Raw genomic sequence first — 44,199 nt, 5'->3', positions numbered from 1 at the left:
CCGGTTTGCCCGTGGCACGCACCACCGAACCCCCCGCAGACACCCACCATCCAACAACCACCCCCGACACACAAACAGCCCCACCAACGAAGTCCAAACGGGCACTGGGTAAGCAACGGGCCGATGCGATTGATCCGCCTCCGGCCAAACGACCCAAATCAGACCACCCGGCTGGTGACCCGCCGGCATCGTCCTCGAGCAGACAGTCCGACATGACGGCGGAAACCTTCCTGAAAATGTTGAAGAAGCGCATAGCCGAGCCGAAACTGTCGGCGGCAGCCATCGCGAGGGAATTCATCCCGCAACAGGGGGCAAACGGCGCTGAGTGGGTGCGGGACAAAGGCTGGGGCAGGACTCGGTTGAATCTGCCGGGACGGTTGGCTCAGGCGGCGGACTATGCGGAACACCGCCAGGAGATCCAGCGACTGCTGAACGAGAGCAGAATTTATCTCTCGGAATTACCCGAACCGAAAACTCAGCAGAAATACACCGCCGAGCAGCTGGTGACGGTGCTGCGGGCATTCGTCCGGCTACGCGCCGAGGGATACCGTGGCCAATTCAACCACCTATTGGAAGCTAGGACGGGAGTTCCGAGCAGGCAAATCCTCACCTGGATTCGTGCGGACGGTAGCCCAACTGGGCGGACAAATTATGGCAGCCTGGCCGGATATGCGGAGCAGCGCGAAAACTTGAGGAGCGCCTTCCGCGACCTGGGCCACGATGCGACCAATAATTTGCCCGAGACAGCGGGGCCCACACGATCCCCGATGACGGCCGAAATCGTGGCCTTCGCATTGGAACGGTTAGCGCGGGATCCACATATGACTCTGACGGATATCGCAGCCGAGCATGGCCGCGTCGGTCCGACGGCGTTGAGCCAGTACGTGACTGCAGGTTCCGGCGAGCTGCGCAACGTGAGCGCGCTGATGGCAATGCCCGACTATGACGAGTGGCGCGAGTCGATTGTGGCGTCGTTGCGCGCATTGGACCTGGATGAACAGGCCGACAATCTACCCGTCATGATGCGGGCAACTGATTTTCTCGATGCCTTTAGCAGGAGCCGCTCGCAGGTCGCCAATGCCATCGGCCTGATGCGCAACGACCACTCCTTGTCGGCGAGGGCGGCAGCGCGGCGGGCGGGCGCCCCGGTGGTGGCGTTCGAGGTAGCCGTCGAAGCGAGCCGGAACGGACCCAGGGTCCGTAACCAAGACGGCGTCGAGGCCCGCCTGCACCATCTGCGGCCGAGCCAGCGGCCCGGCCTCACCGCGGCGCTTGACAGGCTCAACAGTCAAGTGACCGGCGACGGTACGCGCCACGGGCGTTTGACGGCGGTGTCTGTCGGGGGTAGCAGGTGGGATCCGGAGCGGGTATTCCTCGTCGAAAATGAGGCGGTACCCGGGGCCACCCGGTCGCAGTTGGGCGATCTGTACGAAGATAACCGCGCACTGGTACGCGGTCCGCGGTCCTATGCCAACGAGCGTGGAGTCCAGGTGTTGCGCTGGATGAGCACGGCGCTGCGGGAACACTTCGCAGAATCGGGAGAAGTCCAGGCGTACTTTGACCGCGAGCAACAAACGATTTACGTGTCGTCGAACACCAACGCGGGCAACAGGCAAATTCGCGAGGCTCTCAATGAACCCGATCTATCAAATCTGTGGAACGAGAACACCGTCGTGGACGACCGGCGCACTGCCGACGAGGACGCGGCGGCGCGCGCTACTCGTCACCAACGTAAACTGCGAGATGCGCTGGCGAGCTTGAACAATCACGACGACGAAGTAAGTCGTGAAATTCTGCAGGCGATCCGGAACCGGCGCTTCGTGGTTCCTACCCAGTCCTACAACGAAGGTCACGGGCGCACTCTAGATTTCCACGCCGAGCGCCGAATCTTCGAGCTGCTGCGCGCCAACAATCGCACAATGGACCTGACATTGCTAGCGGGAACGATGCGTGCCTGTGGCGACTGTGCCGAAGCTCTAGGTTTCGATGACGCACAGCCGCGCGGGCCGTTCTGGCGGAGCCGTGCGGCGGGCGCATTCCTCAATACCGAGGCAACCATCGCCAGAAACAGCCGCGACGGTATTCCCAGCCACGTCACCGGAACACGTCGGGGTCGCGTAACCAACAAATACAACACCGAGAGCGACTCGGACCACCAGGACAGCGCTCCTAAGAAGCACCGCAAACGAAAATGATGCGCGCGACCGTCAACGAGTTTCGTACGGCCAGGCTTGGCGTGAGAACCTCTCCGACACGGCACCGGCCAGTCCGAAATACGCCCGCCGCGTGGCGGGTTTGAGCAATCCGAAGTCGAATTCAGCCCCCTCGGCCAGGTGCGGTTCGAACGGAATGATATGTGCCGACCGGCACCGCGCCTCGAAGTGCTCAACCACTTTGTCCAACTTAAGCGCCGCCGCGCCGCGCTTGGGTTTGGTCAACACCACGTGGGCTTCCCGCACCAGTGCACCGTGACCGTGCTGTGCGAGCCAGTCCAAGGTTGCCGACGCGCTGCGCGCCGCATCGATAGCCGGAAAGCTCACCAGCACAATGGCGTTCGCCAAATCCAGCACACCAGCCATCGCCGAGTGCATGATGCCGGTACCGCAGTCGGTGAGGATGATGTTGTAGTAATGCCGCAGAGTGTCGACGGTACGCCGGTAATCGGTTTCGCCGAAGACCTCGGCCACCGCGGGATCCTGCTCGCTGGCGAGCACCTCGAGCCGACTGGGTGCCATCCGGGTGTGGTTGCGAACATCCGCATATCGCTTGATGTTTCGATCCCGAAGCAGATCCCGCACCGTGGACGAGGTCGACGTGTCAGGAACTCTTTCGGCCAGTGTTCCGCGGTCTGGATTGGCGTCGACGGCGATGACGCGATCGGTACGCACCGTGGCCAGCGCCGAACCCAAACCCAATGTCGTAGTCGTTTTTCCGACACCGCCTTTGATGGAGAGCACCGCGATCCGGAAATCGCCGACGATCGGTTGACGGATCTGCTCAAACAGCGCGTCGCGTTCGCGTTGGCTGCGCGAAAGTCCGGGATTGAACCGTCGGCCGGTGACGTTGTAAACGGCTCGGCGCCAGCCCGATGTCGGCACATTTCGATCGCGATTGATGATCTGAGCCTCGTCCAGAGACGGCGCGGGCAGGAATGACTGCGCTTCAACACGACTGGCTGGGGGCGCCGCACGCCGCGGTGCCAGCTCTTGTGGTTCTCGCGCCTGCTCGGGCGTGGGCATCCATGGAGGCGGTGCCTGCCACCCAGGCGGAGGCAACGGGGGTAGTCCGGGCGGCCATCCGGGTGTGGGCGGCAGGGGCGGCCACAGCTCCGCTTCTGGCCCCGGGCTTTGGCTTTCGGGGATCGGCTCGAACTCGATGTCCATCGACGAGGCCGCCGATTGCCACGGCGGCGGCGCCATCCGCCGCGGCGGTCGTGGCCTTGGCGCTTCGTCGTCGCTTCCGGCGGGGTCTTCGTCGCTGCCCATGTGGTCGGCCTCGTGCTCGGTGACCACCAGAGCCTCCGGCTCCACTTCCGCTTTCAGCGGTAGGGATTCGTCGTCCCAGTCAGCGGCGGCGCTTTCGGGTTCTGGCTCCGGCTTTTGCAGCTGCGTTCGCTGGGCCGCGACCCGGGCCAGCAGCTGTGCGGCTCGTGCTTCGATCTCGTCAAACTCGTCCGGCATTGCTTCGATTCCGTTGCTCACTTGTGGTCCCTACCTCGGCTATTGGCCACCACCAGGGCGACCGCTGCAAGTGCTGTGCATGTGGCGACCACCGCCAGCGAGATATCACGCGCTCGACTGTCGCCCTTGGTCAAATTTGGGATGCCGCTAATATGATGGCCTGCAAGGGGATTCGGCATATTCGCAGTGGGGGGCAGGTCGGCCGTCAATGCGGCAACCGGGTCGACGACGCCGTAGCCCGTTGCGGCATTAGGGCCGGCCTGCGGCGTCTGAGCGGTCCGCTTGATCCGTGTCATGACTTCGCCGGCCGCCATTGTGGGAAAGCGGGCGCGAACCAGTGCCACCAGGCCCGACACCAGCGGAGCGGCGAAGCTCGTCCCGTTGACCGGCACCAGGCCGCGCTGGGGATCCTGCCAGGCGTTCATCAGCCCAGGCCCGTTGGGGCTCAACGAGATCAGCTGTTCGCCGGGCGCTGCCAGGCTGACCCACGGCCCGCGTAGGGAGAAGCCACTGGGCTGTCCGTTTGGTGCCACCGCACCGACGGTGAGAACATACTCTCGAAACCACGCCGGGCTGGCGATAGTGCGCACCGAATTCCATGCGTCCGACAGGGGAAGGTTGGGGTCGCGCACCTCGTTCTGCGCGTTGCACAGACCTTGTGTGTTGACATTGCCGGCGGCCGCGACCACCACGACGTTGTGCTCGAATGCGTACCGGACGGCCTGCCCGACCGCGGCATCGTCCAAACCGCCGCCCACCGGAGCGCATGCCGTCTCCGAAAGATTGATGACCGTCGCACCTAGATCTACCGCGTGGACGATGGCCAGCGCCAGGGTCCGGGTGTTCCCGTAGCCGGGTGACACCGCATTCGGGTCGCCTGGTGCCGGACCCGTTCCCTTTATCGAAAACAAGTCACTGTTCTGGCGGATCGACAAGATGGCGGCATCGGGTGCCACGCCGGCAAAGGCGTCGTCGGGACTGGGCGCCGCAGCGATCAGACCGGCAACCAAAGTTCCATGTGCGTCACAGTCCACCAAGCCGTCCGACGATGAGACGTAGTCGCCGCCCGGTTCCAGCGCATGCAGTCGGGGATTTGGGGCCACACCGGTATCGATCACCGCGACCTTCTGTCCCGCACCGCGCGAGAATCGCCACGCACCAGTGTAATTCAGCATCGCGTCGGCACTCGGGCGCAGGTCGAGTCGGGTGCCCGGTGACACGGTACCGACGCCGCAGGCGGTCTTCTGCTCGGTCGGATCCGGTGGGGCGACGGGGCCGGGGGGTGGGTCTCCCGGCGGTACCTGCGGCGGGTCGACGGCCGCTGCGCCTGCCGGCGCAAGGATAGGCGCCACGCCAATAAGCACAACGGTGACCAGTCGCGCCCAGCGACTCATCTGATGCCCAACCGTTCGTAGCCACCGACCACCCAGATCGCCAGCGGAATCAACGCCGCAGTGATCAGGTAGGTCAGGTATGCGGATACCGTCTTCGGCCACGCGCGAAGTTTGCGTGCCGGAGTGTTGAGGCCGATCAGGACGACCACCATGGTCGTCGTCAACAGGACAAGCCACGCGATCAGCGGCATTGGCGGGCTGGCAGCGTGGGCCTGCGAGCAACTCAGGACGGCGACCGCCGCGGCCGGTATCACCAGACCGCTTTTCTCCTCGGCGGTAACGGGACGCCGACTGTAAAGGCCCAGAGCCGCTGCGCAACTCAACGCGAAAATGAGGGCCGGCCAGCGCAGCGCAGCGGTGGACCCGAGTACGGCCAGGGTCCCCAGACCGGCGCTGACGGCCAGTCCGGTGTAGATGGCGGAGCGGGTCAGGGTCGCTGCTCGCAGATCAGCCCAAATATGTTCCGCGCCCGGAGGTATCGTGACGTCGTCGGACGCTGAATGGTGCCGCGACGCGTGGACACGAGAACGGCGCACGTCCAGCTTGTGGACGGCGAGACAGCCCAGCGTGGCGACCGATGCCAGCCCGGCGCCCGCCAGATCGGCACGCAGGCCCGCGGTCCAGGTCGTCACCGAGATTCCGGTGAGGCCGAAAGCCGTCCCCACCGCTAGGTACCCCCAGTGCCCGGTGCCGATGATGCGAAGCAGCATCACGGACAGCGCCACCATCACCGCACATCCCGCCGCCCACCCGTAGCCGCCCAGCCCATGCAAGCCGACCCAGGCGACCGCCGCCGCGATCGGAAGAACCGCCCACCCCAGCGCTGTTGCCGCATCGGGCTGTTGATACGAACGGTGCGCCAACGTCGCCGCACCCGTGAGCACACTCGCCACTGCCAGGGACAGCCCCACCATGGCAGCACGGTTCGCCGCGAACACGTCGGCCAGCAGAAAGTAGACCCACACCGCCGAGGCCAGATGCACACCGAGGAACGTCATCCAGCGGGCCGCTGCGGCATCCCACGCGGGATGTCCGGATTTGTTCAGGCGCGCGGCCGCATCCACCACGTCGTCATGCAGCGTCGGAGGGGTCAGGGCGCGTCGCGCGGTGAGCCGCAACAGCGTTCCCTCGGTGATATCGGCATCCCGCAGTGTGCCGGCCGGTGACAGTGGGGTGCTGTCGTCGAAACGGCTGAGCACCCAGACGTTGTGCTTGGCCTCATTGGCAAAAGGATCATCGGAGGCGCCGGATTGTGCATCCGCGTCGTCGAGCGTGAGCTTTACCAGCTTTGGAGTCAACGCGGCGATCGGCACATCGATAGGAAGCACCACGTCCGCCTGGATCTTGTTACACAGCACCGACACTCGCACCTGCTCCGACGCCGCCGAAATGAGCTTGCCCGGCGCTGTCTGCGGTATCGCGGTCATAGCTCTGGCATCCGGGACAGCTGGATTACGTCGCTCTTCAACGTGCGGGAGATGAGCATGCCTCGACCGGGCGGCATCTGCTGGGCTTTGTATCCGAACAGCGCACCCTCCTCCTTGGTGCCACTCATCACCAGTGCGTTGCACGACAGATCTTTGAGCCGCCCGATGATCGGATCCATGATGGCACGTCCCGCACCGCCGATGCGACGAGCGACGACGACGCGAAGGCCGATATCGCGGGCCTGGGGGAAGTATTCGACAAGCGGGCCCAGCGGGTGGTTAAGCGAGCCGCTGGGAATCAGGTCGTAGTCGTCGATCAGCACATGAATGTCCGGGCCCTGCCACCACGAGCGGTCTTTGAGCTGTTGCTGGGTGATGTCGCTCGGCGGCAACCGATCTTTCAACGAGGCGGCCAACGCCGTCATCAGCTCCGCGCAGGACTGCGCGGCGGTCGCGTATCCGCCGAGGTAATCGTTGTCGACGACGCCGAGCAGCGTGCGCCGAAAGTCGACGAGGACGATCTTGCAGTCCTGCGGTGACGTGTTCTCCATCAATCCCTCGGCAATGTTGCGCAGCAGGCCGGTCTTGCCGCATTCGCTGTCCCCGAGCACGACGAAGTGCGGTTGGGCGTTGAAATCTATGACCACCGGCGTCAACTCGGTCTCGTTGATGCCGATGGTGACCTTCGACTTGCCCAGCATGCCAGCACGTTTCGCGGCATCGACGACCTCGGTGCGGTCGACGCTGTGCGGGAGCATGCGCACCGGCGGGGCCTGCCGGGCGCCATACGCTTCCCGCACCGCCGCACAGGAGTTGGCCACCCCGGTGGGCAGGTCCTCGACGTTGGAACTGGAGTCCAGGCGAGGCAGCCCGATCAGGATATGCAGCCGGGCGGGGCTCATGCCACGCCCGGGGCGGCCTATCGGGACCAGTTCGGCCCATTTGCGGCCGATATCGCTGTCGACCGGGTCGCCCATTCGCAACTCGATGCGGGTACCCAGCATGTCTTTGACGGCCGGCCGGATCTCCATCCACCGGCTGGCGGTCACCGCGAGGTGGACACCGTAGGAAAGGCCACCGATAGCGATGGCTTGCAGGGCGGCCTCGAGCATCTCGAAGTCGCTTCGGATCGTGGCCCAGCCGTCGACTACCAGTACTACATCCCCAAACTTGTCTTGGCTCAGCGGGTCTCGAGCGGCGACATCCGGGGGAAGACCGGCCAGCTGGGCTTTGCGCTGACGGAAATCGCGCATCGATTCGATGCCCAGGTCCCTGAATCGAATCTCGCGTTCCCGCAGCAAGCCACTGATTTCGGCGACAGTGCGGCGGATCCGGTCGGCGTCCATGCGCCCCGCGACGCTGCCGACGTGTGGCAGGCTCGCTAGGCTGCCCAACGTGCCGCCGCCGAAATCGAGGCAATAGAACTGTAACTGCTCGGGGGTGTGGGTGGCCGCGGCGGCCATGATCATCGTGCGGATCACCGTCGACTTGCCCGACTGCGGACCGCCCACCACCGCGACATTGCCCTGGGCGCCGGACAGATCGATCACCAACGCGTCGCGCCGCTGGTCGTAGGGACGATCCACCACGCCGATCGGCAGCCAGAGGCCGCCGGTGAGGTTCCCCGGGTGGTTCCATACCGGTTGTGGCAACAAGAGATTGACGGCTGGGCTGGCGTCCAGGGGCGGCAGCCATACTTCGTGAGCGGGCCGGCCATGGCCGCGCAACCTGTCGACCACCACGTCGAGCAGGGTGGTCTTGGTCGGACCCGACGCCGCGTCCTGGCTGGGTTCACTGTCGGGCTCGTCGACACGTTCGACGGGAACGGGGTCCTTCTCGACGGGGGTCGCGGTGAACAACTTGGTGGCTTGCGTGCCCAGACGTGAGCCCCGCCCGCCCCGTGCCGACGGGCGGGGACTGACGTATTCGCCCGAGACGTAGGACGCGTTGAACCGGATCGGCTCGTCGGCGTCGCACTTCAGAAATGCCGAACCCGGAACACTGGGCAGGTGATAGGCGTCGGGGACGCCGAGTACACTACGCGACTCGCCCGCCGAGAACGTCTTCAGGCCGATGCGGTACGACAGGTGTGAGTCGAGGCCCCGCAGCTTGCCCTCTTCCAAACGCTGCGACGCAAGCAACAGGTGGATGTGCAAAGAGCGTCCGAGCCGGCCGATCATGACAAAGAGTTCGGCGAAGTCCGGTTTCTGCGAAAGCAATTCGGAGAACTCGTCGACGACGATGAACAGCGCCGGCAGCGGGTCCAGTTCGGCACCGTTCGCCCTGGCCCGTTGGTATTCGGTGACGTTGGGAAAGTTGCCCGCCGAGCGCAGCAGCTCTTGGCGTCGGTTCATCTCGCCAGCCAATGCATCGCGCATCCGGTCGACCATGGTCAACTCGTCTTCGAGGTTGGTGATGATCGCCGCGATGTGCGGAACGCCGTCGAGACCGAGAAACGTTGCCCCACCCTTGAAGTCGACGAGGACCAGGTTCAGGGCCTCGGGTGAGTGCGAGGTGATCATCGCCAGCACCAACGTGCGCAGGAATTCTGACTTGCCCGAGCCGGTCGCGCCGATGCACAGACCGTGCGGACCCATTCCGCCCTCGGCGGATTCCTTGATGTCCAGCTCCAGCGGGTTGCCGGACGGCGTGAAACCGACGGGTACGCGCAGACGGCTGCGGGGCGTGGTTTGGCGCCACACTTCCTCCGGAACGATCGCTGCCGCGTCCGGAATCCCCAGTAGCGCCATCAGGCCGGGATCGCTTGCCCGGGAATCTGATTCGAGGCTCACGATGTGAGCAGCACCACCCAGCTGGTAGCGGCTGAACGCTCGGGCGGTGGCCTCGGCCTCGGCGAGACTCAGGCGGTCCGGCGTGGCGAAGCGCTCGGTGCCGGCCGCCGTGCGGGCGCCGACATCGTCGTTTTCCACGACCAGTTGCAGGCCGCGTCGCGACATCGGCCCGTCGCGACGGCCGTTGAGGTCCAGGATCGTGACGCTGTCCAGCCCGGCGTCGGTCAGCAATCGTTCATCACCGGTGACATGACCATCGTCGATGACGATGACCAGCTGTTTGAGACCCTGAGTCGGCTGGCCGTTGCGGGTGAACCGGCCCCGCTCCGCGAGGTCGGCCGCCAGCGAATTCTCCAGCAACTCCAGTGACGGATAGAGCATCCGCAGCGGGCCGCACCCGTCCCGCGCAGACGCGTGTTGCACCTGCGGGAGCCACTTCATCCAGCTCCAGCTCGCGCTGTCCGGATCGGCGGTCACGACGGCGATCTGTAGATGGTCGGGGCCGTGAAAAGCGCAAAGTTCCAAGACCATCGAGCGCACCAGCTGCTGGCTGAGCTGACGGTCGCCTTCGAAACTGACTGCCGGAAAGGCGCGAAGGGAAATCCCGGTCGGTAACGCGTGTACCACCGAGTGTGCGGTGACGAAGCGTCGCAGGGCGTTCGTGGACACCGGTTCCAGGTCTTCGGGCGGCCCGGTCTCCGGGGCCACCAGGCGGGTGGCCAGCCGGTGCGTGCCGACACCGACCCGGACGTGACAGAAGTCGTGGTCGGTCGGTCGGCGTTCCCACATGCGACGGGTGCCGGCCACGTCGATCAGGGTGCGGGGGTCGGGATGGCTCCACTCCAGCGCGGCGCGCTGGGCTTCGCCGGTCTCTTCGGCGTCGTCGCGCAGGCCGGCGAGGTAGCTGAAAAAGTCCTTGCGTTCCTCGTCGAGTTCGGCCGCGGCCTTACCCGCCTTGCCGCCACCGCCCAGGAACATGCCCGCCACCGAGGTGACCATCATCATCGGGAAGATCAGAAACATCGGATTACGGGTGACATCGCGACCGCCCACCGTGATCATCAGCGCGATCATGCCGACACTCGCGACGACCATCATCAACGGCATCAGCTTGGTTAACAAGCTGCCGGGAATGACGCGTGGCACCTCGGGTGGCGACTGCAGGGCGACTTCACCACCGGGCATGCGCGGTGGCGCAACGCGCAAGCGCCGGACGAATCCTTGCCTAGCCACGCGACCTCTCCTGGATCCACGGCCGCCCTCCGGCCCCACCGGGATTCAAAGGTATTGTCAGACCGCATGGTTGGCGAGGGGAGGCTTTGCCAGTGACGTTACCGTCTCAGGCGTCGACGTTGGTCTCCGAACCGGACGACGAGCAGGACCTAAGCCGGATCACCGTGGTAGTCGGGGGACTGCTGATCGACGTTGGCATACCGGGCACCGTCAGTGCGGCGGAGGTCATCACCGACGTCATCGATTTAGCCAACGAACGACTCGCCGAGCACGGCGACGGAGCAGAGGAATTCGAAAATCGGGAGGGCAAGTGGATTTTCGCGCGTCTGACCGGCGAGCTGCTCGACCCAAACCGATCATTAGCTGCGGCCGACGTGTACGACGGCGAGCTGCTGCTGATTCGCGAGGCCGGCGCCCGAGAACCATTGCCCCTCGTCGACCGGCTGAGTGGCCTGCCGGATTCTGGCGACAACGTCAGATGTCGCTTAACTGAGCAACTTTCGGCGGCGGGATGGTCCGGGTGGTCGGTCGCTGGCGTCGCGCTGGCGGTGGCGACCGCGGTAATGCTTCGGGGACGATTCCTCACACCGTTGGTGGCCGGCGTGCCGATCGCCCCAGCGATAGCTTTAGTGGCCGGATTCGGATGTGTTCTGGCTACCGGCGCGATGCAGTTGCGGTCCGTCGACACCCGCAAGTGCGCTTGGCTCACCGTCGTTGCACTGCCGTTGACCTTCTGCGGCTCGCTGCATGTGGCTACGCAGGCGCGCGAAATCGACGCCCTGCCCGCGGCACTGGCGCTGACGGCATTGGTAGCGTTGTTGCAGCTATTGGGTTCCGGACGAGCCCGACCCCTTTTAACTGCCGTCACCGGGTTTGCGGTCTTCGGTGTTCCGGCGGCCGTCGCGGCTCTGGTAGCAGGTGCACATTCCCGCTCGGTTGGTGCGATCCTGGCGACGGTGGCGGTCATCGCCGTGTACCTGTCGCCCAGGTCGACGATCGTGTTGTCCAGATTGCCCGTGCCGCGTGTTCCGACTGCCGGTGAACCCCTCGATGACATCGAAACGCAGGGCGGCACCGCCGTGGAAGGCGTCAGTGCCGTCGGAAAGCAGGTCATTCCCACCGAACAGGGCATGACCGACCGAGTCCGGCGGGCCCGGGATCAGCTCACCGGACTGGTCGCGGCGGCCGGGATGCTGGCTATCGTGGGGTGCTACTTGGTCCTCGGCGAGGACCACGAATTCTATTGGCAGGGCTCACTTTTCGTAGCAGCCGTGGCAACGGTGCTGTGTTTGCGTGGCCGCAGCCATCACGATCTGGCCCAGTCGGCGGTGTTGATCGGTGGTGGCCTGCTGATTGGATTGATCACCATCGTCAAGACAGCGACGTTTGTTGACGGCGGGCGTGTCAACGCCGCCATTGCATTGGCGGTGCTCACGCTGTTGCTGCTGGCCTGCGGCCTGATCGCGCCGGGACGGGAGTTTTCCCCGGTGCTACGCCGTCAGGTCGAGGTGATCGAGTACATTGCGATCGCGCTGGTGTTTCCCCTGCTGTGCTGGATCGTTGGCCTCTACACGTTCTTTCGCCAGCTTCGGATCTGAGGCGCTACTGGTTGGGCAGGGTGATCGCATGCCCGGCCGAATCGGCTGCGATCCCGTCGTGGGCGACCAACGCGGCCCGTTGGGACAATTCGGGTCCGGCCGGAAGCAGCTTCAGGATCGCCCAGGGCGCGGGTTGCGCTGTGGTGTCGGAACTTCCCGGCATCTGCACGCCGGTGACACCTAACGCCGCCGCCGCCGATTTGTCGACGACGTGGAACCGCACGCCCAGGTCGTCGATGTAGAAGAACTGTCCCAAAGCGCGGCTGTCCACCTGACTTCCGGTCGCTTGGACGTATTCGCCCGTACCGGGCCGGAGATAAACGTTGTCCAGGCCGGGGCCGCCCCCGTCGGCGGTGGCCAGACGCACGGGCCTCGCATCGTTGGGCAGCGGCAGCCGATTTCCGACGAGTAGATGAGTGGATGCCGCGGTGGCAGAGTTGATGCGTTGCCAGGACATACACAGCACCGGGTGAGTTTCGATGCGCAGAAATCGCGATTGGGCGGTTGGGTACTGGTCCACCGGCAAGATGTGCACGACGGGGACAGCGTTCACCAGGGCCGGTGAAATGCTGGTCGGTTCGGCCGCCATCGGCGCTTGCGGATTGCCGTAGCGGATGATGTCCGCAGTCATGGGGGAGATGGGTTGTAGCCCCTCGCGCAATACCACATATAACTGTTCCCCGTGTGAATCGACGGTTTTGAGAATCGAACCCAGTCGGTAATTCTGCGGCAAATAGTTGGCCGGCTCCCCGACTCCCTCGATCGCGACCGGCACGATGGGTTCGACCAACGGGAACGAATTGAGTAAGCCCGGTGAAACCTCCCGGATCTGACCGTCGGGCAGCCGCAGCGCGTTGCGCAGGGTGGCATCGGTCGGGTCGATGGCGGCCCGCACGCCGTTGTATACGAGATACGTTGTCGCGCCGGCCTTGACCAGGATCATCTGGTCGTGCGAGGCCAGCTGGATCTCGTCGTTGAGCACGGGGTCGTTGGCCAGCACGGTGGTCTCGACCGTGGGTGCGCGCGACGGTTCGGTCTCCGACGGTGGTTGGGTGGCGTCGCACACCGTCCACGACGACGTCGTCATGTCGTCGCCACGGTTGATGCCGCCGGGTCCCCCGACGATGCCGACCACCGGACCCAACGGAACCGTGTTGAGGAACTTGTCGTCCACTTCCTTTGGGGTGTCGCTTTTCCCGACGATCAATCGGGCAGAAGCAAGATTGAGGACCGGATGCAGCTGGTCGCCGATCCGCACGAACATGGTGCCGGTCGACTTGGCCACCATGATCGTCGAGTCGCCGAAGTTAGGGGTCGGCCGAAAGAATGCCAAAACACCTGCGCCCCCGGCGATCAGCACCGCGATGACCACACCGACCATCAGCGCGCGCATCTGCCCACGCATGGGGTCGTGGATCATCCGGGAGTCGGCCCGGATCAACGCGTGTTCCATTCGCCGTAGCAGAAGTCGATACCCGTTGACCTGCGCACGGGTGGTGACTGGTGCGGGCATGGCGGCCCCGATCAGCGTTCAATGGGATGCTCGAGTTCGAAGTCAGCCTACCCGATCGCTGCCGACGCTGAATGGCAGGATGACCGGTGAAATCACTTGCCGCGCAGACAGGGAACGACGCAGTGAAACAACGTGGCGATAGCGGCCCCGGGGCAAAGCAACGGCGCGTGCCTGCAGCACTGCGGTCGACGGGGGGCATCGTGGCCCAACGCGTCCTGCCGCTAGCAACCCTGTTGACGGCGCAGCTAATGATCGCGGCCGGACTGGCCGCCGCCCTGCTGCTGCGAAAGCCGGGTTGGTACGGCGCGCTTATCGGTCTGGGTGTGACGGTGATCCTCGGCGTCAGATTCCGGGGACTGGCGCCGGCGCGCCGGGCCGTGGAGTGGTTGGGCTTCCACTATGAACGACTCCGTCGCAAGCGACGAGCACAGCACTATGAGCCATTCGACACCGAACTGGCCGATGGTTCCCGAATCGGCCATCACTGGGACGGCAAACGCCTGACGTCGCTGCTGCGCCTCGTGCCAGACCCGGCAGCGATGACGATCATGGAACCCGCGACGATGATTTCGGCGCAGACGGTTTCGCTGCGCACGCTGGCCGACTGCCTCCGGCAGTACGACATCACCGTGGATTCGATCGATGTGATCAGTCAGGGCGCTCGGCTGCACGACCGCGGGCAGGTCGCAGCGGTGTACGACGCGGTGTTAGGTCCCTTACCCGCGGTGGCCCAGCGAACGGTGTGGGTTGCGGTGCGCATGGATCCGGCACGATGTCCGGAAGCCGTACGTCACCGGGGCGGCGGCTGGGACGGAACGGTGCGCACGGCGGCAACGGCCACTCGCCGCATCGCCAACCGGCTGTCCGACGCAGGGATCGGCAGCCACATCATGACGGCCGCTGAGATCGCGGAGACCACGCTGGAACTTGCGCACGGCGTGGAAACGGCCGAATTGGACGAATCCTGGTCTGCCTGCGGCAAAGACCGCCTGCAGATGCGCAGCTTCGCGGTCAAGCCGGCGATGTTCACCAGCGCTGGCCTGGGGGCGCTGTGGAGGGTGCCGAGCGATTCGACAACGGTGTGCGTCTCGCTGCGTCGCGACACCCGCGACGATGCGCTCACGCTCCGGGGGCTGGTGCGCTTCGACACCTCCGGGCGAGCCCGACCCCGGCCCCGCGAACTCGGCCCGCTGCCAGGGCGCCAGTATGCCGCGCTAATGTGCGGCCTTCCGGTTCCGCCGCCGCGACGGGCGATTTCGGAGTGGATTGTCGCGCAAAATGCCGACGCGGTCGACGATCTCGAGTTGCCCGCCGCGGGCTGCGGACAGGTGATCGGGGCGGACGAGTACGGCCGGGCGGTGGCGCTGCCGTTATTCGGTCCCCGCGTGAACCGGGTGGAGCTGTGTGGCACCCTGCGTCTGGCGCAGCAGGTCGTGCTGCGCTCGGTGGCATTGGGCGCCTGGGTGAACGTCCACACCCTGCGACCGGCGGCCTGGCAGACGATGGTCGAACAGATCGCTGATCCGAATCTGTTGTGCGTCAATGAGCAGCGCGCCGACACCGGCCGCGCCGGCTCACGTCAGCTCCATCGCGTCGAGATGCTCGACGGCACCGGCGAACAGATCAATCAGGATCGGGTGACAACAATCATCGTCAGGCCCTCGCACGCCCAGCCCAGGGCCGGGGCCGATGTGACGCTGCAACTACTGGACCGTGACCAAGATCTCGTCCGGGTGAGTACCCCGTCGGCGGCGGCGACGGTGACGATGGTGGCCACCGACGACGAAATGCGTTACATCAAATCGTCGTTAGACGTTGTCGATTGAGCATCGGCTGAGCGCACGAACAGGGAGCAGCAATGACCGACAATTCGCGATCGGCGGAGGACTCGCTGACCGCGCCGTCCGACGCGCTCAATCGGTCGCTGTGGGCGGTCGTTGCTGTGCTCGGCCCGGCAACCTTTGTGGTCGGCTTGTTTTCGCCCGGACCGCTGGACTATTCGGTGCGGTTCAGCGTGTTGGCGGCCGCGGTGGCCGCCGTCGGTCTACTACCCCGCCAGACGCTGCGCGCGTGGGTCGTTGTCGCACTGGCCGTCACGGGTTACGTCGATGCCTTGGCCGGCGCCATCAAGCCAACCCACACCGGCTGGCCGATGATCGTGATCACGGTGCTCAATTCGTTGCAGTCCGTCGTTGCCGTGGGCGCGTTGCTGCGCGAAACCAAGATCGCCAAAGCGGCGAGACCCACGAGTGTTTCCGAACCTTCGGCCTATGCCCGCCTGGTCGCTGCGTACCAGGCGTATGCGACACAGTATCAACTGTTTTCGGCCCAATACGGCTCCGCCGGACAGGCCGAGGGTGACGCGACCGCCGGTGCGCATGCCGGCTCCGAACAAGAGTCATTCGCGGCGATGCAGGCGAGATACGCGCGCCACGGCATTGCGGGGTCCGTGCGGCAGTCGCGTGGTGTGGTTGCGCCGCCGATGCCGGCACCGGCGGTTGATTCCGGGGTGCCCGGGGTGAATAGAGCTGCAACCGAAAACGAGGCAAACCGCCGGTACCGCCGGGACGGAACGGTCGGCGGGGTCGAGCAGGCCAGCCCCTAGGTCGCCCGCCTACCCGCTACCGCGCAGACCTGCGGCAGAAGTCGTCGGCCACCGACGCGGCTAGCTCCATGTATTGGTGACGAGCCTTGCGGCTCAGGAGATCCAGCGAGATCTCGCCTCCCTCGGCGAGGTGGGCGTCGTAGGGGATGACGAATAGTGACCTGACGCGGGTCTGGAAGTGCTGGACCAATTGTTCGACGTCGATGGGCATGGCCCCCGGTCGTGCGGAACTCAACACGACCCGGGCGTCAGGCACCAAGTGGGCGTAGCCGTGGTGTTGCAGCCAGTCGAGTGTGGCCAGTGCACTGCGGGCGGAGTCGATCGCCGGCGAGGCAACCACCACCAGCGCATCGGCCACGTCGAGAACACCGCGCGTGGCCGAGTGTGTCAAGCCGGTGCCGCAATCCGCGAGGATGATGTTGTAAAAGCGATCCAGGATCTGGTGCACCGCCCGGTAGTCGTCTTCTGAAAATGCTTTGGAAATCCCGGGATCCTGTTCGGACGCCAATATCTCCAAGCGGCTGGGACTTTGCGAGGTGTGCCGTCGCATCTCGGGGTAGCGCAGAATTTCGCCATCGGCCAATAGATCGCGCACCGTCGACTGGCTTTGGTTCGGACCCCGCTGAGCCAATGTTCCGAAGTCCGGATTCGCGTCAACGGCGATCACCCGATCACCGCGCAGGGACGCAAAGGTGGCGCCCAGTCCGAATGTGGTTGTCGTCTTACCGACGCCGCCCTTCAGGGACAGCACGGCAATGCTGTAGGAGCCCCGTACCGGTTGATTGACCCGGTCGGCCAATGCGCGCCAATTGGATTCGGCGGCGGATTCGCCGAGGTTCAGTCGTCCGCCGGTGATGCGGTGCAATTCCTTACGCCATCCGCGTCGGGGGACCGCTTTCGACGGCCTCGTCAGCCCCAATTCGTCGGCGGCCGGCACGTGTACGGATTGTTGCCACGCCGCTTCGTTCGCGCCGGTAGCGGTGAAATCCGTCTCCGTCATTGCGTGTCGCCCCGTCATCGCCGAGTAAGTATGCGTCAGCTCGCCTCGATTGATCACGCAATCCCCCGATCGTTACTGCAAGTTCAGCGTCTGCAGGATGCCGTTCAACGCCGCTTTCATGTCGCTTCCCTCGATGCGCATCAGCGCGTCCTCGTCCAGTCCGTCCAGGGTTGAGTCAAAGCCAGCCGTCAGACGGTAGGCACGCTCTTCCTCGGCCGCCTCGATCGCATTACGCACGAATCGGCCGTTACCGGCCAAATCTATGCTCTTTCGGATCTTTCCGTCGTGGTCGGTGGATTCCTCGGCACATAGCCGGGTGCACACCGTCACTAGCTCGTCATAGGCGGCGGGCGACAATTCGGAGTCGCGGCCCCTGGCGATGAGCCGCCCGATGTCGCCGAGTTCCGACGGGCTGTACGAGGGGAATCGAATGCGCTTGGTAAACCGTGACGCGAGACCGTCGTTGGATGCGAGGAATCGGTCGATCTCGGCGTCGTAGCCGGCGATGATCACTACCAGGCGGTCGCGGTCGTCCTCCATCCGGGCGAGCAACGTGTCGACCGCTTCCCGGCCGAATGCGTCACCACCGGACAGCCCGGTTTGAATCAGTGTGTAGGCCTCGTCGATGAACAGCACCCCACCCATCGCGGTATCGATCAGTGCGCTCGTCTTGATGGCGGTGCTGCCCAGATGCTGTCCGACGAAGTCCTGGCGTTTGGCCTCCACGACGGACAACGACTCCAAAAGTCCCAAACCGCAATAGGTTTTGGCAACCACACGAGCCACCGTGGTCTTACCCGTTCCGGGGGGACCGGTGAACGCCAGGTGCAGGCTGCGCGAGCCCGTGCTCAATCCCTTGTCCTCGCGCATCTTGGCCAGCTGCACCGCCGAGCGAAGTTTGGCGACCTGTAGCTTGACTTCTTCCAGCCCTACTTGGCGGTCGAGTTCCTGCTGTGCCGCCCGCAGGTGCTCGTTGCCGCGTTCGGTCAGCTCTTCGGCCTCGCGGGCGGTGTTGGTCGCCGCACTGTTCGGATCCCACTTGTCCGAACGGGACTCGATGACCTCCTTGGTTGTGATCACAAGTCGATACTTCGGGTCTTGCAGGGCCGCATAGTTGGCCTCGAAGCCCGGCTCCTCGCTGTAAATTCGCTCGAAGATCTTGCGGGCGTCGGCTTCGTTGCCCATTTCGCGCAGGGTCAGGCCCTTGGTGAACTCCGCGGCGCGGCGGGCCGCCGGGATCGGCCCCTCCAGGGCCTCATCGAGCCGGCGCAGCCCTTCACCGAACAGCCCCATCTGGGCGCAGGCCGACCCGACCATCAGGTTCGCACCCGCCGCGATGTACTCGTCGGTAAATGATGCCGAGTTCGCCAGTGCGGTCAGCACATCGGGCCAGCGCTGCGTCGTGAAATGCAGGATTCCGCGCATGTACGCATAGATTTCGGCTGCCGCGCGGTCGGCCAGCACTGCGTCGGAGGAGCCGAGCTCGTCGAGTGCCCGTTCCGCTTCGTCGTAATCTTGGCCCTGGATCAGACTCGCCACGTAGGCCAACGTGACCTCGGTTTGCGAGCTGAGGGTGTAGTCCACGTAGAGACCCGTCTCGAACCGGCCGCAGAGTGCGCGCGGGGGCAGTCCCAACCGCCGTTGCTCACGGCCCAGCAGCCTGCTGGTGTGATAGAGGTTGTGGATGACCTCGGCGGTGGTTTCGCCGGTGGCCGCTCGGCCGAGCCAGGCGTCACACATCTGTGGGTCATATTCGGTTGCTCGCTTGAACGCCATGGTCGCGTATTGCAGATCGGGTTCGACTTCGAGACCGTCGATCGGGATGCCGAGAGACAGAACTCCCGCATCGAAGACACGCTGCGCGTTCCTGTTGTCACCACTCATCGATGCCCCCAACTCCCTTTCGTCCGGCCACTGCTCGGGAAACGGTGACTCGGGATAGCGTCGACCTTTGCCCGTGAGCTGGCAACAGCGGGGATGCCTGTGATTGTACTAAGCTGCGGGGCATAGGTTTTCGACGCTATGGCGAGGACACCCACGATGGACAGATCGCTGAGTTGCCGCAGTGGTGGGATCGCGGTTGCCACCACCGAACGCGGACTGCCGATCGCGCTCAAGCTGGATCAGCGCGAGTTATCGAAACCGCCGGCGCAGTTGGCACGCGACATCCTCCTGTTGTGTCAGGTTTCCGCCCGCCATATGCAGGTCGCACGCCGGCGCGACCTCGTTGCTCGTGGTGTCGATCCGAACGTCATCCGGGGCCTCGATCTCAGTACGTCGCAGGCGTTGGCCGAGGTCGAAGCCGAACTTCGCGGAGCCGACCCCGAGGGCATGCCCGACACCTGGATGACCCGGATTTGACCGGCGGGCTTGCTGATTCGCTGCTCGCGCGGATCGGCCGACAACGAGATTTGATCCAAGCTTTGGATCAGCACTGCAAGTCGATCAAGGTCCGTGTCACGAGTCGGTGCAAGACGGTGAGTGTGGAAGTCGACGGCCAGGGTGCGATGACGGGGTTGTGGCTGGGAGATAACGCCTACCACAAGGGATCTGAAGCCTTGGCAAGGTTGATCGTCGACACTGCCGCCGCGGCGGCGACGACGGCGGCCGACCGGCAGAACTATCTGATCAAGGAGTTCACCGAACGAATGACCGCGTTGCAGCGCGCGCCGCTCACGCGCAGCGACGGGACAACCTTTCAGCCGGGTTAGGACGCCGTCAAATTGACCACGACGGCTCGCTCCAACACCGCGGGATGTGCCAGCGCGGACGGATGCCGCAACAGGTACTGCACGTCGGTACAGAGCTCGGCGAGGTTGCGGTCGGTCAGTGCGGCGCGAGCTATCTGGTCGAGGGTCCATCGCTGCAGGCGCGTGGCTTCGGCGATCTTCGCGCCGGTCAGAAAATCTAGCCGTGCATGGTCGCCGCCGGCCGACGACTGCCACGCCGCGTCGACAACCACCTGTTGTAGTCGGAAGAACGCCTGCGCGGCGCGGTCGAAGTCGGCGGCGACCTTGGCGGCAGCCGCGATGCAGACCCCGTCCACCTCGTTGCCCGGGCTGAAGATCGACAACCACCCGTCGGCTTGCAGAGCCGCCGCTTCCTCGGTGGCCCCGAAGATGGCCGTCGCGTAGTGAATGGGCAGGGCGAGGCGCTCCAGCCGGGGGCGATCGAAGCCGGCGTCCTCGACCCAGCGTGCGATCCGGCTGGACCGTCCCGTTGCGTCGACCACGAAGTCGGCTGGCAAGACGTCGACCCCGCCGCGGTCGACGAACTCGACCGCGGTCACCGCACCGTCGCGATAACGCAATCCGGTCGCCTGGGCGCGTTTGACAGAAATGTTGGCCCGGGCCAGAACGTGGGTACGCACGACCGATTCGAGCAGCGGCCGCGTCGCGCTGAGCATCGCGTACTGCCGGTGAGGCGGCGCCATCGCATAACCGTCGAACGCCTTGACCTCGGACGTAATCCGGTTGGCCCCGGCGGCTACCGCCTGCTCGGTGAAACCCGGCAGCCACCGGTCCAACCATTGGCGGCCGGCGGCGAGCAATACGTGGAGTTGGCGCCCCTGGGGCACGCCGGGCCGCGAAGCCTGGTCGATCAGTTCGTCGCGCTCCACGATCACCACGTGGCGACAGAAGTCTGCAAGGACTCGGGCGGCCAGCAGGCCCGCGACACTGCCGCCGAGCACGCAGCCGGTGTCGAACCGGATTCGCGGGTGGGCGGGCGGATCGGCATTGACGAGGTGGTCGAACACGACACTCGCGGCGCGTGGCATCAGGTCAGGCCCACCGGTCGGTTCGGCAGATCGTTGATATCCAGTCTGTGGCAAGCATCTTGGCTCTCTTCGTGCCGTCGTTGGCTTTGCCTACCTGACGGTATCGACGCGGGGGTGCCGCGACCAGCGCGACGGCATGAGCGTTATCGATACGGCCCATCGAAGATGCTGATCCGGACGGGAATGCAAGACAATCAGCTGAGAGCTTTTGACTATCAGGCTGTTTCGGGCGGCCGCTCAGTCCAGGCGATAGCGGATGAGCCGGGAGCTGTTGGCAACCACGGCAACCGATGACGCGTTGTGCAGGATCGCGGCCAGCACGGGGGACAGCGCCCCGCCCGCACCGATGACGAGCCCGGCGGCGTTGACGGCGATCGACATGCCGTAGTTCTCCCGGATTACGCCGACCGCTCGGGCGCCGAGGTCGCGGACATCGAGCAGGCGATGCAGATCGTCGTTGGCCAACGCGACATCGGCGGTTTCGACGGCGACGTCGGTGCCGGCTAGTCCCATCGCGATCCCGATGTCGGCGGCCGCCAACGCCGGAGCATCGTTGATGCCGTCGCCGACCATGCCGACGATGTAGCCCTGGCTCTGCAGGTCGCGCACCACCTCGAGCTTGTCCTCGGGCATCACTTCGGCGCGCCACTCGTCGATCCCGAGCTCGTCGGCGACCACCTGCGCGATGTCCGGATGGTCTCCGGTGAGCATGACAATGCGGCGAATCCCGTTGGCGCGCAATTCCGTCAGTACCCTGGCGGCCTCGGGCCGAACTTCGTCACGCAGGCTGATCAGGCCCACCAGCGTCCCGTCCACCGCCAGCAACAGTGGGGTCTCGGCGCGCCGCCGTAACTTGTCGACCCAGTCCTTTGCCCTTATGGACACCTTGACGTTCTCGGATTGCAACAGCGAAGGGCTGCCCAACAGCAGGGTGCGGCCATCGGCCCAGGTCCGCATGCCCAGACCCACCAGTACCTCGCACTCCTCGTGCGGGGGGATGCTGATGCGGCGCTCCTCGGTGGAGCGGATCACCGCCTCGGCCAGCGGGTGCCGGGAATGGATCTCCGAGCTGGCGGCGTAGGCCAATACCTGCTCGGGCTCCCAGTCCTTATGCATGGCAATGATATTCGTCACCACCGGGCGTCCCACGGTCAGCGTCCCGGTCTTGTCGAACACGATCGCGTCGACCCGGCCCGCCTGCTCGAGATGGGAACCGCCCTTGATCAGGATGCCGCGTCGCGCGCCGTTGCCGATCGCGGCACTGATAGCGGTCGGGGTGGCCAATCCCACAGCACAGGGGCAGGCGATCAACAGCATTGTCATCGCGCGCCGCACGTCGCCGGTGATCGCCAGCGTGATCGCCGAGACGATGAACGATGTGGGAACGAAACGGCGGGAGAAGTTTTCGCCCACCGTCTGGATGGGCGCGCGGTCGTGCTGGGCTTCCTCGACGCGAGTGATGATCCGCCCGATCGTGGTTTGATTGCCGACGGCCTCGGCCCGGACCACCAGCCGGCCGCGCACCACCACCGAACCGGCGTGCACATGGGCGCCCACGCCGACGCTGACGGGCAGGTTCTCACCGGTGATGGCGGATTGGTTGACCACGGCCTCACCGTCGACCACCTCGCCATCCACCGGGATGGCGACGTGATCGTGCACCACGACCTCGTCGCCGATCTGCACGCTGTCGATCGGCACCTGGACCTCGGTGCCCGTCTCGGGACCGTCGGTCAGGCGGATCCACGCCGTGTCCTGGCTGCCCCGTAGCAGCTCCGAGATCGCCCGCCGGGTCCGCCGCAGCGTCAGATCCTGCAGGTATTCCCCGATGTTGAGCAACCACAACACGGTCAGCGCGACGACATTCTCGCGCAGGATCAGACTGGCGACCGTCGCCGCGGAGACCAACGCGTCCGTGCCGGCCTTGCCGGAGCGCAGGGAGCGCAGCGCCCCACGCAAGAACGGGTAGCCGGTGAAGATCGTGACCCCGGTGGCCACTACCCGGCCGCTGGGGCCGAGCAGCGGCGGTCGGGCGAACACGTAACGGCGCACGCCGAGCAGGCCCAGCGCCAGACCGCCGATCACCATGCGCAGCACATCGGAGTTGCGGACCTCCGCCGAATGCGGGTCTCGGACCGGGATCAGTTCGGCGGCAACATGTTCGGCACTGCTGATCGCGGAAAGCACCGCCGACCGGTCACACCGGCGCGGGGAGTACCAGACCACCACCGATCCGGTGCGCGGGTAGGCGTGCACCGCGCGCACACCGGTCTGCTTGGCGACGGCCTCTTCGACGGCGACCGCGCGGCGAGGGTCGGACCGGACCCAGTCGACGGCCACTCGGATCCGGCCGGCCGCGTCGGAAAGTATTGTCAGCGAGGATTCTTCGGCGATTGCGACGTCTTCAACGATCGCGAGGCTCATGAACGGCGATCAGTGCTCGTGGTCGTGGTCGTGTGCGTCGCCGACGGTAGGCGTCGGTGCCTCTTCGCCGATGCGCTCCCGGGCCTCGGCCATGACGTCGGCAAGCTTCAAACGCGCCGACTCCGCGGCGGTTTCCGCCTTGCGGGTACCGCGCAGTCCCAGCTCCGCGGTCGCCACCGCGGTTTGGTGCAACGGCGCCTTGGCCACGGCCTTGCGCACCACCTCGTAGGCCGTCACGCCGACCAGACCGGTGAACACCGTTCCCGCCGCCTTCGCCAAGAGTCCGTATGCCGCCATCGCCCGGTCCTTTCTCCACTGGGACGCGCGCGAAGTCTGTGTTCTGTGGTCTGGTGTTGTCGCGCCGTCCACACCATACTTCCACGAAATTAACATCGATGTATTGCGATATCAAGATGAATTAGAGGACGCGGGTGACCTTCTCGGTCTCCACCCGGCGCGTCAGAGTGGCCGGGTCGGGGTTGGCCACCTGCACCAGCGAGGCCCCGACGGCCAGAATGGCCAGCAGTCCGTCGACCAACTCGGCGGCGGTGGTCCACTGGGCGCTGGAGAGCACCCGGTCGTTGGCGGTCAAACTCCTTGCCGCCGCCGAGCTTTCGCAGTCGGCCAGCACCTGCTCCACCGAGCGGCCGGCCAGCGCCGGGCCAGGGTGGCGCTCGGCGATGATTTGATCACCGTGCACCCGCACCGCGGTGGCGTAGTCGGTGACGCCGATCGGCAGGTCGGGCGCGGGACGCCCGAACGGATCCAACGACAGCACCGCGACCTCGCCGCCCGGTTCGATCGCGGCGTCGGCCTCGTCCAGCCGCTCGGCGGTGCACAACACCAGGTCGGCCGGCCCGGCGAGCACCGCCTCGGCACCGATCCACCACACTCCGAACAGGACCGCGGCGGTCTGCCAGTGCGCCGGCAGCAGGATCGCCACTCGGCTGTCCGGTCCCGCGCCCAGCTCGTCGCGCAACAGGTTGCCGGTCTTGGCCGCCCAATTGGCCAGCGTCACCGCGGACAGTTCGATGCGCTCGCTGGTTGCGTCGTCGTAGTAGGTGATGCGCGGACCCACCGGGTCCGCCCGCAGCATCGGGTCGAAGATCGCCCCGGACAGCGTGCTCAGTTGATGCACTCCGGCTTGTCGCTGCCGGCGGTCAGGATCGGCGACGGCGGCGGGACATTCGGGTCGGTAGCCGACTGATCGGTCACCCGCGCTGGTGCGGTGGTCGAGCCGGACAGGCCCGAGCCCGGCCCGGTGTAGTCGTTGGCGAGCACCACCCGCACCGATCCCGGTGCCAGCGACGCGTCCGGAACGACCGGCAATCCGCCGAGTTCCTTGGACACCTGCCGCGCGCCCATGTCGTCGGGCTTGTTGGCCCGCACCTGGCTGGCCTGCACGTGACCGCCGTCGTTGTTGCCGACGGGGCCGGTGCTAAAACCTTTGGAGCTCAACACATCCGAGACCGCCGCGGCTAATCCGTTGATGTCGGTGTCGTTGACGACGCTGGCGGTGGTCTTGGCGGGGGTGTAGGCGATCTCTTCGGTCTTGCCCTGATCCTGCTCGTGCAACAGGCTGGCCACCCAGTCCTGAACCTGGTGCGGGTCCACCCGGACCACGCTTTGCATGCCGTCGTCACTCCAGCCGGCGCCGTCGAGCACCGGGATGGTGGCGAACGCGACGTTCCCGCCGGCCAGTTTCTGCAGCTGCTGGATGAAATCCATGACGTCCCAGCCCTGGGATAGCACCACCGAGCGTTGCACCGCGGCCTGCAGCCGCTTCATCGTGGTGGGGCTGGACAGCGTACGGCCGGAGATGACCCGGTGAGCCAGCGAGGCCATCACGACCTGCTGGCGCACCACCCGGTCCAGGTCGCCGCGCGGCAATTCGTGGCGCTGGCGCACGAAACTCAGCGCCTCGGCACCGTCGAGGCGCTGCGGGCCGGCCGGGAAGTCGGCACCCGAAAGAGGTTCGTAGACCGCGTCTTTGAGGCACACATCCACGCCACCGAGCGCGTCGGTGATCAACGCGAAACCGAGCAGCCCGATCTCGGCGTAGTGGTCGACCGTGACGCCGGTGAGGTCGGCGACGGTCTTGATCAACGCTTCCCGGCCGGCTTCGGTCCCCTGGACGGCGGCATCGTCGGCCGAATCGCCGGCTTTGACCAGGTTGGCCCGCTTGGCCTCGCGAGTCTGGCCGTAGACCCCGTTGATTTTCGTCCTGCCCAGACCCGGAGCCGTCACGTAGGAGTCACGCGGAATCGAGATGGCGGTCGCCGACTTCCCGTTGTTCGGTATCCGGACCAGGATGATCGTGTCGGTATTGGTGGCCTCTTCGTCGCCCGCCCGCAGCGTCTCGAGTTCCTCGGGCGTCAACGGGTTGCCGTGCGCGTCGGTGCGGCTGTCCAGGCCGACCAGCAGGATGTCGATCGCGCCGTCATCGCCGCCGTGGCCCAGCGAGGGTGCCGACATGTGGAAGATGCCGTCTTCGAACGCCCGCACGTTGTTCCAGGCCACGCCGGTGCCGATCACGACGGCGACGGCTAGCACAGTGGCAACAACACGAACCACACGTTGCACAGGCATCACACTAGGTTACTTGCAGCACAGCTGCTTCCCGAGTATCCAGCCCCGGCGTGCCCGGGCGTGGCCCCGGCTTTCCTGCGCATGCCAAACTCGAACCATGTCGGGCAGGATCGTTATCACCGGAGCCGGTGGGCAGCTGGGCGGTTGCCTGGCCGCTCAAGCCGCCGACCAGGGCCGCAACGTCCTGCCCCGGACGTCGGCGCAGTGGGACATCACCGACCCCGCCGCCGCCGAGGCGATCGTGAAACCGGGCGACGTCGTCATCAACTGCGCCGCGTACACCAACGTCGACGGCGCCGAAGGCGACGCGGCCAGGGCCTATGAGGTCAACGAGGCCGCCCCGGGACACATCGCGCGGGCCTGCGCGCGGGCCGGCGCCCGGCTCGTCCACGTCTCGACCGACTTCGTGTTCGCCGGTGACTACGCCGACCCCCGCCCCTTCGAGCCCAGCGACGAGACCTCGCCGCGCGGGGTGTACGCGTGCAGCAAGCGCGCCGGCGAGGTGGCCGCACTGGCGGCACTGCCGGAGACGGTCGTGGTCCGCACCGCCTGGGTTTACACCGGCGGCGACGGCAACGACTTCGTCGCGGTAATGCGCAGGCTCGCGGCCGGGGACGGCCCGATCGAGGTCGTCGACGACCAGGTCGGCTCGCCGACCTACGTCGCCGACCTGGCGGCGGCATTGCTGCAGATCGTCGACGACGAAGTGCCCGGACCGATCCTGCACGCCGCCAACGAGGGGGTCGTCTCGCGATTCGGATTGGCCCGGGCGGTTTTCGAGGAGTGCGGCGCCGACCCCGAGCGGGTGCACCCGGTGAGCACCGAGGAATTCCCGCGTCCGGCGCCGCGCCCCGCCTATTCCGCGCTGTCCAGCAGGGAATCGGCGGCGGCGGGCATGACCCCGCTAAGGCCGTGGCGCCCTGCACTTATCGCCGCACTCGCCGCGTCGGACAGCGCCGTCGCGGCCGGTCGACGGATAACCTCTACGCGTGACTGACGTCCTGCCGGTCGTGACGGTGACCTACTCGCCGGGCCATCACCTCGAGCGATTTCTCGCCTCGCTGTCGCACGCCACCGAGCGCCCGGTCAGCGTGCTGCTGGCCGACAACGGGTCCACCGACGGCACCCCGCAGGCGGCCGTCGAACGCTACCCGAACGTGCGGCTGTTCAACACGGGCGCCAACCTGGGCTACGGCACGGCGGTCAACCGCGCGATCGAGCACCTGTCCGGCCGGGGAGAGATCGACGACTGGGTGCTGGTGGCCAACCCGGACGTGCAGTGGGGGCCGGACAGCATCGACGCCCTGCTGGATGCGGCGAACCGCTGGCCGCAGGCCGGCGCGTTGGGGCCGCTGATCCGGGATCCCGACGGATCGGTCTATCCGTCGGCGCGCCATCTGCCCAGCCTGATCCGCGGGGGCATGCACGCCGTGGTCGGGCCGTTCTGGAAGCGCAACCCCTGGACGGCGGCTTACCGCCAGGAGCGGCTCGAGCCCAGCGAGCGGCCGGTGGGCTGGCTGTCGGGATCGTGCCTGCTGCTGCGCCGCTCGGCGTTCGGCCAGATCGGCGGATTCGACGAGCGCTACTTCATGTACATGGAGGACGTCGACCTCGGCGACCGGCTCGGCAAGGCCGGTTGGCTCAACATCTACGTGCCGTCGGCCGAGGTGCTGCACCACAAGGGGCACTCCACCGGACACGACCCGGGGAGTCACCTGGCCGCACACCACCGCAGTACCTATATCTTTTTGGCCGACCGGCACACGGGTTGGTGGCTGGCCCCGCTGCGCTGGACGTTGCGGGCATCGCTGGCCCTGCGCTCCCGGCTGATGGTGCGCAGTTCGCGCCGGCAGCGGGCCGGAAAACTGGCGGAAGGGCGGCGCTGAATGACACTCTCCTCGGTCGATGCGGTAATCCTGGTGGGCGGCAAGGGCACCCGGCTGCGGCCGCTGACCCTGTCGGCGCCCAAGCCGATGCTGCCGACGGCCGGGGTGCCGTTTCTCACCCACATGCTGTCGCGCATCGCCGCGGCGGGTGTGCAACACGTCATCCTGAGCACTTCGTACAAGGCCGGGGTGTTCGAGGCGGAGTTCGGCGACGGATCTGCGCTCGGCCTCGAGATCGATTACGTGACCGAAGAGGAGCCGCTGGGCACCGGCGGGGGTATCGCCAACATCGCCGACCAGCTGCGGCACGACACCGCGATGGTGTTCAACGGCGACGTGCTCTCCGGCGCCGACCTTGCGGCGCTGGTGGAGTCACACCGGACCAACGAGGCCGACGTCACGCTGCACTTGGTGCGCGTCGGTGACCCGCGCGCGTTCGGTTGCGTGCCCACCGACGAGCAGGACCGCGTGCTGGCGTTTTTGGAGAAGACCGAGGACCCGCCGACCGACCAGATAAATGCCGGGACTTACGTCTTCGGGCGCAAGATCATCGAGCGGATCCCGCGGGGCCGGCCGGTGTCGGTCGAGCGTGAGGTGTTCCCGTCGCTGCTGTCCGACCCCGACGTCAAGATCTGCGGCTACGTCGACGCCAGCTATTGGCGCGACATGGGCACCCCCGACGACTTCGTCCGCGGCTCCTCGGACCTGGTGCGCGGCATCGTCACCTCGCCTGCCCTGGGCGGCCACCATGGCGAGAGATTGGTGCACGACGGCGCGGCGGTGTCGCCCGGCGCGGTGCTGATCGGCGGCACGGTCGTCGGGCGCGGTGCCGAGATCGGGCCCGGGGTGCGGTTGGACGGCGCGGTGATCTTCGACGGCGTCAAGATCGAGGCCGGCAGCGTGATCGAGCGCTCGATCGTCGGCTTCGGTGCCCGCATCGGACCCCGGGCGCTGATCCGCGACGGGGTGATCGGCGACGGTGCCGACATCGGTGCCCGCTGCGAGCTGCTGCGCGGCGCCCGGGTCTGGCCTGGCGTCGCCATTCCCGACGGCGGGATCCGCTACTCCAGCGACGTCTAGGCGTCAATGGGATGCGTGGCCCGCGAAACCAGTTGCGCCAGCGCATAATCGGTGCCGGGTGGTAGCGCGTCGACCGGCCACCAACGCAGGTCCTCGGATTCCGCGCTGATCGCGATCTGTGCACCCGGCGGCGCGTGGGCGACGAATTGCAGGTCCAGATGCCGGGTCGGCAGGCCCAGCGAGCACGTGACGGGGTGGACGTGGATCGCCGCGAGCTGCGGGACGATCCGCAAATCGGCGATACCGGACTCCTCGACGGCCTCGCGCAGCGCCGCGGCCACGACGTCGGCATCGTCGTCGTCGCAATGGCCGCCGAGTTGCACCCAGCGGCGCAGCCGGCGATGCAGTGTCAGCAGCGCGCTGGTGCCGGTGTGGTCGAGCACGATCGCCGAGGCGGTGACATGCCCCGGCTCGCACTCGCGCCGGCAGGCGTCGGGGCGCGCCAGCACGAAGGCCAGTACGGCGTGCCGCAGCGAATCCTGCGCCGGGTCGGGCGCGCACCAGTCGCCGAGGATGGACAGGGCCGAATCGCGGACGCTCATCGGGCACCGCGGCGAGCCCGGCGATCGCGCAACGTGTGCCACGCCGCCCGGCACCGCGCCACGGTGTCCGGCGACCAGCCGAGACCGTCGATGAGGACGCGGCGGTCGACAACGTCGAGCGCCTTCTCAATTTCGTTGGCCTTCAACAGCAGGTCGACGTCCGACGCGAGGTCGGCGCCTGCCCGCGTGGGCGGGGGAATGGGCAGCTGCTCGGCTTCCCGCGGCTCGAGTTCCAAGATGCCCCCACCATAACTGCGGCCCATGATCTCGGCGAACGCGAACGTCGCGCTGTTGTGGAACACTGCGGCGAGGGCGGCCGGGTCCACGCCGGCGTCGATCCGCACCCGATGCACGGTGTCGGTGCTTGTGGCCGCGGCCGCGTTGACAGTCAGCCGCGGGGCCAGATGAATCTGGCGCAACAGGAACAGGTCCGGGACCCACATCGACGGGGTGCGCCACCACGGCGTGCGGATCGAGCATTTGTACCCCCGGTGCACGCCCGCCATTTCGCCGTCGCCGATGTGGGCGGCCAGCGCGCCATCGACCGGGTGCTCCGGGGCGTCCAATAGCCAGGTCCGGTGTCCGGCAGCGAGATCGCTTGCCCGGCAATCGATGTCGTAGACCAAGCCGGACAGTTGGTTGCTGCGCGACACCAGCGGGACGCAGTGCGGCCGCAAGCCCAGCGCGTCGGCTTGCGCATCGGTGAAGGTGAAGAAGCTGTTGCGGCCGGTCACGATTCCGACGTCCACGTCGGCGATCGTCCCGAGCGGGGTCAGCGTGTCGGAGGTCTTCAGCGTGCGCAGCAGTTCGATCGCGGCGGGGTCCAGAAAGTACTTGGTCCACTTCTCCTGTTCGTGCAGCAGCGCGGGGGCCGATGCCACGTTCAGGTCCGCAGCGGCGAGAGCGTCGGCGTCGCCGAGATGGACCGTACGAATCCGCGCCGGGCCCGGGCCGGTCACTCCGCAGAACAACACGACTTCCTGCAGCACGCCGTCGAACACCAGGTGCCGAAATGTGATCAGCGTGATTTCGCAATACCGGGCGAGCAGGTATTCGCGCAACTGTGCGGCGTAGCCGACTTGCAGTAATTCGGCGGGCAAGACCAGACCCACCCGTCCACCCTCGCGCGCCGACACCGTGCTCGCGACCACGAACGGCACCCAGGCATTGGTCAACCGGCTGGGCCGCAGACCCTCGCGGCGCAGCAAGGCTAATGCCGAATCGCGTTGCGGGGCAGGCCAATTACCGAACCGTATGTAGGGTGGGTTGCCCGCGACCCCGTCCCAGCCGGCCGTGTCGCCGGCCAGCCAGTCGAACAGGTTCGCGGTGTCCACCGCCGCGAATACCCGCGCCTTCGCGGCCTCCTCGGCCAGCAGTTCGACGCCCCGCACGCGGTCACTCAACACGGCCAGCTCACGCAGGATGCGTCCGTCGCCGCAGGACGGCTCGAGGATGCGGGGCCCGGCTTGGCAGACCCAGCGGGCCAAAAATTGCGCCACCGGCACCGGCGTGTAGTAGCCGCCGCGAACCTTGTCGGTCGAGGCGGCCGCCTTGCCCGCGAACGTCTTCACCGCGCCAGTATCACGTGCGGATCAGCAGATCCCCGGGATTCACGGGATCGCGTAGCCCGTCGGCCCGCGCTTCTTCGGAGGCGTAACCGATCGCGACGGCGCCCAACGGCTCCCAATCGGGCGGCAGTCCGAGTTCGTCGCGCACCAGGTCGGCGGCGAAGATCGTCGAACCGATCCAGCAACTGCCCACGCCCCGCACGGCCAGGGCGACCAGCAACGCCTGCACCGCAGCGCCGACCGCGACCGTGAACATGGTGTGCTCGGCAGCGGTGCGCGCGGCGTCGGGATAGAAGTGGGCACCGTCGGGCACCAGGAACGGGATGACGACCTCGGGCGCGTCGTAGAGGATCTGACCGCGTGCTACCCGACGGTCGATCGCGTCGGCGGGCTTGCCGTCGCCGGACAGGTCGCCGCGCCACTTGTCCTTCATCCGGTCGAGCAGTCGGGTCCGGGTGGCGTCGGTGCGCAACCACACGAACCGCACCGGCCGGGTGTGGTGGGGGGCCGGTGCGGTGAGCGCCTCGGCGACGGCCGCCTCGATCAGCTCCGGCGGCACGGGTTCGGCGCTGAACTGGCGCACCGATTTGCGCAACAGCTGTGCCTGCCGGCGGCCCATGTCGATGGCCTCGGCGGTGCCCAGCCAGAACAGATCCTCGGGGCCGGGCCGCAGCAGCTGCCGGGCGGTGCTGCCGTCGTCGGCGATGTCGAGCCCCCGCACCACGGCCACCGGCATGGCCGTCAGCTTGCCCTTGACCAGATCGGCCGCGGCGGCCACTTCGTCGGCCACCGCGATCTCGGTGACCACCAGTTCATTGCCGTGCTCGTCGACAGCGCCCGAATACCCGTGCAGCACAGCCAGACCGGAAGAGCCGATGGCCGCGTCGATCTGACCGTTACGCCAGGCCCGGCCCATCGTGTCGGTGATCACCACCGCGACGTTGACGCCGAGCCTTTCGCGCAGCGCGGCGCGCAGGGCCGCGGCACTGCCGTCCGGGTCGATCGGTAGCAGCGCGAGTTCGGTTCGGTCGACGTTGGATCCGTCCACCCCGGCAGCGGCCTGAATCAATCCCAGCCGGTTCTCGGTGATCAGCGTTCGGCCCTTGCGGGCCAGCACCCGCACCGCCTCGGCGTCGACCAGCTTGCGGCGCAGCGCGTCGCGCTCGTCCGGGTCCTCGGGCGCCGCCACCAGCCGGCCCTCGCATTTGGACACCACCTTGCTGGTGATGACCACGACGTCGCCGTCGCGCAGCCAGGGCGTGGCCGCTGCCACCGCCGCGGAAAGATCGTCGCCGGGCCGGAATTCCGGAAGCCCGGCGACGGGCAGGATCTCGATCGCCGCGGCCGTACCATGCTCGCGCGGGCCCCTCACGCGGCCACGCCCGCGATATCGAGGCCGGCGCGGACCATCTTGGCCGTCGCCCGCGGATCGCTCATCAACAGCGGTACCGCGCGCACCGCGACGCCCTCGATATCGGCCTCGTCGCCCTCGTGGATCAACCAGCAGTCCAAGATCCCGGTGCCACGGCGGGCCCCGAAATGCCGACCCACCGCCTCGGCGGTAGATTCCACGCCGATCACCTGCAGGCAGGCATCCGCCATGCCGCGCAACGGCTTTCCACCGATTATCGGCGAATAGCCGACGACAGGTGCCGACGCCGCTCGCAGCGCGCCGCGAATGCCGGGCACGGCCAGGATCGCGCCGACACTGACCACCGGGTTCGATGGTGCCAACATGATGACGTCAGCCTCACCGATGGCCTGCACCGCTTCGGTTGTGGCGCTGGCCGTTTCGGCGCCGACGAACGCGAAGCTGTGGGTCGGCACGTTGGCTCGGTAGCGCACCCACCACTCCTGGAAGTGGATCGCGCGGCGGCTGCCGTCAGCGGGATCGGTGATCACCACATGCGTTTCACAGCGGTCGTCGCTGGCTGGCACCAACTGTGCGCCCGGCTCCCAGCGGTCGCACAGCGCCGTGGTGATTTGCGACAGCGGGTAGCCGGCGTTGAGCATCTGGGTGCGGACCAGGTGGGTGCCCAGGTCCCGGTCCCCGAGCTGGAACCAATCGGGCTGCACCCCATAACGCGCCAATTCCTCTTTGGCGTGCCAGGTTTCGTTGCGGTGACCCCACCCCCGCTCGGGATCGACGCCTCCACCTAAGGTATACATACAGGTATCCAAGTCCGGACAAACCCGAACTCCATGGATCCAGGCATCGTCGCCGATGTTCACCACCGCGGTCAGCTCGTGGTCGGAATCTTGTCCGTCGGTGGCGAACTGGCCCAACCCGAGCAACTGTTGAACGCCCAGCAGGAACCGGGCACCCCCGACTCCGCCGACCAAAACGGTGACCTTCACACCGGACGACAGTACCGTTCGGTGTGATTCGGCCGCGGTTGTGATGAACACGCCGACGGCTCGCGATAACAGAAACGCCGGAAATTGATCACGAGATGGTATGGAAAATCGCCGTAACGCTTGACCCGGCACATCAACCCGTGTCTAATCACATCAGTGTCATTTCCCGGTTGGCCGGCCGGTTCCGGTGTCGCAGACCGAGATTCGATCACTTGTTCGAATGTCTGTCACATCAGAACAGCGGAAGTCATCCACTCTCCCAAATGAAGCTGAGGAGGCGTACGACGCATGTCTTACGAACACCTACGGGGCGTCATACCTAGCACTGAGCGCGCCACGATCAGCTCCGCGCCGGCCCCAATGATCCGGCCGCACTTGACCGTGGTTCCTGACGCGCCAGCCGCATTCGAGCCCGAGCCGTTGCCCGAACCCACCCCCGATCAATGGCAGGACCGCGCCCTGTGCGCGCAGACCGATCCCGAGGCCTTCTTCCCGGAGAAGGGCGGATCCACCCGCGAGGCCAAGAAGATCTGCTTGGGTTGCGAGGTGCGTCATGAATGCCTCGAGTACGCCTTGGCCCATGACGAGCGCTTCGGCATCTGGGGTGGCCTCTCCGAGCGGGAGCGCCGCCGCCTCAAGCGCGGCATCATCTGACCCGCAAAAACCGCTGGAGTTACTCGTCGTCGATCGTCGGGTCGATGACGGTAGGTTCGACGTCGAGATAGATCGCCACCTGGGCCACCAGAATTTCGTGCAATAACTCGCCGAGTTCCACCGTGTCTTTAGCGCGCCGCTCAATGGGCTTGCGGAACAACACTATTCGCGCTCTTGTCGCGTTGCCGCGCACATCCACACCCGCCGGAATCAACCGGGCCAACGCGATCGGCCCGTCGGCAACCACTTCCGGTGGCCACTGCACACTGTCCGGGTCCTTGGCGGCGATCCGCGGAATCTCGTCGACCGCCACATCGAGGTCGGACACCCGCGACTGCCACCGCCGCTCGATCGGTTCGTAGGCCTCCAGCACCGCCATGTCGAAACGCTCGGCCCGGCTGCGCCACCCCGGCACCGTCGGCGGCAGCAAAGGGCCGCGCATGTCGCGGCCCCGCCGAGTTGCCCGGTGTGCAGCCGCGCGGCCGGACGGTCGTCCGTTGCGGGGGAAACTGCGCCAATCGCCCACGCGCCGATGGTAACGGTTGGACATCGTGGCCCGACCGGTTGCGCGTGTCCGGCGCTTCGGCGGCGTTTCCGCACGATAGCCTTTCGGACGTGAACGTTCCCCGTCGCTGCTGTCGGCCCGGGTGCCCGCATTACGCCGTGGCGACTTTGACGTTCGTGTACTCGGACTCGACGGCGGTCGTAGGACCGCTGGCGACCACGCGCGAACCGCATTCCTGGGACTTGTGCGTCGGCCACGCCGGCCGCATCACCGCCCCCCGAGGATGGGATCTGGTCCGCCACGCCGGCCCGCTCAATTACGAGCCCACCAACCCCGACGAGGACGACTTGGTCGCCCTGGCCGACGCGGTGCGCGAGCGCGGCGCGGGCACTTCGAACCTGCCCTACGCCGGCGCCACCGGCACGCCGTTGAACGGATTTGCCCCCGATCCGCACCTGCATCCCACCGGCGCACAGGCCACCGCGCCGAGCAGCACCGTCTACGCCCCACCCGAGAAACGCAACGGACGTCGGCGCGGTCATCTTCGGGTGTTGCCCGATCCTTCGGACTAGCACCGCGCCAGGGCCGATAGGCTGACGCTAAAAGGCCAATCACTTCCCAGGCGTCAGGAGGCCCCGCATGTCTCGGCCCGCGGCGACCGTCCATCGAGTCATCAAGGCGTATGACATTCGTGGACTGGTCGGCGAAGAGATCGACGAGTCGCTGGTCGCCGATGTCGGCGCCGCGTTCGCCGCGCTGATGCGCGGGGAAGGCGCGACCCGGGTGGCGATCGGCCACGACATGCGGGACAGCTCGCCGTCGCTGGCGGCCGCATTCGCCGGCGGCGTCACCGGGCAGGGTCTGGACGTCGTGCGCATCGGGCTTGCCTCGACCGATCAGCTTTACTTTGCCTCCGGTTTGCTGGACTGCCCGGGCGCGATGTTCACCGCCAGTCACAATCCCGCCGCCTACAACGGCATCAAGCTCTGCCGGGCCGGCGCGAAACCCGTCGGCGCCGACAGCGGGCTGAAGGTGATCACCGAGGATCTGATCACCGGAGTCGCAACCTACGACGGGGACCCCGGCGCCGTCACCGATCGTGACGTGCTCGCCGACTACGGTGCGTTCCTACGTTCGCTGGTGCAGACCGCCGGACTGCGTCCATTGCGGGTGGCGGTGGACGCCGGCAACGGCATGGCCGGCCACACGACGCCGGCGGTGCTCGGTGCGATCGACTCGATCACCTTGTTGCCGTTGTACTTCGAGCTGGACGGGTCATTCCCCAACCACGAGGCCAACCCGCTGGACCCGGCCAACCTGCTGGACTTGCAGCGCTACGTCCGCGAGACCGGGGCCGACATCGGGTTGGCCTTCGACGGCGACGCCGACCGCTGCTTCGTGGTCGACGAGCGCGGGCTGCCGGTGTCCCCGTCGACGGTGACCAGCCTGGTGGCCGCCCGCGAACTCGGCCGGGAAATCGGTGCCACCGTCATCCACAATCTGATCACCTCGCGCGCGGTGCCCGAACTGGTCGCCGAACGCGGCGGCACACCGTTGCGGTCGCGGGTCGGGCACTCCTATATCAAGGCGCTGATGGCCGAAACCGGCGCGATCTTCGGCGGCGAGCATTCGGCGCACTACTACTTCCGGGACTTCTGGGGTGCCGACTCGGGCATGCTGGCCGGGCTGTACGTGCTGGCCGCCCTGGGCGAGCAGGACCGCCCGCTGTCGGAACTGACCGCGGATTACCAGCGCTACGAGTCCTCCGGTGAAATTAATTTCCGGGTGGACGACGCGGCAGTCTGCGTGGACGCCGTATTGAAGTCGTTCGGCAGCCGGATCCAGTCCATCGACCACATGGACGGGGTGACAGTGGATTTGGGCAACGGCAGCTGGTTCAATCTGCGCACCTCGAACACCGAGCCGCTGCTGCGGCTCAACGCCGAGGGGCGCACCGCCGAGGAGGTCGAGGCGATGATCGCCCACATCAGCGCCGAGATCAGCGCACAACTGCGGGCCGACGAGAGCGTGCCGTGAACGCCACTCGGGCGATCGATTTCGAAGACACCGACGGCTTACTCGCCGCCGATCGGCAGGGCTCGCTGCGGGCCGCGTCATCGGCGGGCGCACAGGTACGCGCCGTCGCCGCTGCCGCCGCGGAAGGCGACCTGAACTCGCTGCGCACCGACGACCGGCCGCGCAGCGTTATCTGGGTGGCCGGCCGGGGCACCGCCGAGACGGCCGGGACCATGCTGGCCGCGACGCAGGGCGGCGCGGCGTCGGCGCCGATCGCGACGCTCGCCGGGGCCCCGCCTTGGGTGGGGCCGCTGGACGTCCTCGTCATCGCCGGCGACGATCCCGGCGATCCCGCTCTGGTCAGTGCCGCCGCGATCGGGGTGCGCCGCGGCGCACGGGTTGTCGTCGTCGCTCCGTTCGAAGGCCCGCTGCGCGATGCCACGGCCGGCCGGGCCGCCGTGCTGGCGCCGCGGTTGTGGCTGCCCGACGAATTCGGCCTGTGTCGATACCTGGCCGCCGGACTGGCCACGCTGCAGGCGGTGGACCCGCGGCTGGACATCGACCTCGCGGTGCTCGCCGACGCGCTAGACGTCGAGGCACTGCAGAACAGCGCGGGCCGCGACGTTTTCACCAATCCGGCCAAGACACTCGCCGCCCGCATCGCCGACCAGCGGGTCGCGCTGGCCGGTGACTGCGCCGCGACGGTCGCGCTGGCCCGGCACGGGAGTTCGACTCTGCTGCGGATCGCCCACCAGGTGGTCGCTGCCACCGGCCTGGCCGATGCGGTGGTGGCGTTACGCGAACCGGATTTCGGCGGTGCCGGCCCGACATCGGTGGACGCCCTGTTCCACGACGAACAAATCGACGGGCCGCTGCCGCAGCGGCTGCGGGTACTGGCGCTCGCGTTCGCGGGCGACCGGACCGTAGTGGCCGCCCGGGTAGCCGGGCTCGACGAGGTATACCTGGTCACGGCCGAGGATGTGCCCGAGGCGCCCGGCGGTGTCGGAGGGTCGGGCGGTCTGGTGGGGGCGGTGGCTCCAGGAGGTGCGGACCGCTTGGAGCAGCAACTGGCAGTGTTGGCCGTTCGGCTGGAAATGGCCGCCGTTTACTTGCGACTGGTACGGGGATAGATAGACAAGTGGAATTGCTTCGCGGTGCGGTGCGAACGTACGCCTGGGGGTCGCGTACCGCCATCGCCGAATTCACCGGGCGGCCCGTGCCCGCGGCCCACCCGGAGGCCGAGCTGTGGTTCGGTGCCCATCCGGGCGACCCGGCCTGGCTGGAAACCGAAACGGGCGAAGTCTCGTTGCTTGAGGCGGTGACCGCCGACCCGGAGGGCCAGCTCGGCTCCGCCTCCCGCGACAGGTTCGGTGACATGCTGCCGTTCTTGGTCAAGGTGCTCGCGGCCGACGAACCGCTGTCGCTGCAGGCGCACCCGAGTGCCGAGCAGGCCGTCGAGGGGTACCTCCGCGAGGAGAAGCTGGGCATCCCGGTCAACTCGCCGGTGCGCAACTACCGCGACACCTCGCACAAACCGGAACTGTTGGTGGCCCTGCACTCATTTGAGGCGCTCGCCGGATTCCGTCAGTCCGCCCGCACCATCGACCTGCTGCGCGCGCTGGCCGTCACCGACCTCGATCCCTATATCGAATTGCTCAACGACCAATCCGACGCCGACGGCCTGCGGGCACTGTTCACCACCTGGATCACCGCGCCGCAACCCGACATCGACGTGCTGGTGTCCGCCGTGATCGACGGCGCCATCCAGTACGTCAGTTCCGGCGCAACGGAATTCGCGCCCGAAGCCAAGACGGTGCTCGAACTCGGCGAACGCTACCCCGGCGACGCCGGAGTGCTGGCGTCGCTGCTGCTGAACCGGATCAGCCTGGCCGCGGGGGAGGCGCTGTTCATCCCGGCCGGCAACCTGCACACCTATCTGCGTGGATTCGCCGTCGAAGTGATGGCGAACTCCGACAACGTATTGCGTGGCGGGCTGACCCCCAAGCACGTCGACGTGCCCGAGTTGCTGCGGGTGCTGGACTTCGCGCCCACCGCCGAGAAGCAGCTGCGACCGCATGTCCGTCGTGACGAGCTTGCCGTCGTCTACGACACCCCGGCCGACGAGTTCGCGGTCGCGCTGCTGACCATCGACGGCGAGTATCTGGGCCACGAGGTCGACGCCTCGTCGGGCGGCGACGGCCCGCAGATCCTGTTGTGTGCCGAGGGCGTTGCCACGCTGCACGGGAAATCCGGTTCGCTCGAGTTGCGGCGTGGCACGGCGGCCTGGGTCGCGGCCGACGACGGGCCGGTTGCGTTGGTGGCGCACGAACCGGCCAAGGTGTTCAGGGCGACCGTGGGTCTGTGACGGCCTTCGTATCGGCACGCCGCGACTCGCGGCGTTCGCGAAGCCGCAACTGCAGGTTATGGGCCATGGCGCGGCCGACGATCCGCGGCGGCGGAACCATATAGAGGCTGTCCAGCAGCGAGAACCGGCGCAGAAACCATTCGGCGAGAACGGGTTCGGTTTCGGCGGCACCGAGGAACTGATCGAACAGCGCGCCCGACGGGCGCCACCACCACGGGACCGGACCCGGCGTATGGGCGTGGTGGAAGGTGACGTCGCCGATCGCGTTCATCGTCCACACCGGAAAGGTGGTCCGGGCGGTGGCCCGGTTCAATACACCAGCCACGTCTTGATCCGGGGATTGCAACGCCCTCCGCAGATGACCGGCCTGCAGCGACGTCATCGTCATGCCCTGTCCGAACGTGGGATTGAAACTGGCCACAGCGTCGCCGAACGGCACAATCCCGGCCGGAAAGCGGTCCAGCTTGTCGTACCGGCGCCAGCGACTGGCTGGAAACGCGTGAAAGGCCGGCGCGCCAACGGGTTTCGCCCTATTGAGAGGCTCGGTGAAATGCGCCGGCAGCAGCTCGATGGCCAGCGCGACCATGTCCGGGAACGCCGTCGGCGGCTTGACGTTGGCCACGCCGAACGTCGTCAGCACCCAGGTGCCGTCCTCGTAGCAGAGCATCCCCATCCCGAGTGACTTGTCGTGCGAGGCGCCCGCCACCACTACCTTCTCGGCGATCAGTCCCTCCGGGATGCGGAACTGATGACTCGCATAGTTGATGCCGATGTCCATCGTCTGCTCAACGGGGCGGCGAAATCCCCACCGCTCCAACCACACCGGCAGCCGGGTGCCCCGGCCGGCCGCGTCGACGACAAGGTCGGCAGGCACGAACTCCGGTTCGTCTGGGCCGTCGGCGGGATCGAGCAGCACGCCGGTCACTCGGCCCCGCCGCGGGTCGAACCGTGGTTCGGCAACCGAACGCCGGGCGATGGTGACGTTGTCGATATCGCGAACGCGGCGGCGCAGCTGCCATTCCAGATGCGGCCGGCTGGGCACGTACGCGGTGAATTCGTCGCGCAGGGTGTGCCCCGTCCCCAACACATGGCCCGCCGCGCCGAGGTGGATGCAATCCGGCCGGTTTTCCAGCATGGGCACTCCGGCGGCCACCATGTCGTTGAGCAGACCGGGAAACAAGGTGTCGAACTCCGCGGCCCCGCGGGCCATCAACAGATGCAGATGCCGATCCTGCGGAATCGTCGCACGGTGCGCCGGTGTGTCCGGCAGTTCGTCTCGCTCGTAGACGCTGACGCGGGAAAACCGATCCGATAGGACCTTCGCCGCGCTCAACCCGGCGATGCTGGCTCCGATCACCATGGCGTGGCCCCGCGCGTCTGGGGAGTCCGGCATTACCGTAGAGTACCCAGTACTGTGCGGTCCAACGGGTTCCGACGAGAGGGCGATAGATGGCCAACAGGTGGCGCACAAAATCCGTCGAACAGTCGATCGAGGACACCGACGAGCCGGATACCCGGCTGCGCAAGGACCTCACCTGGTGGGACCTGATGGTGTTCGGCGTCGCCGTGGTGATCGGTGCCGGAATCTTCACGGTCACCGCGTCCACCGCCGGTGACATCACCGGTCCGGCGATCTGGATATCGTTCGTGATCGCCGCGGTCACCTGTGCACTGGCCGCGCTGTGCTACGCAGAGTTCGCCTCGACACTGCCCGTCGCGGGCAGCGCCTACACGTTTTCCTACGCCACCTTCGGTGAGTTCCTGGCCTGGATCATCGGCTGGAACCTATTGCTGGAATTGGCAATTGGTGCGGCGGTGGTGTCCAAAGGCTGGTCGAGCTACCTGGGGACGGTGTTCGGCTTCGCCGGCGGCACGATCACGCTGGGCTCGTTCAGCTTCGATTGGGGCGCGCTGCTGATCATTTCGGTGGTGGCCACGCTGGTCGCGGTGGGCACCAAGGTGTCGTCCCGGGTCTCCGCGGCGATCACCGCCATCAAGGTGGCCGTGGTGATCTTCGTCGTGGTGGTCGGCGTCTTCTATGTCAAGGGGGCCAACTACTCCCCGTTCATCCCGAAGCCCGAGGCCGGGCACGAGGCCAGCGGGGTGAACCAATCCGTGCTGTCTTTGTTGACCGGGGCGCACAGCAGTCACTACGGCTGGTACGGCGTGCTGGCCGGGGCGTCGATCGTGTTCTTCGCGTTCATCGGGTTCGACATCGTCGCCACGATGGCCGAGGAGACCAAGCAGCCCCAGCGCGACGTCCCGCGCGGGATCCTGGCCTCGCTGGCGATCGTCACCGTCCTCTACGTGGCGGTCTCGGTGGTGCTGTCCGGGATGGTGTCCTACACGCAACTCAAGTCGGTGCCCGGCGGCAAACCCGCCAACCTGGCTACGGCCTTCACCGCGAACGGAATTCACTGGGCGAGCAAGATCATCGCCATCGGGGCGCTGGCGGGATTGACCACCGTGGTGATGGTGCTGGTGCTCGGGCAGTGCCGGGTGCTGTTCGCGATGGCGCGCGACGGCCTGCTGCCGCGGTCGCTGGCCAAGACGAGTTCGCGGGGGACGCCGATCCGGATCACCGTGCTGGTCGCGATCGTGATCGCGGCAACCGCGTCGGTGTTTCCGATCAGCAAGCTCGAAGAAATGGTCAACGTGGGGACGTTGTTCGCGTTCGTACTGGTGTCGGCCGGTGTCATCGTGCTGCGCCGTACCCGACCGGACCTGGAGCGCGGTTTCCGGGCGCCGTGGGTGCCCGCGCTCCCGATCGCCTCGATCTGTGCCTGTGTCTGGCTGATGGTGAACCTCACCGCGCTGACCTGGGTCCGGTTCGCGGTGTGGCTGGTGGTCGGGACCGCGATCTACGCCGGCTACGGCTACCGCAATTCGGTGCAGGGCCGCCGTGAGGCCGCACAAACGACCTAATTCGTTTACAAAACATCAGTCTGTGTCTAGACACAAGACGCACACATCGATATTGTCAAACCCAAGCGTGGCATGACTCACAAGGAGGTTTGGCAGATGACCACCCAGATCCAGGCGCACCGACAGCCCGATACGCCGGTGTGGCGCGACAAGAAGCGGCGGCTGTGGCTGATGGGGCTGATCGCACCCACGGCGCTGTTCGTGATGCTGCCGCTGGTCTGGGGCCTCAACCGGCTGGGCTGGCACGCCGCCGCTCAGATACCGATGTGGATCGGTCCGCTGCTGGTCTACGTGCTGTTGCCGATCCTTGACCTGCGCTTCGGGCCCGACGGGCAAAACCCGCCCGACGAGGTGATGGAGCAGTTGGAGAACGACAAGTACTACCGCTACTGCACCTACGTCTACATCCCGTTCCAGTACCTCAGCGTGGTGGTGGGGGCCTACCTGTTCACCGCCTCGAACCTGCAGTGGCTCGGCTTTCCTTCCGGCGGGCTGAGCTGGGCGGGCAAATTGGGCCTGGCACTGTCGGTCGGCGTCCTCGGCGGCGTCGGCATCAACACCGCCCACGAGATGGGGCACAAGAAGGACTCGCTCGAGCGGTGGCTGTCCAAGATCACCCTGGCCCAGACCTGCTACGGCCACTTCTTCATCGAGCACAACCGCGGCCACCACGTGCGGGTCGCCACCCCGGAAGACCCGGCGTCGGCCCGTTTCGGCGAGACGTTCTGGGAGTTCTTGCCGCGCAGCGTCTTCGGCAGCCTGCGTTCGTCGCTGCAGCTGGAGGCGCAACGCATCCGGCGGCAGGGAAACAGCCCCTGGCACCCCAAGACGTATCTGTCCAACGACGTGCTCAACGCGTGGCTGATGTCGGTGCTGCTGTGGGGCGTGCTGATCGCGGTGTTCGGCCCGAGCCTGATTCCGTTCATCGTCATCCAGGCCGTCTTCGGCTTCAGCCTGCTGGAAGCGGTGAACTATCTCGAGCACTACGGGCTGCTGCGCCAGACGAACTCGAACGGCCGCTACCAACGCTGCACGCCGGAGCACAGCTGGAATTCCGACCACGTCGTCACCAATCTGTTCCTCTACCACCTGCAGCGGCACAGCGACCATCACGCCAACCCGACCCGCCGCTACCAAACGCTGCGCAGCATGGACGGGGCGCCCAACCTGCCCAGCGGCTACGCGTCGATGATCTCGCTGACTTACTTCCCGCCGTTGTGGCGCAAGGTGATGGACCACCGGGTGCTGGCGCACTACGGCGGCGACATCACCAAGGTCAACATCGCGCCGCGGGTGCGCGAGCGGGTGCTGGCGCGGTACGGGACACCCCGGGCGGACGCCGCATGACACTTCCTGAGTCAACCTCAGGCTGCGGTTTGCGGCTTTTGCGCGGCTCCGTGGAGGTTGGGGTTGTAGGGCTGGTGGGTGTGCCAGCAGCGGTAGATGACGCGGATCCAGGCTCGGGCGAGGATGCGTACGGCGTGGGGGTGGTCGTGTCCGCGGCCGCGGGCTGTGGTGTAGATGTTTGCGGCCCAGGGGCTTTCGTGTCGGCTGTTGTCGGCGAAGGTGGTCAGTGCCCTTCGGAAGCGTTTGTTGCAGGCCCAGCGGAAGTGCACCGCGTGTTGTTTACCGGAGGCTTTAGTCACCGGGGTGACCCCGGCCAGAGCGGCGATGGCGTCGGGTCCGTCGTAGGCTGCGCGGGAGTCGCCCCACTCGGCGAGCACCTGGGCGGCGTTGATCTGACCCGACCTTGGCAGCGACGTGAAGATCTCGGCGTCCGGGTGCTCCCCGAGGCGGGTGAGGGTCGACCGGTCGAGGGCCTTGCTGGCGTTGTTGAGTGCTTCCAGGATGTTGACCAGGGCTGCCACGGTGTCAGCGATGGCGGTGGTCAGGGCGGGGTCGGTGGTGCCGGCGGGTGCGCTGCGCAGTCGGGCGAGCAGTTCTTTGGCTGGTCGACGGCCGGAGTAGGCGTGTTTGGCCAAGAAGGCGGCCAGCCGTTTCTCGCCGAGGCGGGTGGCGCTGACGGCGGTCGGGTAGTGGCGCAGGAAGGCCAGGCTGATCGGGGATTCGACGTCGGCGAAGATCGCTTTGGCGCCGGGCCAGTGGTCCTCGAGCAGGGCGCTGAGTTGGTTGGTGGCCGACACCCGCATCTTGACGATGTCGTCGCGGGTGCGCACCACCGTGCGCAATGCCTTGGTCTGGGCGCTGTAGGGCGCCACCGGACGCAGTCGATGGTGGCGCAGCCGCAGGTACTCGGCGATCACCAG

General features: G+C 66.7%; 33 protein-coding genes and 2 pseudogenes. 16 read left to right on the top strand and 19 right to left on the bottom strand.

The genetic code is table 11. From position 1 onward, the window contains the following. Positions 1-212 precede the first annotated feature (212 nt). On the top strand, positions 213-2,195 hold the full coding sequence (locus AWC25_RS25685; RefSeq protein WP_085168170.1) for a hypothetical protein: 1,983 nt from the start codon (positions 213-215) through the stop codon (positions 2,193-2,195). 12 nt (positions 2,196-2,207) lie between these two features. Here the strand turns inward: AWC25_RS25685 and AWC25_RS25680 are convergent. The 4 genes and pseudogenes from AWC25_RS25680 to eccCa all read right to left on the bottom strand — a co-directional run. Further along, positions 2,208-3,593: pseudogene (locus tag AWC25_RS25680) on the bottom strand (MinD/ParA family ATP-binding protein); the annotation flags it as partial. A gap of 104 nt (positions 3,594-3,697) precedes the next feature. Continuing rightward, positions 3,698-5,074, bottom strand: coding sequence for a type VII secretion-associated serine protease mycosin (mycP, locus tag AWC25_RS25675; protein WP_069399810.1), 1,377 nt, complete (start codon positions 5,072-5,074; stop codon positions 3,698-3,700). Then, positions 5,071-6,501 carry a type VII secretion integral membrane protein EccD gene (gene eccD, locus AWC25_RS25670; RefSeq protein ID WP_085168166.1) on the bottom strand — a complete coding sequence of 477 codons (1,431 nt, stop codon included), beginning with the start codon at positions 6,499-6,501 and terminating at the stop codon, positions 5,071-5,073. Before eccD (AWC25_RS25670) ends, mycP begins: the two co-directional genes overlap by 4 nt. Then, positions 6,498-10,526, bottom strand: coding sequence for a type VII secretion protein EccCa (eccCa, locus tag AWC25_RS25665; protein WP_211281081.1), 4,029 nt, complete (start codon positions 10,524-10,526; stop codon positions 6,498-6,500). Before eccCa ends, eccD (AWC25_RS25670) begins: the two co-directional genes overlap by 4 nt. Before the next feature lie 92 nt (positions 10,527-10,618). On the opposite strand from eccCa, the gene eccD (AWC25_RS25660) reads away from it, so the two are divergent. Next, positions 10,619-12,124 carry a type VII secretion integral membrane protein EccD gene (gene eccD / locus AWC25_RS25660; protein WP_158089788.1) on the top strand — a complete coding sequence of 502 codons (1,506 nt, stop codon included), beginning with the start codon at positions 10,619-10,621 and terminating at the stop codon, positions 12,122-12,124. A 4-nt stretch (positions 12,125-12,128) separates the two neighbouring features. On the opposite strand, the gene eccB is transcribed toward eccD (AWC25_RS25660), so the two are convergent. Continuing rightward, positions 12,129-13,637, bottom strand: a complete 1,509-nt coding sequence (gene eccB / locus AWC25_RS25655) for a type VII secretion protein EccB (protein ID WP_069399806.1) — start codon at positions 13,635-13,637, stop codon at positions 12,129-12,131. Between the two features lie 167 nt (positions 13,638-13,804). Between eccB and eccE the strand changes: the two genes are divergently transcribed. Next, positions 13,805-15,463, top strand: a complete 1,659-nt coding sequence (eccE, locus tag AWC25_RS25650; protein WP_232326956.1) for a type VII secretion protein EccE — start codon at positions 13,805-13,807, stop codon at positions 15,461-15,463. Positions 15,464-15,495: 32 nt separating this feature from the next. Next, a complete protein-coding gene (locus tag AWC25_RS25645; RefSeq protein ID WP_085168160.1) occupies positions 15,496-16,242 on the top strand; it encodes a DUF5336 domain-containing protein in 747 nt (248 codons plus the stop codon). Between the two features lie 16 nt (positions 16,243-16,258). Here AWC25_RS25645 and AWC25_RS25640 read toward each other — a convergent pair. After that, a pseudogene (locus AWC25_RS25640) lies at positions 16,259-17,176 on the bottom strand (MinD/ParA family ATP-binding protein); the annotation flags it as partial. A 138-nt stretch (positions 17,177-17,314) separates the two neighbouring features. Beyond that, on the bottom strand, positions 17,315-19,126 hold the full coding sequence (gene eccA, locus AWC25_RS25635; protein WP_069399802.1) for a type VII secretion AAA-ATPase EccA: 1,812 nt from the start codon (positions 19,124-19,126) through the stop codon (positions 17,315-17,317). Positions 19,127-19,282: 156 nt separating this feature from the next. Here eccA and AWC25_RS25630 point away from each other — a divergent pair, with 156 nt between their 5' ends. Then, positions 19,283-19,603, top strand: coding sequence for a hypothetical protein (locus AWC25_RS25630; protein WP_069399801.1), 321 nt, complete (start codon positions 19,283-19,285; stop codon positions 19,601-19,603). Beyond that, a complete protein-coding gene (locus AWC25_RS25625; protein ID WP_244899611.1) occupies positions 19,600-19,953 on the top strand; it encodes a YbaB/EbfC family nucleoid-associated protein in 354 nt (117 codons plus the stop codon). Before AWC25_RS25630 ends, AWC25_RS25625 begins: the two co-directional genes overlap by 4 nt. On the opposite strand, the gene AWC25_RS25620 is transcribed toward AWC25_RS25625, so the two are convergent. The 5 genes from AWC25_RS25620 to AWC25_RS25600 form a co-directional block, all read right to left on the bottom strand. Beyond that, complete coding sequence (locus tag AWC25_RS25620; RefSeq protein ID WP_069399799.1) at positions 19,950-21,020, bottom strand: NAD(P)/FAD-dependent oxidoreductase; 1,071 nt, start codon at positions 21,018-21,020, stop codon at positions 19,950-19,952. The two genes, AWC25_RS25625 and AWC25_RS25620, sit on opposite strands and share 4 nt — an antisense overlap. A gap of 237 nt (positions 21,021-21,257) precedes the next feature. Further along, a complete protein-coding gene (gene ctpC, locus AWC25_RS25615; RefSeq protein WP_085168158.1) occupies positions 21,258-23,444 on the bottom strand; it encodes a manganese-exporting P-type ATPase CtpC in 2,187 nt (728 codons plus the stop codon). Between the two features lie 9 nt (positions 23,445-23,453). Continuing rightward, a complete protein-coding gene (locus AWC25_RS25610) occupies positions 23,454-23,741 on the bottom strand; it encodes a DUF1490 family protein (protein ID WP_069399797.1) in 288 nt (95 codons plus the stop codon). Positions 23,742-23,862: 121 nt separating this feature from the next. After that, the gene (locus tag AWC25_RS25605) at positions 23,863-24,582 is read right to left on the bottom strand and encodes a TIGR03089 family protein (RefSeq protein WP_211281080.1); all 720 of its coding nucleotides are present in this window, start codon (positions 24,580-24,582) and stop codon (positions 23,863-23,865) included. Further along, positions 24,570-26,036, bottom strand: a complete 1,467-nt coding sequence (locus AWC25_RS25600) for an LCP family protein (RefSeq protein ID WP_372513599.1) — start codon at positions 26,034-26,036, stop codon at positions 24,570-24,572. Before AWC25_RS25600 ends, AWC25_RS25605 begins: the two co-directional genes overlap by 13 nt. A gap of 94 nt (positions 26,037-26,130) precedes the next feature. On the opposite strand from AWC25_RS25600, the gene rfbD reads away from it, so the two are divergent. From rfbD to manB, 3 genes are read left to right on the top strand one after another with little or no spacing between them, the layout of a single operon-like run. Then, positions 26,131-27,030, top strand: coding sequence for a dTDP-4-dehydrorhamnose reductase (gene rfbD / locus AWC25_RS25595; RefSeq protein WP_085168154.1), 900 nt, complete (start codon positions 26,131-26,133; stop codon positions 27,028-27,030). After that, positions 27,023-27,919 (top strand): glycosyltransferase family 2 protein, encoded by an 897-nt coding sequence (locus AWC25_RS25590; protein WP_069399794.1) that lies wholly within the window; start codon positions 27,023-27,025, stop codon positions 27,917-27,919. Before rfbD ends, AWC25_RS25590 begins: the two co-directional genes overlap by 8 nt. Next, positions 27,920-28,999 carry a mannose-1-phosphate guanylyltransferase gene (gene manB / locus AWC25_RS25585; protein ID WP_069399793.1) on the top strand — a complete coding sequence of 360 codons (1,080 nt, stop codon included), beginning with the start codon at positions 27,920-27,922 and terminating at the stop codon, positions 28,997-28,999. Here manB and AWC25_RS25580 read toward each other — a convergent pair. From AWC25_RS25580 to cofD, 4 genes are read right to left on the bottom strand one after another with little or no spacing between them, the layout of a single operon-like run. Next, positions 28,996-29,541, bottom strand: a complete 546-nt coding sequence (locus AWC25_RS25580; protein WP_085168172.1) for an NUDIX domain-containing protein — start codon at positions 29,539-29,541, stop codon at positions 28,996-28,998. The genes manB and AWC25_RS25580 overlap by 4 nt on opposite strands. Further along, on the bottom strand, positions 29,538-31,112 hold the full coding sequence (locus tag AWC25_RS25575) for an Eco57I restriction-modification methylase domain-containing protein (protein WP_069399792.1): 1,575 nt from the start codon (positions 31,110-31,112) through the stop codon (positions 29,538-29,540). The genes AWC25_RS25580 and AWC25_RS25575 overlap by 4 nt, the downstream gene beginning before the upstream one ends. A gap of 10 nt (positions 31,113-31,122) precedes the next feature. After that, positions 31,123-32,481 carry a coenzyme F420-0:L-glutamate ligase gene (locus AWC25_RS25570; protein WP_069399791.1) on the bottom strand — a complete coding sequence of 453 codons (1,359 nt, stop codon included), beginning with the start codon at positions 32,479-32,481 and terminating at the stop codon, positions 31,123-31,125. Beyond that, a complete protein-coding gene (cofD, locus tag AWC25_RS25565; protein WP_085168152.1) occupies positions 32,478-33,467 on the bottom strand; it encodes a 2-phospho-L-lactate transferase in 990 nt (329 codons plus the stop codon). The genes AWC25_RS25570 and cofD overlap by 4 nt, the downstream gene beginning before the upstream one ends. A gap of 288 nt (positions 33,468-33,755) precedes the next feature. On the opposite strand from cofD, the gene AWC25_RS25555 reads away from it, so the two are divergent. Next, positions 33,756-34,121 (top strand): WhiB family transcriptional regulator, encoded by a 366-nt coding sequence (locus AWC25_RS25555; RefSeq protein ID WP_308204771.1) that lies wholly within the window; start codon positions 33,756-33,758, stop codon positions 34,119-34,121. A 19-nt stretch (positions 34,122-34,140) separates the two neighbouring features. On the opposite strand, the gene AWC25_RS25550 is transcribed toward AWC25_RS25555, so the two are convergent. After that, positions 34,141-34,563, bottom strand: coding sequence for a metallopeptidase family protein (locus tag AWC25_RS25550; RefSeq protein WP_061560087.1), 423 nt, complete (start codon positions 34,561-34,563; stop codon positions 34,141-34,143). Positions 34,564-34,736: 173 nt separating this feature from the next. Here AWC25_RS25550 and AWC25_RS25545 point away from each other — a divergent pair, with 173 nt between their 5' ends. From AWC25_RS25545 to manA, 4 genes are all read left to right on the top strand, one after another. Next, on the top strand, positions 34,737-35,198 hold the full coding sequence (locus tag AWC25_RS25545) for a DUF3499 domain-containing protein (RefSeq protein ID WP_198166624.1): 462 nt from the start codon (positions 34,737-34,739) through the stop codon (positions 35,196-35,198). Between the two features lie 67 nt (positions 35,199-35,265). Continuing rightward, positions 35,266-36,663, top strand: a complete 1,398-nt coding sequence (locus AWC25_RS25540) for a phosphomannomutase/phosphoglucomutase (RefSeq protein ID WP_085168150.1) — start codon at positions 35,266-35,268, stop codon at positions 36,661-36,663. Next, complete coding sequence (locus AWC25_RS25535; RefSeq protein WP_069399787.1) at positions 36,660-37,772, top strand: TobH protein; 1,113 nt, start codon at positions 36,660-36,662, stop codon at positions 37,770-37,772. Before AWC25_RS25540 ends, AWC25_RS25535 begins: the two co-directional genes overlap by 4 nt. Positions 37,773-37,780: 8 nt before the next feature. After that, positions 37,781-39,007, top strand: coding sequence for a mannose-6-phosphate isomerase, class I (gene manA / locus AWC25_RS25530; RefSeq protein ID WP_069399786.1), 1,227 nt, complete (start codon positions 37,781-37,783; stop codon positions 39,005-39,007). Here manA and AWC25_RS25525 read toward each other — a convergent pair. Then, the gene (locus AWC25_RS25525; RefSeq protein WP_142279061.1) at positions 38,985-40,367 is read right to left on the bottom strand and encodes an FAD-dependent oxidoreductase; all 1,383 of its coding nucleotides are present in this window, start codon (positions 40,365-40,367) and stop codon (positions 38,985-38,987) included. The genes manA and AWC25_RS25525 overlap by 23 nt on opposite strands. Positions 40,368-40,456: 89 nt before the next feature. On the opposite strand from AWC25_RS25525, the gene AWC25_RS25520 reads away from it, so the two are divergent. Both AWC25_RS25520 and AWC25_RS25515 read left to right on the top strand, forming a co-directional pair. Beyond that, positions 40,457-41,932, top strand: coding sequence for an amino acid permease (locus AWC25_RS25520; RefSeq protein ID WP_069399784.1), 1,476 nt, complete (start codon positions 40,457-40,459; stop codon positions 41,930-41,932). 96 nt (positions 41,933-42,028) lie between these two features. Continuing rightward, a complete protein-coding gene (locus AWC25_RS25515) occupies positions 42,029-43,279 on the top strand; it encodes an alkane 1-monooxygenase (protein WP_069399868.1) in 1,251 nt (416 codons plus the stop codon). Positions 43,280-43,296: 17 nt separating this feature from the next. On the opposite strand, the gene AWC25_RS25510 is transcribed toward AWC25_RS25515, so the two are convergent. After that, the coding region (locus AWC25_RS25510) for a transposase (protein WP_142279060.1) at positions 43,297-44,199 on the bottom strand (903 nt) is incomplete at its 5' end.

The organism is Mycobacterium sherrisii, assembly GCF_002102355.1.
In the GTDB taxonomy this organism is placed as follows: domain Bacteria; phylum Actinomycetota; class Actinomycetes; order Mycobacteriales; family Mycobacteriaceae; genus Mycobacterium; species Mycobacterium sherrisii.
The sequence above is the reverse complement of the archived record's forward strand: the minus strand, read 5'-3'. Positions and strand labels throughout refer to the sequence as shown.

Bases quoted from the DNA above. Each gene is read 5' to 3' on its own strand.
- AWC25_RS25685 (WP_085168170.1), top strand. From the start codon at position 213: ATGACGGCGGAAACCTTCCTGAAAATGTTGAAGAAGCGCATAGCCGAG.
- AWC25_RS25620 (WP_069399799.1), bottom strand. From the start codon at position 21,020: ATGCCACGCGCCGCGAGTGTCGTGTTCGACCACCTCGTCAATGCCGAT.
- AWC25_RS25515 (WP_069399868.1), top strand. From the start codon at position 42,029: ATGACCACCCAGATCCAGGCGCACCGACAGCCCGATACGCCGGTGTGG.
- AWC25_RS25645 (WP_085168160.1), top strand. From the start codon at position 15,496: ATGACCGACAATTCGCGATCGGCGGAGGACTCGCTGACCGCGCCGTCC.
- AWC25_RS25525 (WP_142279061.1), bottom strand. From the start codon at position 40,367: ATGGTGATCGGAGCCAGCATCGCCGGGTTGAGCGCGGCGAAGGTCCTA.
- manB (WP_069399793.1), top strand. From the start codon at position 27,920: ATGACACTCTCCTCGGTCGATGCGGTAATCCTGGTGGGCGGCAAGGGC.
- AWC25_RS25520 (WP_069399784.1), top strand. From the start codon at position 40,457: ATGGCCAACAGGTGGCGCACAAAATCCGTCGAACAGTCGATCGAGGAC.
- AWC25_RS25580 (WP_085168172.1), bottom strand. From the start codon at position 29,541: ATGAGCGTCCGCGATTCGGCCCTGTCCATCCTCGGCGACTGGTGCGCG.
- ctpC (WP_085168158.1), bottom strand. From the start codon at position 23,444: ATGAGCCTCGCGATCGTTGAAGACGTCGCAATCGCCGAAGAATCCTCG.
- AWC25_RS25550 (WP_061560087.1), bottom strand. From the start codon at position 34,563: ATGCGCGGCCCTTTGCTGCCGCCGACGGTGCCGGGGTGGCGCAGCCGG.
- rfbD (WP_085168154.1), top strand. From the start codon at position 26,131: ATGTCGGGCAGGATCGTTATCACCGGAGCCGGTGGGCAGCTGGGCGGT.
- AWC25_RS25540 (WP_085168150.1), top strand. From the start codon at position 35,266: ATGTCTCGGCCCGCGGCGACCGTCCATCGAGTCATCAAGGCGTATGAC.
- eccA (WP_069399802.1), bottom strand. From the start codon at position 19,126: ATGAGTGGTGACAACAGGAACGCGCAGCGTGTCTTCGATGCGGGAGTT.
- mycP (WP_069399810.1), bottom strand. From the start codon at position 5,074: ATGAGTCGCTGGGCGCGACTGGTCACCGTTGTGCTTATTGGCGTGGCG.
- eccB (WP_069399806.1), bottom strand. From the start codon at position 13,637: ATGCCCGCACCAGTCACCACCCGTGCGCAGGTCAACGGGTATCGACTT.
- eccD (WP_085168166.1), bottom strand. From the start codon at position 6,501: ATGACCGCGATACCGCAGACAGCGCCGGGCAAGCTCATTTCGGCGGCG.
- AWC25_RS25630 (WP_069399801.1), top strand. From the start codon at position 19,283: ATGGACAGATCGCTGAGTTGCCGCAGTGGTGGGATCGCGGTTGCCACC.
- AWC25_RS25555 (WP_308204771.1), top strand. From the start codon at position 33,756: ATGTCTTACGAACACCTACGGGGCGTCATACCTAGCACTGAGCGCGCC.
- AWC25_RS25610 (WP_069399797.1), bottom strand. From the start codon at position 23,741: ATGGCGGCATACGGACTCTTGGCGAAGGCGGCGGGAACGGTGTTCACC.